General features: G+C 72.8%; 46 protein-coding genes (1 of these 46 only partly in view). 16 read left to right on the forward strand and 30 right to left on the reverse strand.

The features are described 5' to 3' along the window. The coding region (locus ACWCWD_RS31055) for an ABC transporter ATP-binding protein (RefSeq protein WP_450777961.1) at nucleotides 1-461 on the reverse strand (461 nt) is incomplete at its 3' end. A 13-nt stretch (nucleotides 462-474) separates the two neighbouring features. Next, entirely contained in the window at nucleotides 475-1,146 is a 672-nt protein-coding gene (locus tag ACWCWD_RS31060; RefSeq protein WP_450777963.1) for a DUF4097 family beta strand repeat-containing protein, read from the reverse strand. Between the two features lie 271 nt (nucleotides 1,147-1,417). On the opposite strand from ACWCWD_RS31060, the gene ACWCWD_RS31065 reads away from it, so the two are divergent. After that, nucleotides 1,418-2,182 carry a helix-turn-helix domain-containing protein gene (locus ACWCWD_RS31065; RefSeq protein WP_450777965.1) on the forward strand — a complete coding sequence of 255 codons (765 nt, stop codon included), beginning with the start codon at nucleotides 1,418-1,420 and terminating at the stop codon, nucleotides 2,180-2,182. Between the two features lie 126 nt (nucleotides 2,183-2,308). On the opposite strand, the gene ACWCWD_RS31070 is transcribed toward ACWCWD_RS31065, so the two are convergent. From ACWCWD_RS31070 to ACWCWD_RS31080, 3 genes are all read right to left on the reverse strand, one after another. Next, nucleotides 2,309-3,745: an ABC transporter ATP-binding protein gene (locus ACWCWD_RS31070; protein ID WP_450777967.1), complete on the reverse strand. Its 1,437-nt coding sequence runs from the start codon at nucleotides 3,743-3,745 to the stop codon at nucleotides 2,309-2,311. 239 nt (nucleotides 3,746-3,984) lie between these two features. Beyond that, nucleotides 3,985-6,165 carry a molybdopterin-dependent oxidoreductase gene (locus tag ACWCWD_RS31075; protein ID WP_450777969.1) on the reverse strand — a complete coding sequence of 727 codons (2,181 nt, stop codon included), beginning with the start codon at nucleotides 6,163-6,165 and terminating at the stop codon, nucleotides 3,985-3,987. A gap of 99 nt (nucleotides 6,166-6,264) precedes the next feature. Beyond that, on the reverse strand, nucleotides 6,265-6,876 hold the full coding sequence (locus ACWCWD_RS31080) for a TetR family transcriptional regulator (RefSeq protein ID WP_450777971.1): 612 nt from the start codon (nucleotides 6,874-6,876) through the stop codon (nucleotides 6,265-6,267). Nucleotides 6,877-7,080: 204 nt separating this feature from the next. Here ACWCWD_RS31080 and hmgA point away from each other — a divergent pair, with 204 nt between their 5' ends. From hmgA to ACWCWD_RS31095, 3 genes are all read left to right on the forward strand, one after another. Further along, complete coding sequence (gene hmgA, locus ACWCWD_RS31085; protein ID WP_450777973.1) at nucleotides 7,081-8,490, forward strand: homogentisate 1,2-dioxygenase; 1,410 nt, start codon at nucleotides 7,081-7,083, stop codon at nucleotides 8,488-8,490. A 44-nt stretch (nucleotides 8,491-8,534) separates the two neighbouring features. Next, nucleotides 8,535-9,392, forward strand: coding sequence for a GntR family transcriptional regulator (locus ACWCWD_RS31090; RefSeq protein ID WP_450777975.1), 858 nt, complete (start codon nucleotides 8,535-8,537; stop codon nucleotides 9,390-9,392). 106 nt (nucleotides 9,393-9,498) lie between these two features. Continuing rightward, nucleotides 9,499-10,809: a type ISP restriction/modification enzyme gene (locus tag ACWCWD_RS31095; protein ID WP_450777977.1), complete on the forward strand. Its 1,311-nt coding sequence runs from the start codon at nucleotides 9,499-9,501 to the stop codon at nucleotides 10,807-10,809. A gap of 421 nt (nucleotides 10,810-11,230) precedes the next feature. On the opposite strand, the gene ACWCWD_RS31100 is transcribed toward ACWCWD_RS31095, so the two are convergent. Continuing rightward, nucleotides 11,231-11,494, reverse strand: coding sequence for a hypothetical protein (locus ACWCWD_RS31100; protein ID WP_327174938.1), 264 nt, complete (start codon nucleotides 11,492-11,494; stop codon nucleotides 11,231-11,233). A gap of 325 nt (nucleotides 11,495-11,819) precedes the next feature. Between ACWCWD_RS31100 and ACWCWD_RS31105 the strand changes: the two genes are divergently transcribed. Beyond that, complete coding sequence (locus ACWCWD_RS31105) at nucleotides 11,820-12,914, forward strand: DUF5925 domain-containing protein (RefSeq protein WP_450777979.1); 1,095 nt, start codon at nucleotides 11,820-11,822, stop codon at nucleotides 12,912-12,914. Nucleotides 12,915-12,962: 48 nt separating this feature from the next. On the opposite strand, the gene ACWCWD_RS31110 is transcribed toward ACWCWD_RS31105, so the two are convergent. Further along, complete coding sequence (locus tag ACWCWD_RS31110) at nucleotides 12,963-13,337, reverse strand: GntR family transcriptional regulator (protein WP_386894375.1); 375 nt, start codon at nucleotides 13,335-13,337, stop codon at nucleotides 12,963-12,965. Nucleotides 13,338-13,490: 153 nt separating this feature from the next. On the opposite strand from ACWCWD_RS31110, the gene ACWCWD_RS31115 reads away from it, so the two are divergent. Further along, entirely contained in the window at nucleotides 13,491-14,048 is a 558-nt protein-coding gene (locus tag ACWCWD_RS31115; RefSeq protein WP_450777981.1) for a DUF402 domain-containing protein, read from the forward strand. Nucleotides 14,049-14,154: 106 nt separating this feature from the next. Here the strand turns inward: ACWCWD_RS31115 and ACWCWD_RS31120 are convergent, their stop codons facing one another. Then, entirely contained in the window at nucleotides 14,155-15,705 is a 1,551-nt protein-coding gene (locus ACWCWD_RS31120; protein ID WP_450777983.1) for a methyltransferase domain-containing protein, read from the reverse strand. A 280-nt stretch (nucleotides 15,706-15,985) separates the two neighbouring features. After that, complete coding sequence (locus ACWCWD_RS31125; protein WP_450777985.1) at nucleotides 15,986-16,885, reverse strand: esterase/lipase family protein; 900 nt, start codon at nucleotides 16,883-16,885, stop codon at nucleotides 15,986-15,988. Nucleotides 16,886-17,386: 501 nt separating this feature from the next. Here ACWCWD_RS31125 and ACWCWD_RS31130 point away from each other — a divergent pair. The 4 genes from ACWCWD_RS31130 (at nucleotide 17,387) to ACWCWD_RS31145 (ending at nucleotide 24,060) form a co-directional block, all read left to right on the forward strand. Continuing rightward, nucleotides 17,387-20,839, forward strand: a complete 3,453-nt coding sequence (locus ACWCWD_RS31130) for a DNA polymerase III subunit alpha (RefSeq protein ID WP_450777987.1) — start codon at nucleotides 17,387-17,389, stop codon at nucleotides 20,837-20,839. After that, nucleotides 20,836-21,876: a DNA polymerase Y family protein gene (locus ACWCWD_RS31135; protein ID WP_450777989.1), complete on the forward strand. Its 1,041-nt coding sequence runs from the start codon at nucleotides 20,836-20,838 to the stop codon at nucleotides 21,874-21,876. Before ACWCWD_RS31130 ends, ACWCWD_RS31135 begins: the two co-directional genes overlap by 4 nt. Nucleotides 21,877-21,964: 88 nt before the next feature. Beyond that, nucleotides 21,965-23,050: a DUF3533 domain-containing protein gene (locus ACWCWD_RS31140; RefSeq protein ID WP_450777991.1), complete on the forward strand. Its 1,086-nt coding sequence runs from the start codon at nucleotides 21,965-21,967 to the stop codon at nucleotides 23,048-23,050. A 116-nt stretch (nucleotides 23,051-23,166) separates the two neighbouring features. Further along, entirely contained in the window at nucleotides 23,167-24,060 is an 894-nt protein-coding gene (locus ACWCWD_RS31145; RefSeq protein ID WP_450777993.1) for an alpha/beta fold hydrolase, read from the forward strand. Nucleotides 24,061-24,120: 60 nt separating this feature from the next. On the opposite strand, the gene fxsT is transcribed toward ACWCWD_RS31145, so the two are convergent. From fxsT to fxsA, 4 genes are all read right to left on the reverse strand, one after another. Beyond that, entirely contained in the window at nucleotides 24,121-28,053 is a 3,933-nt protein-coding gene (gene fxsT / locus ACWCWD_RS31150; RefSeq protein ID WP_450777994.1) for an FxSxx-COOH system tetratricopeptide repeat protein, read from the reverse strand. Continuing rightward, entirely contained in the window at nucleotides 28,050-29,375 is a 1,326-nt protein-coding gene (locus ACWCWD_RS31155) for a TIR-like protein FxsC (protein ID WP_450777996.1), read from the reverse strand. Before ACWCWD_RS31155 ends, fxsT begins: the two co-directional genes overlap by 4 nt. A 153-nt stretch (nucleotides 29,376-29,528) precedes the next feature. Further along, a complete protein-coding gene (gene fxsBH, locus ACWCWD_RS31160) occupies nucleotides 29,529-31,799 on the reverse strand; it encodes a radical SAM/SPASM protein FxsBH, inactivated beta-hydroxylase extension form (protein WP_450777998.1) in 2,271 nt (756 codons plus the stop codon). Between the two features lie 86 nt (nucleotides 31,800-31,885). Then, the gene (gene fxsA / locus ACWCWD_RS31165; RefSeq protein ID WP_450778000.1) at nucleotides 31,886-32,050 is read right to left on the reverse strand and encodes an FxSxx-COOH cyclophane-containing RiPP peptide; all 165 of its coding nucleotides are present in this window, start codon (nucleotides 32,048-32,050) and stop codon (nucleotides 31,886-31,888) included. Between the two features lie 213 nt (nucleotides 32,051-32,263). On the opposite strand from fxsA, the gene ACWCWD_RS31170 reads away from it, so the two are divergent. Beyond that, entirely contained in the window at nucleotides 32,264-33,193 is a 930-nt protein-coding gene (locus ACWCWD_RS31170; protein WP_450778002.1) for a DUF4231 domain-containing protein, read from the forward strand. A 25-nt stretch (nucleotides 33,194-33,218) separates the two neighbouring features. Here ACWCWD_RS31170 and ACWCWD_RS31175 read toward each other — a convergent pair whose 3' ends face one another. The 8 genes from ACWCWD_RS31175 to ACWCWD_RS31210 all read right to left on the reverse strand — a co-directional run bounded on the left by ACWCWD_RS31175 (nucleotide 33,219) and on the right by ACWCWD_RS31210 (nucleotide 42,052). Then, on the reverse strand, nucleotides 33,219-33,698 hold the full coding sequence (locus ACWCWD_RS31175; RefSeq protein ID WP_450778004.1) for a hypothetical protein: 480 nt from the start codon (nucleotides 33,696-33,698) through the stop codon (nucleotides 33,219-33,221). A gap of 308 nt (nucleotides 33,699-34,006) precedes the next feature. Beyond that, entirely contained in the window at nucleotides 34,007-34,906 is a 900-nt protein-coding gene (locus ACWCWD_RS31180; protein WP_450778006.1) for a S1 family peptidase, read from the reverse strand. 256 nt (nucleotides 34,907-35,162) lie between these two features. Then, nucleotides 35,163-35,954: a DUF1684 domain-containing protein gene (locus ACWCWD_RS31185; RefSeq protein ID WP_450778008.1), complete on the reverse strand. Its 792-nt coding sequence runs from the start codon at nucleotides 35,952-35,954 to the stop codon at nucleotides 35,163-35,165. 4 nt (nucleotides 35,955-35,958) lie between these two features. Further along, a complete protein-coding gene (locus tag ACWCWD_RS31190) occupies nucleotides 35,959-37,239 on the reverse strand; it encodes an NtaA/DmoA family FMN-dependent monooxygenase (RefSeq protein WP_450778081.1) in 1,281 nt (426 codons plus the stop codon). Between the two features lie 14 nt (nucleotides 37,240-37,253). Beyond that, nucleotides 37,254-38,330, reverse strand: a complete 1,077-nt coding sequence (locus ACWCWD_RS31195; RefSeq protein WP_450778010.1) for an LLM class flavin-dependent oxidoreductase — start codon at nucleotides 38,328-38,330, stop codon at nucleotides 37,254-37,256. A gap of 85 nt (nucleotides 38,331-38,415) precedes the next feature. Further along, complete coding sequence (locus ACWCWD_RS31200) at nucleotides 38,416-39,168, reverse strand: amino acid ABC transporter ATP-binding protein (RefSeq protein WP_450778083.1); 753 nt, start codon at nucleotides 39,166-39,168, stop codon at nucleotides 38,416-38,418. Between the two features lie 149 nt (nucleotides 39,169-39,317). Further along, nucleotides 39,318-41,159, reverse strand: a complete 1,842-nt coding sequence (locus tag ACWCWD_RS31205) for an FAD/NAD(P)-binding protein (protein WP_450778011.1) — start codon at nucleotides 41,157-41,159, stop codon at nucleotides 39,318-39,320. Continuing rightward, nucleotides 41,156-42,052 (reverse strand): amino acid ABC transporter permease, encoded by an 897-nt coding sequence (locus tag ACWCWD_RS31210; RefSeq protein ID WP_450778013.1) that lies wholly within the window; start codon nucleotides 42,050-42,052, stop codon nucleotides 41,156-41,158. Before ACWCWD_RS31210 ends, ACWCWD_RS31205 begins: the two co-directional genes overlap by 4 nt. A 528-nt stretch (nucleotides 42,053-42,580) precedes the next feature. Between ACWCWD_RS31210 and ACWCWD_RS31215 the strand changes: the two genes are divergently transcribed. Then, nucleotides 42,581-43,513, forward strand: coding sequence for an ABC transporter substrate-binding protein (locus tag ACWCWD_RS31215; protein ID WP_450778015.1), 933 nt, complete (start codon nucleotides 42,581-42,583; stop codon nucleotides 43,511-43,513). A 102-nt stretch (nucleotides 43,514-43,615) separates the two neighbouring features. Here the strand turns inward: ACWCWD_RS31215 and ACWCWD_RS31220 are convergent, their stop codons facing one another. After that, nucleotides 43,616-44,824 carry a DUF5685 family protein gene (locus ACWCWD_RS31220; protein WP_450778017.1) on the reverse strand — a complete coding sequence of 403 codons (1,209 nt, stop codon included), beginning with the start codon at nucleotides 44,822-44,824 and terminating at the stop codon, nucleotides 43,616-43,618. 313 nt (nucleotides 44,825-45,137) lie between these two features. On the opposite strand from ACWCWD_RS31220, the gene ACWCWD_RS31225 reads away from it, so the two are divergent. Continuing rightward, nucleotides 45,138-45,581 (forward strand): cell division protein SepF, encoded by a 444-nt coding sequence (locus ACWCWD_RS31225; RefSeq protein ID WP_327174961.1) that lies wholly within the window; start codon nucleotides 45,138-45,140, stop codon nucleotides 45,579-45,581. Nucleotides 45,582-45,641: 60 nt separating this feature from the next. On the opposite strand, the gene ACWCWD_RS31230 is transcribed toward ACWCWD_RS31225, so the two are convergent. Further along, a complete protein-coding gene (locus ACWCWD_RS31230) occupies nucleotides 45,642-46,859 on the reverse strand; it encodes an acyl-CoA dehydrogenase family protein (protein ID WP_450778019.1) in 1,218 nt (405 codons plus the stop codon). A gap of 103 nt (nucleotides 46,860-46,962) precedes the next feature. Next, the gene (locus tag ACWCWD_RS31235) at nucleotides 46,963-48,777 is read right to left on the reverse strand and encodes an MFS transporter (RefSeq protein WP_450778021.1); all 1,815 of its coding nucleotides are present in this window, start codon (nucleotides 48,775-48,777) and stop codon (nucleotides 46,963-46,965) included. A gap of 476 nt (nucleotides 48,778-49,253) precedes the next feature. On the opposite strand from ACWCWD_RS31235, the gene ACWCWD_RS31240 reads away from it, so the two are divergent. Continuing rightward, on the forward strand, nucleotides 49,254-50,264 hold the full coding sequence (locus tag ACWCWD_RS31240; RefSeq protein ID WP_450778023.1) for a phosphatase PAP2 family protein: 1,011 nt from the start codon (nucleotides 49,254-49,256) through the stop codon (nucleotides 50,262-50,264). A gap of 164 nt (nucleotides 50,265-50,428) precedes the next feature. Here ACWCWD_RS31240 and ACWCWD_RS31245 read toward each other — a convergent pair whose 3' ends face one another. Both ACWCWD_RS31245 and ACWCWD_RS31250 read right to left on the reverse strand, forming a co-directional pair. Beyond that, a complete protein-coding gene (locus ACWCWD_RS31245; protein WP_450778025.1) occupies nucleotides 50,429-50,644 on the reverse strand; it encodes an I78 family peptidase inhibitor in 216 nt (71 codons plus the stop codon). Nucleotides 50,645-51,047: 403 nt separating this feature from the next. Continuing rightward, on the reverse strand, nucleotides 51,048-52,031 hold the full coding sequence (locus tag ACWCWD_RS31250) for a helix-turn-helix transcriptional regulator (protein ID WP_450778027.1): 984 nt from the start codon (nucleotides 52,029-52,031) through the stop codon (nucleotides 51,048-51,050). 477 nt (nucleotides 52,032-52,508) lie between these two features. On the opposite strand from ACWCWD_RS31250, the gene ACWCWD_RS31255 reads away from it, so the two are divergent. Together ACWCWD_RS31255 and ACWCWD_RS31260 are read left to right on the forward strand one after the other, a co-directional pair. Then, on the forward strand, nucleotides 52,509-53,291 hold the full coding sequence (locus ACWCWD_RS31255) for a hypothetical protein (protein WP_450778029.1): 783 nt from the start codon (nucleotides 52,509-52,511) through the stop codon (nucleotides 53,289-53,291). A 137-nt stretch (nucleotides 53,292-53,428) separates the two neighbouring features. After that, the gene (locus ACWCWD_RS31260) at nucleotides 53,429-53,749 is read left to right on the forward strand and encodes a hypothetical protein (RefSeq protein ID WP_450778031.1); all 321 of its coding nucleotides are present in this window, start codon (nucleotides 53,429-53,431) and stop codon (nucleotides 53,747-53,749) included. 141 nt (nucleotides 53,750-53,890) lie between these two features. On the opposite strand, the gene der is transcribed toward ACWCWD_RS31260, so the two are convergent. From der to ACWCWD_RS31280, 4 genes are all read right to left on the reverse strand, one after another. Beyond that, nucleotides 53,891-55,360 carry a ribosome biogenesis GTPase Der gene (gene der, locus ACWCWD_RS31265; protein WP_450778033.1) on the reverse strand — a complete coding sequence of 490 codons (1,470 nt, stop codon included), beginning with the start codon at nucleotides 55,358-55,360 and terminating at the stop codon, nucleotides 53,891-53,893. 56 nt (nucleotides 55,361-55,416) lie between these two features. Beyond that, nucleotides 55,417-56,085, reverse strand: coding sequence for a lysophospholipid acyltransferase family protein (locus ACWCWD_RS31270; protein WP_450778035.1), 669 nt, complete (start codon nucleotides 56,083-56,085; stop codon nucleotides 55,417-55,419). Beyond that, nucleotides 56,082-56,777 carry a (d)CMP kinase gene (gene cmk / locus ACWCWD_RS31275; RefSeq protein WP_450778036.1) on the reverse strand — a complete coding sequence of 232 codons (696 nt, stop codon included), beginning with the start codon at nucleotides 56,775-56,777 and terminating at the stop codon, nucleotides 56,082-56,084. Before cmk ends, ACWCWD_RS31270 begins: the two co-directional genes overlap by 4 nt. A gap of 192 nt (nucleotides 56,778-56,969) precedes the next feature. Beyond that, nucleotides 56,970-57,249, reverse strand: partial view of a prephenate dehydrogenase gene (locus ACWCWD_RS31280; RefSeq protein ID WP_450778038.1) — the 3' end only. The gene runs 806 nt beyond the window's last position; only the last 280 of its 1,086 coding nucleotides appear in the window; its start codon lies beyond the right edge, outside the window; the stop codon is at nucleotides 56,970-56,972.

Genomic DNA, 57,249 nt, shown 5'->3' on the forward strand with positions numbered 1-57,249 from the left:
GTCATGGCGATGTCGAGGCGGCGCTTCATGCCGCCGGAGTAGGTGGAGGCGGGCTTCTTCGCCGCTTCGGTGAGGTCGAACCGTTCCAGCAGTTCCGCGGCGACCCGCTTGCCCTCCGCCTTGGGCAGGTGGTGGAGGTCTGCCATGAGGAGCATGTTCTCCTCGCCGGTGATCAGTCCGTCGACCGCGGAGAACTGGCCGGTGACGCCGATCGCGGCCCGTACCTTCTGGGGGGCGGCGGCCAGGTCGTGGCCGCCGACGTTCAGCTCGCCGGCCTCGGCGGTGATGAGGGTGGAGAGGATCTTGACGACGGTGGTCTTGCCGGCACCGTTCGGACCGAGCAGGGAGAAGATCGTGCCGGCCGGGACGGCCAGATCGATGCCGTCGAGGACGGTCTTGTCGCCGTAGGACTTGCGCAGACCCTTCGCCGCGATGGCCAGGTCGGTGGTGGGGATTGCCATGGGAGGTGCTCCTTTACAGGCTGCGGGCGGTGATGTCGCCGTAGGCGGTGGTCGCGTGGATGTTCAGGGCGGCGGCGGCGCCGTCGGTGTTGGCGAGCGCGTTGTGGACCCGGCCGTAGGTGGTGCCGGCGTCCAGGGAGGCGGAGACTCCGCGGGCGGCGCCGACGGCGATCTCCCCGTGCGAGGTGCGCAGGGTGACGGTTCCGCGCACGGCCTCGGTGATACGGAGGTCGCCCTTCTGGGTGCTGATCTCGGCGGGTCCGCCCAGGCGGCCGACCGTGATGTCCCCGGCGAGAACGGTGAGTCGGGCGCTCTCGGTCTCGTCGAGCTTGACGGTCGCCTGCTGGCCGTCGAAGACGACGTCACCGAGCCGTCCGACGCCCCGGAGTTCGGCGGCGGCCGCCTTCACCTCGATGTGGGAGCCGGCGGGCAGCTGGACGGTCAGCTCGACCGATCCGGAGGGGCCGAGGATCCGGTTGGCCGCCTCGGGGGCCTCGATCCGCAGCACTCCGTCGGTGTGGGTGACCTCGATCCGCTCGGCCGCCTTGACGTCGCGGCCCTTGGAGGCGTCCGCGGGCAGGATCTCGACCACGGTGTCGGCCCGGTCCGCGGCGATGAAACGGATGTGTCCGGCGGGGATGTCGACGACGGCCGAGACCGGGGCGGGGGTGGTGAACTTCTGCATCGTTTTCTCCTTGGTCTGCTGGGCGGACCACCGCGGCCCGCCGTTTCCGACATGAGAAACGCTACGTTGCATTCATAGATCCGGCAACGACGTAATCCCCGAAATTCCGGTCTCCGCAGGTAGATTGAGGGATTTCATTGCAATGGATTTGCATCGAACGCAACGACCACACACGCCGTCGTTGCAATGGCCTGAGTGCGAACGCTAGGGTCGCACCATGAGGGCTCCGCGCGGACCGGGGCCCCTCGCACGCACCACGAAGGAGAACGCGATGCCGGGAGGCAGACTCACCCAGCAGGAGCGCCAGCAGATCGCGCTCGGACTGGCCGACGACCTGGCCTACGCGGAGATCGCCCGGCGTCTCGACCGCCCCACCTCGACCGTCACCCGCGAGGTCATGCGCAACGGCGGCCCCGCCGGTTACCGCGCCGATCTCGCCCAGCGCGCCACCGGGCGCCGGGCGCAGCGCCCGCGGCACGCGGAGGCCCGGGAGCCGGAGGCGCCCGCCCCCCCGGAGCACGGGCGGGACGCGGAGGCGGTGCGCGCGTACGAGGAGATGTTCACGGACGTCCTCGTCCAGTCGGGGCTGTCCAGGATGATGGCCGGGGTCCTGGTCTGCCTCTTCACCACCGACGCGGGCAGCGTCACCGCGGCCGAACTCGTCCGGCGCCTCCAGGTCAGCCCGGCGACCATCTCCAAGTCGATCGCGTTCCTGGAGAGCCAGGGGCTCGTCCGCCGGGAGCGCGACGAGGGGCGCCGGGAGCGGTACGTCGCCGACGACGACGTCTGGTACCAGTCGGTGATGGCGAGCGCCCGATCCACCGCCCAACTCGCGCAGGTGGCACGGCAGGGCGTCGGCGTGCTGGGGTCCGGCACCCCGGCCGCCCACCGGCTGGAGAACATCGCCCGCTTCACCGACTTCGTCTCGGAGAGCATCACCCGCGCCGCCGCACAGGCCCGCGACATCCTCGCCACCAAGCCCGCGGGGGCGGCACCGGACGGATCGCCGTCCCCCGGGACCGGTTCGGACGGCTGAGGAACGACGACGCCCCGGGGGCCGTCGCGCCGGTACGAAACCGGCGACGGTCCCCGCGGCGCTCCTCACGAGGACGCGTGAGTCGACGAGTACACGCCGGGGCGCGCGGGGCGGGGCGGGGGCGGCTCAGGCGTCCAGCCCCGGCACGTCCCTCGGCAGCGGGCAGATCCGCCGGCCCTGGTGGTCGAAGACGTACAGGTGCGCCAGGTCCACCAGCAGGGGCACCTGGCCGCCGGTGCGCAGCCGCATGTCCGGGCTGGTACGGACGACCAGGTCGCCGGGGGTGACGGCCGGGCGGTCGGGGCCGCTCATGGCGTGCCCCTTTCCGTTGCGGGGAGGTTCGCCGAGCGCCACCACCGGTCCGCTGATGTGGCCGGCCTTCTCCCGGAGGCGTTCCAGTACGCCGAGGCCGCCGCCCCGGGCCCAGGCCGTGCCCTCCCGGCGTCCGCGGCGCGCGGAGTCCCCGTGGTCGCCGTGGTCCATCCCTCCCGCACGCCCGCCCGCGGCGCGGCGCCGGCGCGTGGACGTTTCCGGGCGGGCGGATTCGAGGTCGGGCACCACGGCCGGCTGCGATCCGGTGTTGAGGTGCACCAGCGCCTCGTGGCCCTGGTACTCCACGTGCTGGACGATGCCGCCGAGCGCCACCTCGCCGGGGCGGGCCTGGCTCGGCGGGGCGATCCGTACGGCCTCGGAGCGCAGCCCGACGATGATCCGGCGGCCCTGCTGGATGCGGAGCAACTGGTGGTCGGGGCTGAGCGGTTCGGGCAGCGCGAGGCGCTGGCGGCCGAGGTCGAGCGACATCCGGCCTTCGAGCGGCGCGTGCACGACGGCCTGGAGGAGGTTGATCCTCGGGGTGCCGATGAAGGCGGCGACGAAGACGTTCTCGGGCAGCGCGTACACCTCGCGCGGCGCACTGACCTGCTGGAGCACTCCGCCGCGCAGGACGGCGACCCGGTCGCCGAGGGACATCGCCTCGGACTGGTCGTGCGTGACGTAGACGGTGGTGACCCCCAACTCCTTGGTGAGCTGGGCTATTTCCGCGCGCAGGTGGTTGCGGAGCTTGGCGTCGAGGTTGGAGAGCGGCTCGTCCATCAGGAAGACCGAGGGGCGGCGGGAGATGGCCCGGCCCATGGCGACGCGCTGGCGTTCACCACCGGAGAGCTGGCCGGGGTAGCGGTCGAGGACGCCTTCGATGCCGAGCATCCGGGCGGTGGCCTCGATCTGTTCGGTGGCGTCCTCGCGCGGGTTCTGGAGCTTGAGCGGGAAACCGATGTTGCCGCGGTTCGTCATGCTCGGGTAGAGCGCGAAGTTCTGGAAGACCATCGCCATGCCCCGTTCGCGGGGCTGGAGATGGGAGGCCGGTACGCCGTCGAGCAGGATCTCCCCCTCGGTGGCCTCCTCCAGCCCCGCGATCATCCGCAGGACGGTGGATTTGCCGCAGCCCGAGGGGCCGAGCAGCACCACGAACTCACCGGGTGCGATGTCGAGCGAGAAGTGGTCCACTGCGCGCGGACCCCGTCCGTACGCCTTGCTGATGTCCTGCAGAGAGATCGCGCGAGTCATGAGGGTTCCGCCCATGGAAAGGTGATGCGGCTGCACTGTGGGGAGCGGCTGCGTGGCCTGAAGTTAACCCACGGTGCGGGGTGTGTGAATGACTCGCGCGAAGGTTGCGACGGGAGAGGGCGGCGGAGCCGGAAGTGCCAGGGGTGATTCCGGTTGTCGCAATGTTTTCGCCCTGGGGACAAGGGAGTTGACGGGTACGGCGGGTGGGCGGCGACGGTCCTTCGACCGGGCCCGCACAGTCACCGGGCGGCGGTCACCAGGACCGGGAAGCCGTTGAGCACGGCGGTCCCGGAGAGCGGGTCGAGGAGGGTCCCGTCGAGCAGTTGGTTGACGTTGGTGCCGGGCCGGGCGGCGGCGACGGACAGCCGGGTGCCGGGGCGGCCGTGTCCCCAGCCGTGCGGCAGGCTCACCACTCCGGCGCGGATCGTGTCGGTGATCTCGGCGGGCGCCTCGACCGCTCCTCCCGCCGCCTCGATCCGGGCGGTGGCGCCGTCCACGAGGCCGATCCGGTGCGCGTCCTCGGGGTGGACCTGGAGGGTGCAGGTGTTCGTTCCGCCGCCCAGCGCCGGGACGTTGTGCATCCAGCTGTTGTTGGAGCGCAGATGGCGGCGGCCGACGAGGACCAGCGGGGCCGGGGTGTCGCCGAGCGCCTCCCGCAGCCGGTGGAGGTCGGCGGCGAGCGGCTCCGGGAGCAGCTCGATCCGGCCGCTGCGGGTCCTGAGGACCTCGGGCAGCCGGGGGCGGAGCGGGCCGAGGTCGATGCCGTGCGGGTGGGCGAGCAGATCGTCGAGGGTGAGGTCGTACGGGCCCAGCCGCAGCATCAGGTCGAGCCGGCGCTCGGGTCCGGTGGTTCCCGAGAGGCGTTCGGCGAGTTCCCCCGGTGCTCCGGCCCGGTCGAGTGCGGCGGCGACGGCATGCGCGTCGACCGTCTCCGGAGGCGCACCGTGGTTGCCGCCGACGGCGAGGATCAGCCGGGCGAGGATCTCGCTCTCGTCGAGGGCTCCTTCGTCCAGCGGTACGGCCGGGCGGGTGTAGCGGACCTGGTTGCGCACCGCGAGGGCGTTGAGCGCGAAGTCGAAGTGGGCGGAGCGGGAGGGCGGCGGCGGGGGCAGGACGACATCGGCGTGGCGGGAGGTCTCGTTGAGGTACGGGTCGACGCTGACCATGAAGTCGAGCCCTTCGGCGAGCGCCCGGTCGAGCCGGTCGCCGTCGGGGGCGGAGAGCACCGGATTGGAGGCGAGCACCACGAGGGCGCGGATGCGGCCCTCGCCGGGGGTGTCGATCTCCTCCGCCAGTGCGGCCATGGGGAGTTCGCCCTTGGCCTCGGGGTGTCCGGAGACCCGGCTGCGCCAGCGGCCGAGTGCGAAGCCCTTGCCGGGGCCGGCGGGGCGCGGGGCGCGTGCGGTGGCGGCGAGCGGGAAGAGGGCGCCGCCGGGGCGGTCGAGGTTGCCGGTGAGGATGTTGAGGACGTCCACCAGCCAGCTGGCGAGGGTGCCGTGCGCGACGGTGCAGCTGCCGATGCGCCCGTAGACGGCGGCGGTCGGCGCGGCGGCGAGTTCCCGCGCCACGGCACGGACCGTGGCGGGGTCGAGGTCGCAGGGCCCGGCGACCGCCTCCGGGGTGAAGTCCGCCAGGGCGTCGGCGAGCCGGTCGAGTCCGTCCAGGTGCCCGGCGAGCGCTCCGGGGGCCGCGAGCTCCTCCTCGAGGAGTACGTGGGCGAGGGCGGCGAGCAGCAGGGCGTCCGCGCCGGGCCGGATCGCGAGGTGGCGCCCGGCGAGCTTGGCCGTACGGGTGCGGCGCGGGTCGACGACGGTGAGCGTGCCGCCCCGGGCGCGGAGCGCCTTGAGCCGGCCGGGGAAGTCGGGCGCGGTGCAGAGGCTTCCGTTGGATTCCAGCGGGTTGGCGCCGATGAGCAGCAGGTGGTCGGTGCGGTCGAGATCGGGTACGGGGATGGCGTTGGCGTCCCCGAAGAGCAGCCCGCTGGAGACGTGTTTGGGCATCTGGTCGAGGGTGCTGGCGCTGAAGACGTTGCGGGTGCGCAGCGCGGCGATCAACAGGGGCGGGTAGAGGCCGCCGGCCATGGTGTGGACGTTGGGGTTGCCGAGGACGAGCCCGGCGCTCTGCGGGCCATGAGCACGTGTGACCTCGTCGAAGCGTGCGGCGACGGTGTCGAACGCCTCCTCCCAGGTCGCCTCGCGCAGGACGCCCTCACGGCGGACGAGTGGGGTCCGCAGCCGGTCGGGGTCGGCGTCGAGCCCGCCGAAGGCGGCTCCCTTGGGGCAGATGAACCCCTGACTGAAGACGTCGTCGCGGTCCCCGCGCACTCCGGTGACGGTGGTCCCCTCGATGGTGAGGGTCAGTCCGCAGGTGGCCTCGCAGAGCGGGCAGATACGGGGTGCGGTACGGGAGTTGGCGGACACGGGGCCTCCCCGGGGAGCGACTGGGTCAGCGCGAGCATACCGACCGGTACGCATGCCGGGGAGCCCCCGGACGGAACGGGTGTCCGGCGCGAAGCCCCCTCAGTCGAGCACCCGCGCGAGGTACGCGTGGAGCAGCACCCGGATCTCCGCGACGATCGCCGGATCGCCGGACGGGTCTTCACGGAAGGCGAGTTGGAGCGTGGCGTCGGCCGCCTCCACGCCGACCAGGACGGCCCGCCGCAGGTCCTCGTCCGGGCTGCCGCCCAGATGTCCCGCGAGGAGTTCGGCGAGCCGGTCCGCGAGCCGGTGGTTCGCCTGGTGCTGGGGGTCGTCGGCGTGCGCGGCGGCGCCGAAGTCGACCTGGGCGAAGCCGGGGAGCGTACGCCGCATCGCCAGGTACTCGTCGAGTACGGCGTCGATGGCCCCCCGCCAGTCGGCGGCGGGGACGGCGGCGAGCCGGGTGGTCAGGTGCTCCGTGTAGGAGTTGAGGTTGCGCACCGCGAGGGCGTCCACCAGCGCGCGCTTGTTGGGGAAGAAGCGGTAGACGGACCCGATGGGCACCTCGGCGCGGAGGGCGACGGCCCGGGTGGAGAGCTCCTCGTAGCCGGCCTCGTCGAGGAGTGCGGCGCAGGCGTCGAGTATCCGGGTGAGCCGTTCGGCGCTGCGCTGCTGGACGGGGGTGCGGCGCAGCTTCGGTTTCGGATGGGACACGGCCCCATCATGCCGGAGACCACCCGGCCCGGCCCCCGCTCCCGGCCCCGCCCGGCCCCCGCCCGGCCCGGCCTCCGGACGCGCGGCGATTGGCGTTGACGGGCCCCTTCTCCATTCCTACGGTGGTCCATAGGATTCATCCTCCACGGTTCCCGCGCGTTCCCGAGGGCCGCGGGGGCCCGTCTCGGCACCGGGAGCAGCGGTATGGGCGGCACGGACGGCACACGCGGTACGCGGAACACGAACGGCACACGCGGTACGCGGAGCACCGGCGGCACGGACAGCACGCACGGCACGGACACCACCGGGGGCGGCGCCGCGTCCGCCGGACCCCTGGCGTACTCCACCGGTTTCGGCAACGAGCACAGCTCGGAGGCGGTGCCGGGCGCGCTGCCGCACGGGCGCAACTCCCCCCAGCGCGCGCCGCTCGGGCTGTACGCGGAGCAGCTCAGCGGCTCCGCGTTCACCGAGCCCAGGGCCCGTAACCGCCGTTCCTGGCTGTACCGGATCCGGCCCTCCGCCGCGCATCCGGCGTTCGTCCGCACCGGCAACGGCGCGCTCCGTTCCGCGCCTTTCACGGAGACCGTGCCCGATCCCAACCGGCTCCGCTGGGACCCGCTGCCCGCCCCCTCCCCCGGCACCGACTTCGTCGCCGGGCTGTGGACCCTCGGCGGCAACGGCGACGCGGCCGGGCGCACCGGCATGGCGGTGCACCTGTACCACGCCGACTCCTCCATGACGGAACGCGTGTTCAGCGATTCGGACGGCGAGCTGCTGATCGTCCCCGAGCGGGGATCCCTGCTGCTCCGCACCGAGTTGGGCCTGCTGCGCGCCGCCCCCGGCGAGGTCGCGCTGATCCCGCGCGGGGTGCGCTTCCGGGTCGAGCTGCTCGACGCGACCGCCCGGGGGTACGTCTGCGAGAACTACGGAAGCCCCTTCCAGCTCCCGGAGTTGGGGCCGATCGGCGCCAACGGGCTGGCCAACGCACGGGACTTCCGCGCTCCGGTAGCCGCGTACGAGGACCGCGAGGGCCCGTTCGAGGTGATCAACAAGTTCTGCGGGAACCTCTGGACGGCGACGTACGACCACTCTCCGCTGGACGTCGTCGCCTGGCACGGCAGCCACACGCCGTACGTCTACGACCTGCGCCGATTCAACGTCATCGGCACCATCAGCTACGACCACCCCGATCCGTCGGTCTTCACCGTGCTGACCTCGCCCACCGACACCCCGGGGCTGGCCGACGTCGACTTCGTGGTCTTCGCCCCGCGCTGGCTGGTCGGCGAGGACACGTTCCGGCCGCCCTACTTCCACCGGAACGTGATGAGCGAGTACATGGGGCTGATCGAGGGCGCGTACGACGCGAAGGCCGGCGGCTTCGTCCCGGGCGGCGGTTCGCTGCACAACATGATGTCGGCGCACGGACCGGACCGGGAGACCTTCGACCGGGCGAGCGCGGCGGAGCTCGTACCACAGCGGATCGACGACGGGCTGGCGTTCATGTTCGAGACACGCCGTCCGCTCACGCTCACCGGTCACGCCGCCTCCGCCCCCCATCTCCAGCACGGTTACGACGGGGTGTGGCAGGGTCTGGACAGCAACTTCCGGCCATAGCTTCCATGTCCGGCGAGCCGGGGTGTGACCAGGAGGTGGACCGGATGCAAGCAGAACGTACGGACCGTGGCCGGACCCGACGGGGCGGACCGGCCGCCCCGGAGGGCGGCGACGGCGACCGGGGCACGGGTACGACTACGGGTACGGGGGTGGCGGCCGCCTTCGCCCCCGACTCCCTGGTGCTGAACGGGAAGCTCCCGCTCTGGTACCAGGTCTCGCAGTCGCTGCGCGCCTCGATACTCGGCCGGCCGCACGACGCCCCTCCCCGGCTGCCGACCGAGGAGCGGCTCGCCGCCCACTACGGGGTGAGCGTCCTGACCATGCGCCAGGCACTCAAGGAGCTGGAGTCGGAGGGGCTGATCAACCGGCAGCGACGGCACGGCACCTTCATCGAGCCCCGGGCCAGGCGGGTCTCGCCGGTACGGGTGCTCGGGTCCGTCGACGCGATCGTGGCCCAGCAGTCGGGCGAGCGGACGACGGTCCTCGGCCACGGCCCCACCGCCGTGCCCGGCGACCTGGCCCACCACTTCCCGGACTGCGCCGAGGTGGTCGGCTACCGGCGGCTGCGCTGCGACGCGGTGACCGGCGAGCCCGTCAACTGGGCGGAGAACATGGTGCGTCCGGAGGTCGCCGCCCGGGTCGACGCCGCCGAGCTGGAGCGGTGGCCGATGACGAAGATCCTGCGGGACACGGCCGGTGTGCCGATATCCCGGATCACCGACACCGTGGAGGCCCGCCTCGCCGACCCTGTCACCGCCGAGCTGCTGAGGGTGCCGCTGCTCAGCCCGATCCTGCACTTCACCGGCGTCACCTACGACAGTGGCGGCCGGGTGGTCGACGTGGCCCGCATCCACTACCGGGGCGACCGGTTCTCCTTCTCGGTGACGGTGGACGCGGACTGACCCGGCACGGCGCCCCACCCCGTCCCGCCCCGTCCCGCCCGGCACGCGCACCGGTTCGTCGGGAGAGTCGCCGGGGCCCCGCGGGACACCCCGCCGCCCGGTTACGATGCCCAGGGCGGCGGACGTGGCGAACGGGGGGGGCGGCACCGTGGCAGCGGATTCCCGGAAGGGCACCGGCCCGGAGGCAGCCCACCTCACCCTGGACGAGCTGATGCCGTGGTCCGTACGCCCGTTGCGGACCGGCAGATCCTGGATCACCGGCCCCGACCCCGCCTCCCTGAAAGCGCGCTGGGAGCAGCTGGCGCGGGCCGACGGCGAGGAGCAGGAACGGCTGTTCCGGCCCACCCGGTTCCGCACCCCGCACACTCCGGTCGCCTCGCTCCCCGGACAGGCCACCTCCACCGGGCGGTTCGCCCGGGCCCCGGGGGCGTACCCCGAGCCGGTACGCGTCCTGCACGGGCCGTTCGACGAGCAGTGGCTGATTCCGGACCACCGGCTGATCGACGCCGCCCGCCCCGAACTCTGGCGGGTGGCCGACGCCCACCAGCTCTTCGCCGTCGAGCACGGGTACCTCCCCGGCGACTGTGGCCCCGCCCTGTCGGTGACCGCGCTGCTCCCCGACGGGTACGCGCCCGCCGGCCGGCCCGGACGCGTCCGGCCGCTCTTCCGGCGTCCCGGCGGGGTCGAACCCAATCTGGCCCCGGGGCTGTGCGCCGCACTCGGAGCCGTCGGCCCGGGCAGGGACGCCGGGCTCGGCCCGGACGGTGGGGAGGTGACCCCGGAGTCGTTGCTCGCCTGGACCCTGGCCGCAGCGCGCCCCGTCCCCGGCGGGTGCCTCGTGCCGCTGCCGCGCGAGGGTGCGTTGTGGTCGGCCGGGGTGGAGCTGGGCCGCGAGCTGCTCCGGCTCCAACTGCGCGGGGCGCGCGGGGGCGAGCGGCCCCGGCTGCCGGGCGGACGGCGGCCCTACGTGCGGTCCGCGGTGCCGCCCCGGCCGGGCTCGGTGGCGTACGACGCGGAGAACGGGACGCTGCTGCTCGACGAGGGGCGGATCGCCCCGGTGCCCTCCGGGGCCTGGGAGTTCCGGGTGGGCGGCGTGCGGATGCTGGAGGTGTGGTTCGGCCGGCGGGCGGCCGCGTGGACCGGCGCGGAGCGGGACGGGCTGGACGCGGTGGGACCGGCCGTCTGGCCCCGGGAGTGGACCTCCGAGCTGCTGGAGCTGATCACCGTACTGGCCCTGCTCGACGGAGTACGCGACCGGCAGCGGGAGTTGGCCGTGCAGATCGACGCGGCGCGGACGCTCACGCGGGAGGAGCTGCGGGCGGCCGGGGTGCTGCCGGTTCCGGCGGCGGCGCGACGCCCGGCGACGGTGCTAGGCGGGCAGGAGGAGGGGCCCGGGGGGCAGTTCGCCCTGCTCTGAGGGCGAGTCCGTTGGCGCCGATCGGCCCCGACTTCGGCAGCTGGAACGCCCCGCGCCCGCGCAGGTCGCGCGCGGCGCGTAGGACCGCCGACCGGGTACGGGCCGGCCGACGGGGTGCGGGCCGGCCGACCGGGTACGGGCCGGCCGACGGGGTGCGGAGCGGAAGAACCAGTACGGGCGCGGGCTGCCGGGCAGGGAGGGGGCCCGGCATCCGTACGCCGTTCGTCCATGCCGCGTCCGCGCGCGGGCGGGTGCCGCCGTACGCCCCGGGGAGGACGGGCGGGCAGGCGGCGGTACCGGCATCAGGACATCGGAGCGGGGAGATCAGGACAGAGCGATCTCCCGGGCCGACCCGCGCGAGGGCCGACCCGGTGGCGGCCGGGCCTGTTTTCGGCCGGGCCGGTCGTGGCAGGCCGACCCGTCAGTGGCGGCTGCCGAAGAGCGAGCGCCGCAGTCTCCGCAGCGGGGCGAAGAGCGACACGCGGGCGCTCTTGCTGCCGTGGCGGTGCGCGGCGTCGCGCGAGGTCAGCTCGCGCATCAGCAGCGTCGCCTCGGCCGCCTCGCGCTGCGGGACGGCAGGGCCGCCGAGCACCGCGAGATGGCGGTCGAGCCGCGAACTGGTCGCACTGCTTCCACATGTGATGGCAGGCACGCGCGGCCTGCTGCGGACCGTTATCTGTTCCATGTCACTCCCCACCCGTACGAGGGCACCCGGTGCGGGCAGGTTAACCCTATCGCTCCGCAAGGACACACGCGTATCCCGGGCGCAGGATTACGTACACGCATGCGGTGGTTGACGGTGCGTCACGCAATTCGCCTGATACGGGCGGAACTTGGAGGATTCGTGAAGCCCTCGCGCCCGCCCGCGCCCGCCCCCGCCCACCCGCCTCGTGCCCGCTCGCGCCCGCCCCCGCGAGACCCCCGCATCCGGCGCACCCGGCCGGGACGAGGGGCCACACCCGTCGGGGAAACCCGGTGCGCCGGGCCGCACGTTGGCGGATCATGGGCGCATGTCTGCCAACCTCGAGTCCGCGCTGCCGATCCGGCTCACCGTCGACGACAGCGACTCCCCCTCCGACGTGATGGACTCGCTGTTCCTCGGCCGCTTCACGACGGGCGAGCAGCCGTATGCGCACAGCTCCTCGCTGGAGCGCGTGAAGCCGGGCAGGACGCTCGTACCGTCGGACGCCACGGTGGTGCGGACCGCCCGCGAGGACAACCGGAGCGCGACGCTCGCCGAGGGCGCGGGCTGGACCCTGCTCGCGCGGCGGTGGAGCCGGGGCGCCGACGTCAACGTCACCGCGACCAGCGCCGAGCTGGCGGAGCGCGTCCTCAAGGAGGCGACGGACGGCGCCCAGGACGAGCCCGAACCCCAGCCCGAGGACGTGAGCATGGGCTTCTGGTACGTCTCGCCGCAGCGCGGGCCGCACCGCACCACCCGCCGGATCTCCGCGGGCACCTGGGAGCAGGTCCGCCCCAACTACTCGGCCCAGGTGGCCGGGGCGATGGACGGGCTGATGAAGGTCACCCCGGACGACATCTCCGGGCGGCTCCTGCTGCTGCACGGCCCGCCCGGGACCGGGAAGACCTCGGCGCTGCGGACGCTGGCCCGCGCCTGGCGCGACTGGTGCCAGGTGGACTGCGTCCTGGACCCGGAGCGCCTCTTCAACGACGTCGGTTATCTGATGGACATCGCGATCGGCGAGGACGACGGCTCGGAGAAGGGGCGGTGGCGGCTGCTGCTCCTGGAGGACTGCGACGAACTCATCAGGGGCGAGGCCAAGCACACGGCGGGCCAGGCGCTGTCCCGGCTGCTCAACCTGACGGACGGTCTGCTCGGCCAGGGCCGGAACGTCCTGGTGGCGGTCACCACCAACGAGGACCTGGAGCGGCTGCACCCGGCGGTCGTCCGGCCCGGCCGCTGCCTGGCCCGGATCGAGGTCGGCCCGCTGAGCAGGCCCGAGGCGGTGTCCTGGCTGGGTACGGAGGAGGGCGTCGGCCGCGAGGGGGCGACCCTGGCCGAGCTGTTCGCGCTGCGCCGGGGCAGCGGTCCGGCCTCCGTGCCGAAGCAGGACGCGGGCGCGGAGGCGGGCCTGTACCTGTAGCGGTGCGCGGCGGGCCCGGGCACGGGGCCTGCCGCGTGACGCCCGCCCTCACCCCTCGTACGCCGCCCGCAGCGCGTCCTCGGCGAGGGCGCGGGCGTCGGCGCGGGAGAGGCCGAGGCGCCTGGCCTCGTCCGCGTAGGCCTGTGCGGCGGTCGCGGCCCTGCGGTCCGCCGCGTCCCCGGCCGCCGCGACGAAGGTGCCGTTGCGGCCGCGGGTCTCGATGACGCCGTCGGCCTCCAGGGCCCGGTATGCCTTGGCCACCGTGTTGGCGGCCAGGCCGAGTTCTTCGGCGAGCCCGCGCACGGTCGGCAGCCGGTACCCGACCGGGAGCGCGCCCGAGCGGGCCTGTTCGGAGATCTGCGCGCGCAGTTGCTCGTACGGGGCGGTGCCGGTGTCCGGGTCGATCACGATCGTCAGAGTCACGGTGCAGATTCTGCACCTCCCGCCCGGAAACCCGGAGGCGGCCCGTCGATTCCCCCACGTAGGGTCGGCCCCGTCCACGCGTCCCTCTCCGGGAGAGGGCCGCGCCATCGACGCCCGGTCCGGGTCACCGGGCGCGCGCGACGGAGGTACGTCATGTCCGCACAGCCGGCATCACCCACCGGGGGAACCGGTGACGGGACCGGCGAGGTGGCCGCCGACGGGGCCGTCGCCCTGACCGTCGTCCTGACCAAGGCCGGCCGGACCAAGATCCGTTACCCGGCCCGCGGACTGGCCGACGACGGCAGCCGGGTGACCGTCCTCGCCCCGTGGGCCGCCCCGGGCGTACGGGACTTCGGCTTCGTGACGTTCGCACCGGGTGACGTGTTCACCGAGCACTACTGGCGCGACCGGTGGTACGCGGTGAAGGAAGTCCGTACGGGCGACGGCCTGTTGAAGGGCTGGTACTGCGACATCACCCGCCCCTGTGTCGTCGCCGGCGACGAAGTGCTGGTGGAGGATTTGGACTTGGACCTCTGGGTGTCCGCGGACGCCTCGGAGGTGCTGCGGCTGGACGAGGACGAGTTCGCCGAGAGCGGGCTCGCCGGGCGTGATCCCGCGGCGGCCGCGGCGGCGGTCGGCGCCCTGGACGCGCTCGAACGCCTCGCCCGCGCGGGCCGTCTCCCGGAGCTGCTCGGGGGCGTCGGCCCATGACCTCCGCCCCGTCCCGCCGCCCCCTTCCGTCCCGCCATCCCCTTCCGCCCCGCCGCCCCCTGCCGCGTCGTCGTCCCCTTCCGCATCGTCGTCCGCCGGGGCCGCGTCAGACGGCGGGGACCTCCCGCCCGGCCGCCGGTTCGCCCGCGCACGGCGCGGGTGCCTCGCGGGCCGGGCCGCCGGCCACGAGTTCGACTTCGAAGCCCGCGTCGTTCTCCAGGTAGGCGGCCCGGTGCCCCTCGCCTCCCGCGTAGGGGTGCCGGTCGGCGAAGAGCAGCCGCCAGCCGTGGCCGGGGGCCTGTGCCACGAGCGCGTCGAGCGCCTCCCGGTCCTCGACGTGGAACGCGAGGTGGTTCAGGCCGGGGCGGAGGCGGTCGTGGGTCCGCGCGACGGCGTCCGGCGACTCCTCGATCACCACGTAGCTGTCGCCGCGCCGCCAGCTGCGGCCGTGGGACCAGCGCTGGTACGGCAGGTGGCCCAGCCGGCCGAGCAGCCAGTCCCAGCCGGGTACGGCCGCCGCCAGGTCGGAGACCCACAGTTCGATGTGGTGCACCCGTCCGGTACCGGCCCCGGCGGACGGCAGCGGGACGGCCCGGCGCGGGACGGCGGGGTCGTGGGCGACCGGGTCGCCGTCCTCGTGCCAGTGGATCAGGAAGCGTTCGCCCGAGCGGTATCCGTCGAGGCCGGCCCGGCAGTACGCGACCATGTCCTCGGGCAGCGAGTCCAGCCGGAACCAGTCCAGCTCCGAGCACTTGTCGGGCTCCGCGTTGTACGGCGCCCGCTCGGGGTCGTACTCCGCTTCGAAGAACCAGCCGGTGCGCGGGCTGCCGCCGGGGCCCCGGTGGTGCATGACGAGCGCGACGCGCAGTTCCTCCGGCTGGAGGGTGACGCCGATCTCCTCGGCCGCCTCGCGGACCATCGCCTCGCGCACGTCCTCCCCGTCCTCCAGGTGGCCGGAGGGCAGGTGGAGGAGGCCGTCGGCGTAGCCCGTGCCGGCCCGGCGGGCGAGCAGCACCCGGGGTCCGCGCCGGAGGATCAGGTGGACGTCGACGACCTCGGTGTGGCGGTACCGGGGTTCGGCGCGGGCCACGACGGCGTACCGCTCGTCGTCCACGTCCTTGCCCCAGAGGCGGGAGTCCTCGGAGAGCGGTTCGTGGTGGACCCGCTCGGTGTGCGGGGCGAGCAGGGCGGTGAGCAGGGCGGCGGAGACGCCCACCCCGTTCCACACCCCTTCGATCAGGACGAGCCGGCCGCCGGGTTTCAGCAGGCCGAACCAGGTCGCCAGGGCGGCCTCCGGGTCGGGCAGCGCCCAGAGGACGTGCCTGACCAGGACGACATCGAACCGCCGGTCGCCCACGGGCGGCCGGGCGGCGTCTCCGGTCAGCACGTCGGCGCCGGTTCCGGCGAGTTTGTCGCGGGCCTGGGCGACCATGCGGGGCGACTGGTCGACGCCGGTGACCCGGTGCCCCTGGCCCGCGGCGAGCAGGGAGAGGCTGCCGGTGCCGCAGCCGAGGTCGAGGATCTCGCAGGGGGTGACGGGGAGCCAGTTCTGCAGGCGCTGTGCCCAGGCGTCGCGTACGACGGGGTCGAGCAGTCCGTGGTCGGGTTCTTCGTCGAAGGAGTCGGCGGCCTCGTCCCAGTAACTGATCGTCGTCATGGCCTCCATGGTCCCAGCCCCTGCCCGCCCCCACGGTACGGACGGTACGAATTGCGACCGGTCGGAGCCGTATACGGCAAGGGTTGCGGCCGACAGGCCCGTCGGCGCGAGATTCCACGGCCCGGGTCGCCCCACCACCGGATGATCTCCCGGCCTCTCGCGGGCTCACGGCCGCCGTACCGCCGGCCGTCCCGGACCGCACGCGCCCCGCTGCCGCACCCCCGTCCCGTACGGCACCCGGCCCCGCGCGGGGTGCCGGATGCCGTACGGGAGGTGTCGGTCAGCTGAGTGCGGAGGTGCAGTCCGTCGTGGTGGCGTGGGCCGGGTCGAGCGCGTTGGCCACCTCGTGGAAGGCGATCTTGTCGGTGGTGCCGATGAGGACGTGCTCGGAGACGTCGACCGCGCACAGGTCCTGGAGCAGGACGTTGCGGACGTTCGCGCCGCTCAGGTACTGGGTGCGGTACGGGGTGACGACCTCGTCGTACTGGGTCGAGATGACGGTGTACTTCACCCCGGCGACCGTGTCGGGGAGGGAGTTGAGCTTGGTGACGAACGGCGATCCGGCCACCTGGTCGGCGAGCCCGGGGGTGGCGGAGTTCAGCAGGGACTCCGCCCCGGGGAAGTACGGCAGCAGCTTGGTCAGGCCGAGGAGGGTGGTGCCGTGGTTGTCGGGGGCGAGCGCGACGAGCGCGTTCACCTTGGCGGCGCCGCCGAGGAACTTCAGGTAGTAGTTCGGCATCATGCCGCCCTGCGAGTGGCCCACGAGGTCGGCCTTGGAGGCGCCGGTGGCGGCGAGCACCTTGTCGACGAACGTGCGGAGCTGGGCGGCCGACTGGTCGATGGGGCCGAGGCCGTTGAAGACCGGCACGCCGGGGAGCTGTCCGTAGTCGAGCGAGAAGACGCAGTAGCCCCGGGCCACCAGGTAGGGGGCGAGCACGATCCAGTTGTCGACGGAGTTCCCGAAGGTGCCGTGGACGAGGACCACGGGGCGCGGGTGGGCGGCGGAGGGCTTGCAGGAGTAGTCGTTCCAGCCGCTCGTGGTGGCGGCGGCCGCACCGGCCGAGGGGGCGGCCGAGGCGGCGGCGGCCGAGGGGCCGGCGAGGGCGGCGACGGCGAGGAGCAGTGCGGCGAGCGTTCTGCGCGCACGGGGGGCTCTCGGCGTACGGATCCAGGGCAGCATCGTGGGATCTCCTTGCGGCTCAGGGAGTGCGATGTGGGGGTGTGCCCTGTGGCCCGGACCACAAGCTTTATGTGCTCATGCCAAATTACGCACGAGTAGATTCGCGGGGGAAGTTACGCGTCGGTAAAAAAAATCCCCCGCCGCCGACGACCATCCCGGCCCCCTCCCCCGCGACGGGGCGCGCCCCCGCGCCACCGGCACGCCGGAATCGCACCACCGGCACGCCGGAATCGAACACCCCACTCCGCCACCGGGCCGCGAAGGTGATGCGCCACACCTCGGACGGGGCCCCGGAAGGCACCTCTACCCCAAGTGCCGTACCGGGCGACGAGGGTGACGGACCAGCACTCCACCCCCGCACCCCTTGTTCGAATACTTCCGCACCGACCGGGGCCTTACCCACTCGCCGACCAGCGGTGATGGAGTTAAGGTAATCGAACGAACGTACGAGGAACGTATCGGGCAAAGGTCGGAAATGGGGTGGCGGAATGGAGGTGCGGCATGGCGGGCTTCGCCCATCTGCACGTCGCGTCCGGTTACTCCGCCCGCTACGGCGCCTCGCACCCCGAGCACCTCGCGCGGCGGGCGGCCGAACTCGGCATGGCGGAGCTCGCGCTCACCGACCGGTCCACCGTGACCGGCGCTGTTCGATTCGCTCAGGCGTGCGCCCGGGAAGGGGTACGGCCGGTCTTCGGCATCGACCTCGCGGTGGAGGCCCTCGCCCCGCCGCCACCGGCGCAGCGCCCGCGCACCCCGGCGCGCGGGGGCGCCCATGTCGTGGAGCCGCCGCTGCGCGTCGTGCTGCTCGCCCAGGACCGGGCGGGCTGGGCGCGGCTCTGCCGCATCACCTCGGCGGCGCACGCCGACGCGGTGTCCGGCACCGCACCGGTGGTGCCGTGGGCCGCGCTGCGTGAGCACGGCGGCCCCGGTCTGACCGTGCTGCTGGGCCCGTTGTCGGAGCCGGTACGCGCGCTGGCGGCGGGCCGCGAGGACGTCGCGGTGAAGCTGCTGGCGCCGTGGCGGCAGCTCTTCGGGGCCGGGCTGCGCCTTGAGGCCGTGGCGTACCGGCGGGCCGGCACGGGCCCGGGGTCGCTGCGGCTGGCCGCCCGTACCCTGGCGCTGGCCGACCGTACCGGCGTCACCGCCGTGCTCTCCAACGCGGTCCGTTACGCCGACCCCGCCCAGCACCGCCTGGCCGACGTGCTGGACGCCGCGCGCCTGCTGCGCCCCGTCGACCGGCGCCGCCTGGACAGCGGGCAGCGCTGGCTCAAGGGCGAGGGCGCCATGGTCGCCGTCGCCCGCGCGGTCGCCGCGTCCGCCGGTCTGGACGACCGCCGGGCGCGCCGGCTGCTGGCGGACACCGCCGCGACGGCCGCCGGATGCGCCCTCGACCCGGCGGCGGACCTCGGGCTGGGCGCCCACCACTTCCCGGAGGCCTCCCTGTTCGGCGCCGGGCCGGACAGCGGAGGCGCCGCCAGGCTGCTGCGCGAACGCGCCGAGGCGGGCCTGGTCCGCCGGGGCCTGGACCGCAACGCGGACGCCAGGGAGCGGCTGGACATGGAGCTCGGGGTGATCTCCCGGCTGGGGTACGACTCGTACTTCCTCGCCGTCGGCCAGGTGGTGGCGGACATCCGTGAGCTGGGCATCCGGGTCGCGGCGCGGGGGTCCGGGGCGGGCTCGATGGTCTGCCACACCCTGGACATCGCCACCGCCAACCCGCTGGAGCACCGGCTGCTGTTCGAACGCTTCCTCAGCGAGCGGCGCGGTTCGCTCCCGGACATCGACATCGACGTGGAGTCGGCGCGGCGGCTGGAGTGCTACGACGCGGTCTTCGCCCGGTTCGGCAAGGAGCGGGTCGCGGTCACCGCGATGCCCGAGACCTACCGGGCCCGCCGGGCGCTGCGGGACACCGGTCTCGCGCTCGGCATCGCGCCGGACGAGGTCGACCGGATCGCCAAGAGCTTCCCGCACCTGCGGGCCTCGGACATCACGAGCGCCCTCGCGGAGCTGCCCGAGCTGCGGCAGCTGGCGTCGCGGGCGGAGCGGTACGGGCCGCTGTGGGAGCTCGCCGAGGGGCTCGACTCCCTGGTGCACGGGATGGCGATGCACCCGTGCGGGGTGATCATCAGCGACGCGGGCCTGCTCGACCGGCTGCCGGTGCAGCCCACCCCGCAGGGCGACTACCCGATGGCCATGGCGGCGAAGGAGGAGGTCGAGGCGCTGGGCAACATCAAGCTCGACGTGCTCGGGGTGCGGATGCAGTCCGCGATGGCCCACGCCGTCGACGAGATCGAACGCGCGACCGGCGACCGGATCGACCTGGACGACCCGGCGCAGGTGCCGCTCGACGACGTCTTCGCGTTCAAGCTCATCCAGCAGAGCGAGACGATCGGGCTGTTCCAGCTCGAATCGCCCGGTCAGCAGGATCTCCTCTCCCGTCTCCAGCCCCGCAACCCGCAGGACGTCATCGCCGACATCAGCCTCTTCCGCCCAGGACCGGTCGCCGGAGGCATGCCCGAGCGGTACGTCGCCGCGCGGCACGGCCGGGCCCCCGCCTACGCCCACCCGGACCTCGAACCGGTTCTCGCCGACACCTACGGGGTGACCATCTGGCACGAGCAGATCATCGAGACCCTCTCCGTGATGACCGGCTGCGACCGGGCGATGGCCGAGGTGGCCCGCCGGGCGCTCGGCGACCGGAAGCGGCTGCCCGCCATCGGCCGGTGGTTCCACGACCGCGCGTCGGCGCGGGGGTACGACCCCGAGGTCCGCGCGAAGGTGTGGGCGACCGTGGAGGCGTTCGGCGCCTACGGCTTCTGCCGCGCGCACGCGGTGGCCTTCGCCGTACCGGCCCTGCAGAGCGCCTGGCTCAAGGCGCACCACCCTGCGTTCCTCCTCGCCGGGCTGCTCGAACACGACCCCGGGATGTGGCCCCGGCGCGTCATCGTCGCCGACGCCCGCCGCCGGGGCGTGCCCGTGCTGCCCGTGGACGTCAACCGCTCCCGTACCCGGTACGTGGTGGAGCGGACCGGCGACGAGCGGTGGGGGGTGCGGCTCGCGCTGTCCGCCGTACGCGGCATCACCGAGGACGAGAGCGCCCGGATCGAGGCCGGCGCGCCCTACGACTCGCTGTCGGACTTCTGGCAGCGGGCCCGTCCCAGCCGGCCGCTGGCCGAACGGCTGGTCGAGATCGGCGCGTTCGGCGGGCTCGGCGGGGGCCGGCTCACCCGGCGGGACCTGCTGCTGCACGTCGCCGAGCTGCACCGGCAGTCCCGCGCCCGGTCCGCCGGCGACGGGCAGCTCGCCCTCGACGCGGGGGCGGCGGGCGGGGCGGAGCCGAGCGGTCTGCCGGAGATGACCGGCCGCGAGGCACTGGACGCCGAGCTGAACACACTGGGCATCGACGTGTCCCGGCACCTCATGGTCCACCACCACCGGCTGCTGCGGGAGATCGGCGCGACGGACGCCGCGCACCTGGCCGACGTGCGCCAGGGGCAGCAGGTCCTCGTCGCCGGGGTGCGGGCCTCCACCCAGACGCCGCCGATCGCCAGCGGCAAGCGGATCATCTTCGTCACCCTGGAGGACGGCTCGGGCATGGTCGACCTGGTCTTCTTCGAGGACTCCCACCCGGCGTGCGCGCACACCGTCTTCCACAGCGGGCTGCTGCTGGTGCGCGGCACCGTGCAGGTGCGCGGCAACCGGCGGTCCGTCGTCGGCACCATGGCCTGGGACCTGGACCGGATCGCGGCGGCCCGCCGCGACGACGGCCCCGCCGCCGCGCTCGCGCTGCTCGGCGGGGAGCGCCCGCACCCGACGCCCGCGCAGCCGGGGCGCACTCTGGCCAACGGCACCTCCGGCGCCCGACTGCACCCGTACGCCGACCTCCAGCCGGCCGGCAGCCGCTCGGCCGACCTGCGCAAGCTCGGCCACACCAGCCAGGGGAGCGCGGGATGACGCCCCCTCGTCCGGCCCGCCGCCACATCGCCCATCTCCACCTGCACGCCGTGCCGGACGAGGAGCGGTACGCCGACATCGTCGAGCTGATGACGGGCATCACCCCGCACGTCCAGGCCGTACCGCCCGACGCCGTCCAGCTGGACCTCACCTCGGCACTGCGCTACTTCGGGCTGACCCCGTACGACCTGGTGCAGCTGGTCATGCTCCGGCTGTTGGCGCTGTACGGGATCGAGTGCGGCGCGGGGCTCGCGGGCAACCGCATGCTGGCCGCCATGGCGGCCGACGCGTCCGGGCCGGGGCAGACCACGGAGGTCCCCGGCGACCGCGCGGACTCCTGGCTGCGCCCCCGCCCGGTCACCGCGCTGCCCGGCATCGGCCGCGCCACCGCGACCACGCTCGGGCGGTACGGCGTGCACACCATCGGCCAGATCGCCGACCTGCCGCCGCTGACCCTCCAGCGTCTGCTCGGCGTGGGTCCCGCCCGGCTGCTGGCGGAACGCGCGCACGGCCGCGACCCGCGCCCGGTCGTGCCGCAGGAGCCCGCGGCCCACCTCTCCGTCGACCGGGTGCTCGACCGGGACTGCCTCGATCCCGGCCTCCACCACCGGGCGGTGCTGGGGCTCGCCGAGCGGCTGGGCCAACGCCTGCGGGCCGCTCACCAGGTCGCCGGGCGCCTGACGCTCACCGTGCGGTACGCCGACCGGACGTCCAGCACCCGTACCCGTACCTCCCCCGAGCCCACCGGCCACTCCCCCCTCCTCGCCGCCACCGCCCTGGGGCTGCTGGACTCGCTCGGTCTGCAACGCGCCCGGGTGCGCGCCTACACGCTGCGCGCGGACGGCCTCTCGCCGGCCGGGGACGCCCCGCGCCAGCTCTCCCTGGACCCGGTCGACGACCGGTCCCGCGCCGCCGAAGCCGCCTCGGACCGGGCCCGCCGCCGCTTCGGCGCCGGGGCCGTACGGCCCGCGACCCTGGCACCGGCACCGGCGGGGGCACCGGCACGGACACCGCGCAGGCGCCCGCCCGCCGCGTGAGACGCCACCGGCGCGCCGGTCTCCCGCCCCTTGCGCCATTCGGCCCGCCCCGCCTGCGCGAGACGCCGGGCGGATCGAGCGTGGGGGCATGAACTTCGCCGGAGAGGTCAAACAGGCCGTCACCCCCCGGGCCGCCCTGCTCGTCCTCGGCGCGCTGGTCCTGCAACTGCTCTTCATCGCCTCCTACGTGGGCGCCCTGCACCGGCCGGTACCCACCGACGTCCCCTTCGGTGTGGTGGCGCCGCCGCAGGTGTCCCCGCAGCTGATCACCGCGCTGGACGGGCTGCCGGGCGGCCCGCTGGACCCGCGCGCCGTGGCCGACGCCGCCGAGGCGCGCCGGCAGATCATGGACCGCGAGATCGACGGCGCGCTGGTGGTGAACCCGTCCGGCACGACCGACACCGTGCTGGTCGCCTCCGGCGGCGGCTCCGCGCTCGCCAACTCCCTGGGGAAGATCACCACCGAGGTCCTGGCCCGGCAGGAGCGCACCGTCCGGGTCGTGGACGTGGCCCCGGCCTCCTCCGACGACTTCGACGGGCTCTCGTCGTTCTACCTGGTCGTCGGGTGGTGCGTGGGCGGGTACCTCTGCGCCTCGATCCTCGCGATCAGCGCGGGCTCCCGGCCGGCCAACGCGCGGCGGGCGCTCATCCGCACCCTGGCCATGGCGGTGTACGCGGTGCTGGGCGGGATCGGCGGCGCGATCATCATCGGCCCCGTCCTCGGCGCGCTGCCCGGCAGCTCCTGGGCACTGGCGGGGCTGGGCGCGCTGGTCGTCTTCGCCACCGGGATGATCACCCTCGCGCTGCAGGCGCTGACCGGCATCGTCGGCATCGGACTGGCCGTCCTGATCATCGTGATCGCCGGCAACCCGAGCGCGGGCGGCGCCTTCCCGCTGCCGATGCTGCCGGACTTCTGGCGCACGATCGGCCCGGCCCTGCCCCCGGGCGCGGGCACCTGGGTCGCCCGCTCGATCGCCTACTTCCGGGGCAACGCGGTCACCGGCTCCCTGCTGGTCCTCTCCGCCTGGGCCGTCGTCGGTACGGCCCTGACCCTGCTGCTCTCCCTGCGGCACGGCCGGACGGGGCCCGCCGAGGACGCCGGGCAGGCCGCGGGCACCGGTCCCGGCGCACCAGGAACCCCGGGAGCACCTTCAGGGGGCGCACATACCGTATGACCCCGTTCCTCTCCCAACAGGTAGTGCGCACAAGGCCGTTGATGGCCCATCATCGAAGGGGCAGCACGTACCGGGCGCGCCGCGCCCGGGCGGCCGGGCGACCTGAGGAGGTACGGGTGCGCAACCGGGTGCGCGTGGCGGACGGACGTCACCTGATCGTGGAGCGGCAGGGGGACCCGCGCGGAAGACCCGTCTTCCTGCTGCACGGAACCCCGGGCAGCAGGCTCGGACCCGCTCCGCGCGGCATGGTCATGTACCAGCGCCAGACCCAGCTCATCACCTACGACCGGCCCGGCTACGGCGAGTCCGACCGGCATCCGGGCCGCACCGTGAGCGACGTCGTCGAGGACGTACGGGCCATCGCCGACGCCCTCGATCTGGACCGGTTCGCCGTGGTGGGCCGCTCCGGCGGCGCACCGCACGCCCTGGCCTGCGCGGCGCTGATGCCCGAGCGGGTGACAAGGGCGGCCGCCCTGGTCACCCTGGCCCCCTGGGACGCCCCGGGGCTCGACTGGTTCGAGGGGATGGCCGCCTCCAACGTACTGGCGTACTCCACCGCGGCGGCCGACCCGGACAGCCTCACGGAGTCCTTCATCGTCCGCTCGGCCGAGATCCGGATCGACCCGGTACGGCTCCTGGACGACCTGCGACGCGAACTGACCGACTCCGACCGGGTGGTGGTGAACGACGCGGGCATCCGCTCGCTGCTGCTGCGCAACTACAGTGAGGGACTGCGCACTTCGGCCTACGGCTGGATCGACGACGCGCTCGCGTTCAGCCGGCCGTGGGGCTTCGACCCGGCCGACATCACCTGCCCGGTGATGCTCTGGCACGGCGAGAAGGACGTCTTCTCACCGGCCAGCCACTCCCGTTGGCTGGGTGGCCGGATTCCGCGCGCGACCACCGTGCTGGAGCCGGCGGCGGCGCACTTCGACGCCCTGTCGGTGCTCCCGCGGGTCCTGAACTGGCTTCTGGACAAGGACGATTCCGGCGCGGTGTCGATGAACTGAGCGAACACCTCGCGCGGGAGGGGCGGACCACCGGCCGGGTGGCCCGCCCCTCCCGTGCGCTCACACCTGGATCGGTTCCAGCTCCCGCTCGAACCTCCTTCCGTCCCGCGCGATCCGCGTCATCGGATGGTCGTCGCCGAGCTGGCGGGCCAGCTCCCCCACGATCCGCGCCCGCAGCTGCTGGGCCTCCTCGCGCCGGCCGAGGTCCTCCAGCGTGACCGCCGTGTTCGCCACCATGGCCAGCGCCTCCGGATGCTGCGCCCCCAGAGCCTTGCCGAGCTGCCCGGCGAGGACCTGCTCCGTCTCCAGCACCAGCTCCGCGTCCCCGAGCGCCGCGGTCGCACTGGCCAGGTTCATCACGCAGAAGAGCGTGTGCGGGTGGTCCCTGCCGAACAGCTCCCGCATCAGGTCGACGACCCGCCGCGACATCTTGGCCGCCTCCTCCGCCTCTCCCGAGCCGAGCAGGTAGACGGCCAGGTTGTTCTGGGCGGCCAGGGTGTACGGGTGCCGCTCCCCCGGCACCACCAGGTACTGCTCGACCACCTCCCGCGCCGCGTCCCTCGCCTGGACCGCCTCACCGATCGCGTAGAAGTCGGCCGCCAGGTTGAGGTCGCAGGCCAGCGACTCCGGGTTGGGCGTGGAGTACTTCGCCCGGTACCGGGCCCGGGTGGCCAGCGTCAGCCTGCGGGCGTCCTCCAGCTGCCCCGCCCTGCGCAGCGCCACCGCGAGCGCCTTGGCGGCGGAGAGCGTGCCGGGGAAGGAGGGGCCGAGCGTCCTCTTGTAGCTGTCGTACGTACGGCTGAGCAGCGCCACCGAGTCCTCGTACCGGCCCACGTCGCGCAGGTCGCGGGCGAGGCTCACCGCGGAGGAGAGGCTGTACGGATGCTCCGCGCCGAGCACCTCGCTGCGCCGGTCGTACACCTCCTGGTCGAGCTCCCTGGCCCGGGAGTACTGCCCGACCAGCCGCAGGTTGAGTGCCAGGTTGTTCGCCGCCGCGAGGGTCCTCGGGTGGCCCTCGTGGAAGATCTGCCCGAACCCCTCACGGGCCTCGTTGGCCAGCTCGATCGCCCGGCCGTACTCCCCGAGCATGCCGAGGTCGGTCGCCAGGCTGCTCGTGGTCATGTAGGTGTGGGGGTGCTCCGCACCCAGGATGTCGCGCTGCCGCTGGAGCGTGATCTCGTCGAGCTCCTTCGCCTCCACGTAACGTCCGCGCGAGCGGTAGATGTTGGAGATGTGGAAGCAGAGGTAGAGGTACTGGATGTCTTCCTTTCCCAGCATCTCCGCCCAGCTGGCCCGGAGTTCGGCGCCCAGCGCGGCAGCCGTGCGGACGTCGCCGCGCTTCCAGAGGTAGCGGACGCGGTCGATCAGCAGCCTGCGGGTCTCCGGCTCCCCGCAGAGGCGTGCCCCGGACGGCCCCAGGTGCGGCCAGATGGTGGCGAACCGCGCCCAGTTCTCCGGGTTGTCGATGGGCTCGTCGTCGTCCGGCCGGGCCCCGGCCAGAACGCGGTGGACCACGTGCCGGGCCTCCCGCTGCTCTTCCTCGCTGAGCTGCGCCTTGATGACGGCCTGCACCAGCCGGTGCACCTGGATCGAGTTGGAGACCTGGTCGACCTTGGCGAGCGCGAAACGGCCGATCTCCCGGATGACCCGGCCGAGGACGAGCTTCTCCTGGAGGGAGGAGTCGTACGGCTTGAGCGCCTCGATCATCTCCTTGCTGTAGAGGAGGCTCGCGCTGATCGGCTCGGGTGCGAAGAAGGCGCAGAGCTGGAGCAGCCGCACCGCTGCGGGCGAACGTTCCTTGAGCCGCTCGATGGAGACGTTCCAGGTGGCGGCCACGGGCTGCGGGTAACCGGCCGGCTGGTTGAGGGACAGCACCTGGGCGGCCTGCTCGGCGAGCTGGTCGAGGTAGGTGTCGACGGGAGTCGCCGTCTCCGCGATCCAGGCGGCGGCCTGCTCGACGGCGAGCGGCAGGTCACCGACGGCCGTGGCCACCCGCGCGGCGTCCTCCTCGCTGAGACCGGGGGCGCGGCGGCGGAGGTGTTCGACGGACTCCTCGCGGAGGAAGACGTCGACGGGCAGCGCGTCGCCGTGCTGCGACCAGGTCTGGTTCCGCGACGTCACCAGGATGTGGCCGGAGCCGCCCTGGGGGAAGTAGCGCCGGATGCGTTCGGGGTCGTCCGCGTTGTCGAAGACCAGCAGCCACCGGTCGGTGGGCACCCCGCGGCGCAGCAGGTCGACGGCTTCCTTGGAGGCCGCCGCCATGTCGTCGCCGCCCTGCGTGCCCAGCCGGGCGGCGAGTTCCGCGAGTCCGGCGACCACGTCGTCGGTCTGCTCGGAGGAGATCCACCACACCAGGTCGTAGTCGGCCATGAAGCGGTGCACGTACTCCAGCGCCACCTGCGTCTTGCCGACGCCGCCGAGGCCGTACAGGGTCTGCGGCTGGGGAAGCACCACCGCCAGGCCGCCGCCGAGCTGGTCCCGCATGCGTTCCAGCACCAGGGAGCGTCCGGTGAATCCGGGGTTGCGCGGCGGGGCGTTCCAGATCTTCGGGACCGTGCCGGGGAACCGTGGTCCCGGCGTCGACCCGTCGCCCAGGTGGGCCGGGCGGTCCAGCGCGCGCAGCAGGGCGGCCGCGGCATGGGCCTCGTCCAGCCGGAAGAGGTCCACCGGGTTGCGGTCGATGTAGGTGGAGGTGAGCCGGACGTCCCCGACCCGGAACAGGATCTGGCGCCGGCCGCCGGTCTGGTCCTCGGCGCTGGAGCGCTGCCACAGTTCGGTGGCGCGCTGGGACTTGAGGTAGGCGCTGGAGAGCAGCACGACGGTGCGGGCGGCGGTCTCCGGTGCGGTGACGGGCGGTTCGCGGTCCTCGCGTTCGGTGGAGACGTCGCGCGGTACGACGCGGAAGCCGGCCCGGGTGAGGACGGAATCGATCCAGTCCGCCCACATCCGGTTCTCCGCGACGTAGTTGAGGAAGATGTCGGCGGGGAGAGTGGGCCTGCGCCGGGTGAACGCGTCGCGGATGCGCAGCCGGACGTCCTCCGCGACCGGTGGCATGGAGGTGACCTCCTGGTCGGTGACGACCGCCACCAGCCGTTCGAAGGCGGAGAGCAGCGAGTTGGTGAGCCCGGCTTCGTCGCCGAAGGTCGCGAGCGTCTCCTCGTACGCGTAGTAGGGGCGGTACGGGATCTCCACCGCTCCCCAGTAGGCGGTGAGTTCGTCGCCGGACAGGTTGCGCGGCAGCCGGTCGAACTTGAAGCGGGCGAGGGCCCGCCCGGCGTCGGCCTTCTCCTTCTCACCCTCGTCGATGCGCATCGGGACGGGGTAGATGGCGATCGGCCGCCCGCTGTAGCGCTCGGCCGTCTGGCGGGCCACGGAGGCGGCGCCGTCGATGGACTGGTCGCTGAGGGTGAAGCAGTCCACCAGGACGTCGGGGAGGTGGACGGTGCAGATGTCGGCGATGTCGCTGAGGCCGGTGCGGCTGTCGATGAGGACGTAGTCGTAGTTGGCCTTCATGTCGTCGCGCAGGGCGTCGAAGAAGCTGCCGCCGCCGAGCCGGTCGTAGAAGTTGTCCCAGTCGAACGTGGAGACGGCGGCGGAGTACTCGCGGTTCTGGCGGCCGGCCGAGACGAAGTCGAGGGTTCCTCCCCGGGGGAACTCCCAGCCGAGTGTCTCCGGTGTCAGGGAGACGGCGTGCTGCTGGATGCGCGCGTAGTCGCGGTGCCAGTCGTCGGGACGCTGCGCGGGGCTGGTCGCGGCCCAGGCGTATTCGGTGATGAGGTCGATGACACCGGTGGTGGCGCCGAGGGTGGCGGGGTCGAGGAAGGGGTGGAAGAACCGGTGCAGACCCGGCGCCTCCAGGTCCCAGTCGACGGCCAGAACCCGTTTGCCGTTGGCTGCCAGGATCCAGGCGGTGTTGGCCAGGGCCATGGTGCGCCCCGTGCCTCCCTTGTACGAGTAGAAAGTGACGATCCGCCCGTCACGGCCGGCTGTCATACGTCCTCCGCTTGCGTCCCAGGGTCGAGCGTGTCGGGTATGAACTGCGTGTGGCCCATGGGCCCCGTCAGCCGGGTGCGTTCGCCGTGCCCGCCGCCCGCGGCGGGCGGGTAGGCGGTCGCGTTGCGCAGATACTGCTGCGCGGCGACTTCGACGACCTGCGGCAGGATCTGGCCGAACGCCTCCATGGTGGGCACTCCTTTGGCCGCGACGCGGCAGAAGGCGCGTCCCTGGCTCATCTTGACGGGCATGGTCTGTTCGAGGATCGCGGTGAGTTCCGCCTCCTCGGCGGTGCCCTGCGGGTCGTCGCGGTTCCACGGCACGACCAGGGTCACCCAGGGTCTGTTGTCGGCGTCGAACGCGGCGAGCCTGCGGCGGCGGTCCTCGTCCCGGAGCGCCCACCGGTCGAGGATGAGGATTTCCGGTGTGGTGGGTGCCCGTTTGTCGGCGGACAGTCCCTGGCTCTCGGACTGCCCCTGGTCCTCGTCGAACGAGCCGATCACGGCCTGGTAGTTGAGCGAGCGGACGAGCTCCTCGGTGACGTACGCCAGGGGGCGCGCGGCGGCCGGGTGGTAGGGGTTCCAGTCCTGCGGGTTGTCGCCGTAGTAGGCCTCGTCCCGCCCGGGCGGCAGATCGTGGCGGGTGGGTGCGGCGATGGTGATCCGCATCGGCTTCGGCGCCCCCGCACCGCTGCTGCGGGACCCGAAGGCGCTGGGGGCGAGGCGGTAGTCGACGGGTCTTCCGGTGTCGATCCGCACGGTGTCGGCGACGGTGACGATGCGTTTGGCCAGCTCGTACACGGCTCGTTCGTACTCCTGGGCGAAGAGCCGGAGCTTGATCAGGCCGTAGAGCCCGTCACTGACGTAACGTTCCCCGAAATCACGGTGGTTGAACTGTATTCGCTCGGCGGAGCCCGGTAACTGACTGGGCGGCACCGGTACCCAGAGCGCCGGGACGATCGCCTCGGCGGGCTGGTTGGAGCGGGCGCGATGATGGATCGCCCGCTGCTCGAAGGCGTACCACTCCTTGCCGCACATCTCGCTGGCGAAGTAGCGCGGTGAGAACAGGGGAACGAAGACCCGGCAGGTGGCGAGCACCGCACCGAGCCGTTCCGACCAGCCCTCACCGGATCGTATTTCCCGGTCCATGAACCCCGCGGTGGTGCCCGCGGGGAGATCGGTCATGGCCATCACATGGCCGCAGAGATCTTGGAAAAGGCGTTCGACCCACATATCCGGGTCCGTTCCACCGCCGTACCCCGGTGTGTGCGCGTAACTGAGAAAGAAGTACGGCCGATGGTCCGACGCTCGCTGTTGCGTCATGCGTGCACACGACCCCCGTCCTGTGTGAGCACCCACGTCCGACACTACGGAGTGAATGCGAGCGAATTCATCATTCCGGAGCGGGCCGCTCTTCACCCCTTCGATCTTCGGTCATTCACCGCCCCTTTTCAGTCATCTCCCCATTAGCCTCGATCACTTACCTTCTTGATCGAAGATTGTCCCGGAGTCGCCGTTCCTGCTGACCCCCTGCGCACCGCTGAGCTCCTTTCGGATCACGTCCAACAGACGCTTCCCGTGGACGGTCGCTTCGGGAGCCCCTTCCAGCAGGTCGAGCGCTTCTTGCACACCCGCCGGGAATTCCGGATCGAACAGCCCGACGCCCACGCGCTCATGGGTCTCGGCCAGCAGACGGGAGAACGGAACGGCGCTGCCGTCCCAGGGCGACAGATACTCCCAGTCCCCGTCCGCCGCGTACAGGTCCGTGACGTCGCACAGGGCCCGCAGTTCACTTCTGCGGTACGCCCTCACCATCCCGACCGCCGTTCCGGGGCCGTCGGCATCCACCGGGACTCCGAGCGCTCCGTGGCCACGAGGGCGCTCGGCCCGGCAGCCGCGCGCCAGCGGGGTAATGGTGGTCACCGCTTCCGCCATGGCCGCGGCCATCGCCGGAGCCACCGCCTCGATCCGGGCCCAGGCACGGGCGAGCGCCGCACCGAAGGCTTCGAAGGCCTCGGGCTCCAGACGGCCGGCGGCGGGCGCCGCGTAGCAGTCCCGGTAGGGGTCGAGATCGTCGACGGCCCAGCCGGGCAGGCCGGCCACCGCGAGCCGTCGGACCGGCCGCCAGCCGCCGCCCGGCTCCCCGAACGCGACGCGCACCTCCTCGCCGCTCCCGCGCTCCACCACGAAGCCGCCGGGCACGCCGCGGACGAGGACCGTCCCGTGGTCGCCCGCACCGTCGAGCGTCAGCTCGCCGAGGGTGGGCAGGAACAGCCCGGCTCCCCGGTGGACCACCGGCACGGCGTCCGTCGCACCGGCCCGCAGGACCGCCGCGGCCACGTACGAGGTGAGCCGCGAGGCCTCCGCGACGGCCCGGTCCTGGTCGGAGTGGAGGCCCTCCACGGTCTCCTGGAGCCAGGAACGCGCGTACGGGTGGGCGAGCACGTGGTCGAGGCCCGCGACACCCGCCGCCGACCCCTCCAAGGCACCCGCCGCCTCCCACGCCCGCGCCCAGGGCTCGCCCGCGAGGCCGTCGAGCAGCGCGTGCAGGCCGGCCAGCAGCGTGCGGGTGAGCTCGTGGTGCTCGGCGGCCGTCCCGGCCGGGCCGGACAGGGCGGGAGAGACGAGGGCCGACCCCGTCCGCTCCTCGATCCCGCGAACCAGCGCCTCCAGGTCCGCGCAGTACACGGACGGGTTGTCGAACTCGTTGGAGGAGCGGTAGCGGTGGGTGTAGAGCCCGCCGCCGCACGAACGTACGACGGGGCAACTGCGGCAGTCCTCGCTGACGCCTGCCAGACCGAGCTGACGGGCCTGGACTCCCGGATGGGCGGCAACCTGGTCGAAGGAGTGGGTGAAGACGTCGAAGCCCGTGGCGGCGGCGCCCTCGTACGCGCTCTTGAGCGAATCCACCTGTTCCAGTTGCCCGTCGGTCTCCACGACGACCAGGTCGGTGGGGGCCAGCCCGAGCGATTCGGTGAGGCTCGGCCCGCCGCTCAGGGTGGACAGCACCGAGGAGAAGAGCCGGACCGGTACCGGACGCCCCTGCTCCTGCCAGCGGTCGAAGATCGCGAGGAGCCAGTCGGCGTAGGCGACGGGCGACCCGTCGGGACGCGGCGGCGGGTCGTCCCAAGTGGCGTGCGGAAGGAGGAAATCGATGAGCGGTGGTTCGAGTCCGGTCAGGGCGTCGAGCACCGCGTGCGGGTCGTTGGCGATGTCGATCGTGCAGAGCAGGCCGAGGTTCAGGTGGCGGTAGCGTTCCTGCCGGAGCAGTTCCACGGCCTTGAGTACGAGGGGGTGGCTGCTGCGGCCGTCGGCGAAGCGCCGGTGGCGGTCGTTGGCCGCCCGGTCGCCGTCGAGGGAGATGCCCACCTTGACGTCGAACTCGGCGAAGAGGTCCAAGTACCGTGGACTGAGCTGAAGGCCGTTGGTGTGGATACGGAGATCCAGTTCGGCGACTCCGGCGAGCGCGGAGCCGAACTCCTCGCAGATGCGGCGCAGACGCGCGGGGCCCGCGAGTAGCGGCTCCCCTCCGTGCAGGATCACTGACACGGAGGGCAGTGCATGTGTCCCGGCGTGCTCGGCCAATCGCTGAGCCGTCCGTCGAATCACCTGGTCAGAGATTGTTTTTGGGCGGGTTCGCCAACTCTGGTCAGCATGTTCATAGACATAGCAATGATCACAGGCGAGATCACATCTGCTGTGAACCTTCAGAACGATTTCACGGAATGGGACCGGGGGTCCTGTCATTCCGCCAGTCTAGCCATCGGCACCAGGTGCGTCGGCCATGCGTGCGCGGCGTTATGGCCGCGGCACGCCCCCTCGGTGAACTCGGATCAGAGCGAAGAGTTGAACGTCGACGTCCTGTTCGAGCGACCGCCCGGAACCGTGACGATCCGTCCGAGCTTTTCGGCCGCGTCGCCACCGGCGGTCTCGATCTTGGAGAGCGGCACACGGCTGATCTTCGCAGTGGCGAAGGAGGAGGGGAATGCGTGGGTCATGACGGCCGTCCTTGATTGGCTCGTTCCGGACATGGAAACTGCGCCGGCCAGCTGCACCATTGCAGTGTCCGGCGTCACGACTTTACCCTCAGAATCTCGGCGAGCACATCTTCCCAGGCCTGTATACCTCCATTCGAGAACGGAAGTTGCTCGATTGGCGGATTGGGCCATTCCGTCAACAGGGCTCCCCCTGTTTCGATCACCGGAGCGGACATGACAGCGATTCCTGAACCCCTGCGGTCCATGGTCTTCAGGGATGCCGACCTGCCCGAACTCTTCCACCGCACCGACGCCGTCGCCGTCGCCCGGCAGCGGGAGGCCATCCGTACGACCCGCTTCCAGCTGACGCTCCTCGTCCTCGGGGCGATACCCGCCGCACTGCCCTGGAGCGTGGAGGTCGGGGACTCGCTGCAACTCCTGGACTTACTGGGGGCGTTGGCCTACGCGGGCGTTCTGGTCGCGACTCTCTTCGCCTCGCAGCGCAAAGCGAAGTCGCACTGGCAACTCAACCGCTCCGCAGCGGAGTTCATCAAGTCGAACTGCTGGCGCTACGCGGTGCACGGCTCTCCGTACGACACCACCACGCAGCATCCCGAGGCCGTGTTCGCCAGCAGGCTGGAGGAGGGACTCCAGGAGCTGCGGAAGGCCGGCTGGTCCGATCCCCGCGACGGTCTGGACGGGCCGGACGGAGGGATCATCACCGAGTCCATGCGGGAGTTGCGGGACAAGGCGTTCACCGTGCGCAAGGAGACGTACGTACGGGACCGGCTCATCGAGCAGCGCCGCTGGTACCGGAGGCGGCAGTTGGCCTCCCGGCGGAGTGCGCTGGTCTGGTCGAGCACGGTCGCGGCGCTGACGGCGCCGGCGCTGGCCCTCTGCCTCGTGCAGACCTTCGGGACGGGCCGGTCCTTCGGGCTGACCGGGGTACTGTCGGCCGCCGCCGCGGCGTGCCTGGCCTGGAACGAGATGCGCCGGCACCACCCGTTGGTCTCGGCGCACTCCGTGGTCGAGAAGGACCTGGAGTCGATGCAGGCGGCGATGGAGACCTCGCTCACCGAGCGCCAGTGGCCGGCGGCGGTCTTCGAGACCGAGCGCATCGTCTCCCCCGAGCACACGGACTGGCTCGCCCGGCACCGCATGTGACAGCTCGTCATCTGCGCGTGTGCGCTCAGTCGCGGCGTACGCCCTCACGCCAGATCACGGTGACCGGGCGGCCCAGGGCGCGTGCGTAGGCGACGATGTCGCCGGTGCCGCCCAGGCCCCGGGCCGGGAGGCCGTCCCAGACGGCCACGAGCCGGTCGCAGTGGTCGGCGATCCAGGCGCCGGCCGCGTAGTACGCCTGGTCCGTGGAGTGCGGGAAGCCGAGCCGGACCTCCCGCGCGGCGAGGGACTTGAGGGCGAGGTAGCGCTTGAGGTCGCCCTCTTCGTCGAAGCACTCCTCGTAGTCGTCGCTGGGGATCACCGCCGTCAGCCGCGCGCCGCGCGCGAGGGCCAGCCGGGCGAAGAGCTGGTCCGCCCCCACGGCGAGGCTGGAGAGCGCCTCCAGCGGGTCCCCGGCCTCGCACAGCGCCGTGCGCAAGGCCTCGCGCACGTGGGCGTGGGCTTCCGGGGGAATGGAACGGTGTCCGGTCACTCCGATGCGATGCACGGGCCTGGAACCCCCTGGGTGTCTGCGGGGGCCGGAGGACGTGCCTCGTCACGGACATGGCGTCCGCCCCCGTCGCTCCTCTGCGTCCGACCGTACGGCCATCATCGCGCAGAGCGGGGGGCGCGCGGGAGCCCCCGTCCGGAACGAACGGGGGCTCGGCGGGGCCTGCGGAGTCACGGGACCGATCCGCGGGCCGGGTCCGTGGGGCCACCGGGGCCCACGGGGTGGTTGGACCCCGATGGACTCCGGCGGACCGCAGGGTCAGGGGCCAAGGCCAGGGGCCGGGGGCCGAGGTCCAAGGGCCGGGGTCAGAAGACGCTGACTCCGTACGCGCTCAGTGCTTCGGTGACGGGCTGGAAGAAGGTCGTGCCGCCCGAGGTGCAGTCGCCGCTGCCGCCCGAGGTGAGGCCGATCGCCAGGGTGCCGGAGTAGAGCGGGCCGCCGGAGTCGCCGGGCTCGGCGCACACGTTGGTGCGGATCAGGCCGGAGACGATCTCCCCGTTGCCGTAGTTGACGGTGGCGTTGAGGCCGGTCACCGTGCCGCTGTGGATGCCGGTGGTGGAGCCGCGGCGGGTCACGGACTGGCCGACGGTGGCGTTGGCCGCGCCGGTGATGTCCACGCTGCCGACGGTGCCGCTCTTGGTGACAGTGCTGTTGGTGTACGTCACCAGGCCGTAGTCGTTGCCCGGGAAGCTGGATCCCGAGGTGGTGCCGAGCGTGGTGGTGTGGGCCGAGTTGGACCACCAGGTGCCCGCGCCGTCGGTGCAGTGCCCGGCGGTCAGGAAGTAGTAGGTGCTGCCGCTGCGGACGTTGAAGCCGAGCGAGCAGCGCCAGCTGCTCGCGTAGATCGCGTCGCCGCCCGAGATCAGCTTGCTGAAGGTGCCGGCCGTGCGCTCGATGCGCAGGGCGCCCGCCTCGTCGCCCGCGGTCTCCTTGATCTTCGCGATCTCGGCCTGGGTGACCGTGCTGTCCACGGTGACGACGAGGTGCTTCGTGGCGGGGTCGACGCTCCAGGCGGTGCCCGGGACGTCGGCGGTGAGCACGGCGTCGCTCGCGGCGGTGAGCTGGGCGGTGCTGAACGTTCCGGCCGACTCGGCGTTGGCCGCGGGGACGGCGAGCGCCGCTACGGCGACCAGACCGGCCGCGACGGCGACGGCCCTGCTGCGTCTGGCGGTGGTGCTGCGGGGGGTGGTGCGCTTGATCCTCACTTCGCGTTCCTCCAAAGGGGAATCAGGGGCCCGTCCGTGGGGTGGCGGACCCGTGAGGCGCAGTCGGGCGTCGGGCTTCCGACACGCGTTCGCTATGCGGATGCCGTGTTCCTGACAAGCGCTGGTTGGGAGTATTTGGGACCGGCCGCGCGTGGCGCAAGGGCGCCTTTCGGCCGCCCCCCGGGCCGTACGAACGCGGGAACGCCCCGGCCCCGGCAGCGTGGTTGCTGCCGGGGCCGGGGGAGGAGACACGGGTTCAGCCGTCGAGCCGCTTCCGCTCCCCCGCCGGGACGGCGACGGGAAGGGTGTTGCCCGGCGGCGGGAAGGGGCAGATGAAGTGGTCGGCGAAGGCGCACGGGGGCAGCAGGGCACGGTTGAAGTCGACCGTCACCGAGCCGTCCGCGGCGGGGGCCGCGGGCCGCAGGAAGCGGAACCGGAAGCTGCTGTCACCGCTGGTCGCGTCGGCGAAGACGATCCACAGCGAGCCGTCCGGCTCGACCGCGGCCTGGAGGGTGTGCTCGGCTCCGTCCACGACGAACGTTGCCTCGCCCGCGAGTTGGAGACCGCGCTCGACACCGTCGGCGTTCTTCACCCGGACGGTGCGGTCCTCGTACCGGCGGAAGGTGCCGGCCAGGCTCCAGCGCGCGTCGTACGGCGTCGCCTCGATCGACCTGAACGCGTGCCGGTTCGGCGCCGCCGGGTCGAAGTCACGGACCGCCCAGAGGCCTTCGCGGCGGAGCACGACGAAGCGCCGTTCACCGAGGGCCACCCGGGCGTCGTCGACCGGCCCGCTGTCGGGACGGAGGCGTACCTCCCCGGTGAGCGGCTTGCCGTCGACGGTCAGACCGTCCTCGGCCCCGGCGGTGAGCACCAGGTCGTCGCCGTCCTCGCGCCACTCCCCCGGGACGGCCGGAATTCGCCCTTCCGGGTAGTCGGCGAGCCAGTGCGTACCGGCCAGCGCCAGCGGTCCGTAGGGCGCCGCCGCCGCGGCGACGCGCCCCTCGTGCCAGCTCTGCCACTCCTGCGTCGCGTTCGCGTTCGTACTCATGTGCTCAACCTTTCCATACGGGTTCGGCCAGCCCGAGGTGTGCCCGCAGAGTGGAACCGGTGTACTCGGACCGGAACGCGCCGCGCTCCTGGAGCAGGGGGACGACCCGGTCCACGAAGTCGTCGAGACCGCCGGGCGTGAGGTGCGGGACGAGGATGAACCCGTCCGCCGCCCGCTGGTCGACGAAGTCGGTCATCTCGGCGGCGACGGTCTCCGGGCTGCCCACGAAGGACTGCCGGGTCGTGGTCTCGATCACGGTTTCCCGGATGGACAGCCCCTTCTCCTCCGACAGCGCCCGCCACCGCGCGGCCACGGCGAACGGGTCGGCGATCCTGACCCGGCCCTGGGCGAACTCGGAGTCCGGATCCGGGTCGATCACCGGGAACGGCCCGTCGGGATCGTACGAGGACAGGTCGCGGCCCCAGACCTGTTCGAGGGCGAGGATCGCGTTCTGCGGGGAGACCTGGAGGCGGCGGATCTCGGCGGCGTACTCCTGGGCCTCCTCGTCGGTGTCGGCGACCACGGCCCTGGCCCCGGGCATGATCTTCAGGTCGTCGGGGCCCCGGCCGTACGCCGCCAGCCGCCCCTTGACGTCCGCGTAGAAGGTACGGCCGGCCTCCAGGGTGCCGTGCCGGGTGAAGATCACGTCGGCGGCGGAGGCCGCGAAGTCGCGGCCCTCGTCCGAGTCCCCGGCCTGGATGACGACCGGATGCCCCTGCGGGGACCGCGGGAGGGTGAACTCGCCGGAGATGTCGAAGTGCTGTCCCCGGTGCGCGAACGGCCGGGGCGTCCCGTCCGGCGTCCAGGAGTCCCACAGCTCGCGCGCGGTGGAGACGAACTCGGCGGCCCGGGTGTAGCGGTCGGCCCGGTCGAGGAAGCCGCCCCGGCGGAAGTTCTCGCCGGTGAAGGCGTCCGAGGAGGTGACCACGTTCCATGCCGCGCGACCGCCGCTGAGGTGGTCGAGGGTGGCGAACCGGCGGGCCAGCTCGTACGGCTCGTTGAAGGTCGCGTTGACCGTGGCGGCGAGCCCGAGCCGGTCGGTGACGGCGGCGAGCGCGTTCAGCACGGTGAGGGACTCCGGCCGCCCGACGACGTCGAGGTCGTGGACGCGCCCGTCGTACTCGCGCAGCCGGAGCCCTTCCGCGAGGAAGAAGAAGTCGAACTTGCCGCGCTCGGCGGTCCTCGCCAGGTGTTCGAAGGAGGCGAAGTCGATCTGGCTGCCGGACCGGGGGTCCGACCAGACCGTGGTGCTGTTGACGCCCGGGAAGTGGGCGGCCAGATGCATCTGCCGGTGCTCGGTCATCGCTGCTCCCCCGCCGTCCGGGCGAGCGCGTAGCGGCTGGCGGGGCGGGCGAGCCCGAGGTGCTCGCGGAGGGTGTGGCCGGGGTGGAAGGTACGGAAGAGGCTGCGGTGCTGGAGGAGGGCCACGGTGCCGTTGACGATCCTTTCGAGGTCGCGGGCCGGGGTGATGGGGGTGAGGTGGAAGCCGTCCGCCGCGCCCGCCCGGTACCACTGGGAGATGAGCTCGGCGAGGTCCACCGGCCCGCCCCGGAAGTAGGTGCCGTGGCCGGCCAGCGGCGGCCCGCTCGCCAGCCCGTGCTCGGGGGTGGTCTCCGCGTCGCCGAGGTCGACCGCGAGCGCGACCAGCACCCGCAGCTCGCGCGCGGAACGGCCGTGCGTGGCGGCGAGCCGGTGGACGTCCGCACGGGCGGCGGTGGCCTGTTCGGGCGAGGTCGCGCGGATGTGCACCACGTCCGCGTGGCGGGCCGCGACCGCCCGGGCGGCGGCGGTGGTGCCGTCGATCACCGTGACGGGCCGGCCCTGCGGGGGCCTCGGCACGATGGCGGGGCCCCGTACGGAGAAGGCCTCGCCCTCGAAGTCGATGTGGTGCACCTTGTCCCGGTCGATGAACCGGCCGGTGGCGGTGTCCCTGATCTCGGCGTCGTCCTCCCAGCTGTCCCAGAGCCGGGCGCCCGCGTCGGCGGCCTCGCCCGCCTCGGGCCACAGGGCCTCGGCGGGTTCGGCGGTGCGGCGGCCGAAGAGCCGGGCCACTGCTCCGGTGGTCGAGACGTCGGCCGTCCAGCCGGCCCGGCCCCGGCTCACCCAGTCCAGGGTGGCGACGGCGGACGAGACGTGGAAGGGCTCGGTGTGCGTGGTGTCGACGGTCGGCACGAGCCCGATCCGGTCGGTGGCGGGCGCGATCCGGGCGAGCACGGAGAGCGCGTCGGGCCCGGGCCGGGCGAAGGAGTCGCCGAGGGTCACGTAGTCGAGGGCGCCGCCCTCGGCGAGCCGCGCCAGACCGAGGTAGTGGTCCGGCTCGTATCGGGGCGGGCCACCGATCTCGGCGGCCAGGTGGAGGGGTCTGCCGGTGGTCATGCGGGCCTTCCGGGATCAATGGGGGGTTGGGGGCGACAGTCGTTCGGAGGGGGACGGGCCGGGGCCCCTGCTCAGGGGCTCTCGTTCACAGGACCTTGGAGAGGAAGGCGCGGGTGCGTTCCTGCGCGGGGCGGTCGAGCACCTCGGAGGGCGGGCCCTGCTCGACGATGCGCCCCTCGTCCATGAAGACGACGGTGTCGGCCACCTCGCGGGCGAAGCCGATCTCGTGGGTGACCACGATCATGGTGGTGCCCTGCTCGGCCAAGTCCTTGATCACGTCGAGGACTTCGCCGACGAGTTCGGGGTCGAGCGCGGAGGTCGGCTCGTCGAAGAGGAGCAGCTTCGGCTCCAGCGCGAGGGCGCGCGCGATGGCGACCCGCTGCTGCTGCCCGCCGGAGAGCTGCCGCGGGTACGCCTGCGCCTTGTCGGCCAGGCCCACCCGCTCCAGCAGGCTCTCGGCCGCGGCGATCGCCTCGTCCCGGGGGCGGCGCAGCGCGGAGACGGGCGCCTCGATGATGTTCTCCACCACCGTGAGGTGCGGGAAGAGGTGGAAGCTCTGGAAGACGAAGCCGATCCGGGTCCGCCGGCGCAGCACCTCGCGCTCGCGCAGTTCGTACAGCTTGTCGCCGTCCCTGCGGTAGCCGATGAGCTCGCCGTCCACGGTGATCCAGCCCTGGTCGGCCTTCTCCAGGTGGTTGATGGTGCGCAGCAGGGTGGATTTGCCGGAGCCGGAGGGGCCGAGGACGACGGTCACCTCGCCGGGCCGGACGGTGAGGTCGATGCCGCGCAGCACCTCGGTCGAGCCGAAGCTCTTGTGCAGGGAGCGGATCTCGACCATGGATGGTGTTTCGGTGGTGGTGAGCGACATGGCATTTCCTTGGACGCGGTTCGGGCGGCGGACACGGTTCGGGGCGGCCGGCACGCGGTTCGGGCGGCGGACGCGTTCGGGACGGACGCGGGCCCGGGCGTGGCGCGGCTCCGGCGGGGTCAGTTCGCGAGTACGGGGCGTTCGGAGAGGGCGCGCAGGAAGGCGAGTGCGGTACGGGCGGTGGCGTCGTTCTGGCTGAACGCGGGGCCTCCGGTGCGCGGCCGGGTGAAGGCGCCCGACGCGCGGGCCGTGGTGAAGGGGCCCAGGGCGAAGCGACGGGGGTGGGTGGTGCCGTCGCGGTCCTGTATCCGGCCGTCCTGCGGGGAGACCTGGAGAAGGCCGTTGCCGGTGACCGACGCCCCGTCCTCGTACAGTCCGCGCAGGAGCGGGCTGCTGGTGTGCCGGAGGGAGGGGGACGGGAGGCGTGCCTCGACGAGCGCCCGGGCCTCGGTGTGCGCGCCGGGGACGGTGGGGCTGCCGGCCCGGAAGACGCCGTGTTCCTCGTCGGTCTCGACGGTCATGTCGGCGCCGAGGAAGCGCACGACTCCCGCGCGGGAGAGCGCGAGAAGCTGTTCGAGCCGGGGGCCGGGCGGGCCGGAGGCGAGGTAGCTGAAGAAGCCGTGCCAGCTGTCGCCGGTGTCTCCGAGGGCGACCAGCTGTACGTAGGCGGAGAGGAGCCCGAAGAAGACGGCGAGATCCGAGGAGCGGGACGGGTCGTGACGGCGCGTCAGGTCCGCGGTGATGTAGTCGCGCAAGGCTTCCTGGAGGGCGTCCTGGTCGGGGAGGGTGAGCCCTTGGAGAGGCCGGTCGAGCAGGTCCAGGTCGAGCCGGTCGGCGGGGTCGGGGACGGACCGGGCCACGAGCTCGGCGAGTTCGGGGCCGTCCGGGCCGGCGGCCTCGTGACTCCGCTGGAACTCCTCCCAGGAGGTGGTGGTGCGCTCGGGGTGCGCGGTGAAGAGCCGGTGGTAGTGGGCGTGGGCGAGTTCGCGCGCGATGAGCGGCCATACGTCGCGGCGGAAGTCCAACGGGTCCGGGGACGCGAGGAGTTCCTTGATGCGCTCGGGGCCGAGGTGGTGCGGGAGCGGCGGGCGCTCGCCCTCCCAGCCGTAACCGATCTTCGAGTGGTACGGGACGCCGCGCCGGGAGCCGACGTACAGGACGGGTTCGCGCCCGGAGGGGTGGTAGACGCCGTCCTCGTGCCGGCCGCCGCGGCCTTCGGTGAGGAGCACCATCAGGTCCACGAAGGCCAGTCCGAAGCCCCGGACGATGACGGGCTCGCCCGGGCGGAGCGCGCCGAGGTCGGTGTCGGCGGTGAAGTCGGGCGGCAGGTGGACGAGTTCGTGACGGAGCGCGAAGGCTGACAACTCCTTCTGTTCGTCGTCCAGTTCGGCGTCCAGGTGGCCGACCGTGAGGACGACGAGGTCGGCCACGAGAGGCTCGGTGCGCCCCTCCAGCCAGACCCGCTGCCGGCCGTCGCGCGGTCCGGTGACGCGCAGCGCGCGGGTGGGGTGCTCGTGCACGGTGACCCCGGCGGGCAGGGCGGCGGCGGACTCCTCGTAGAACCAGCGCAGATAGGTGCTCTGGAGCCGGCGGGTGGGGAAGTCCTGGCCTTTCAGGGCGTGGATCTCCGCGAGGACGGCGGGTTCGGCGTCGATGGTGATGCGGCCCGCTCTGACCTCCTCGGCCCAGGCGTCCAGGGCGGGTCCCGGGCGGACCGGGCCCTCCTGGCGCACCGTGTCGTCGGTGAAGACGGTGACGTCCTCGGCCATGGAGTTCATCCAGAGCAGCGGGGACTGGTCGTGGCGCCATATGCGGCCGCCGCCGGCCGGGTGGGGGTCCACGAGGTGGATGTCGAGCGGCCGGCCCGCGTACAGCTCGGCGGCGTTGGCGGCGATGCGCTCGATCAGTCCGGTACCGCGGGGTCCGGCGCCGATGACGACGAGGGTGGGTGCGGGGGTCATCGGGCGTCCGCCGTTCCGCGTGCGTAGTAGCGCTCGACGTAGTGCTGGCCGACGCTGAGGAGAGAGGTGATGACGACGTACCAGATGGTGGCGACCAGCAGCAACGGGATGATCTCGTAGGTGCGGTGGTACACGAGCTGGACGGAGTAGAGCAGGTCCTGCACGGCGATGATGCTGACGATCGAGGTGCCCTTGAGGGTGCCGATCAGCATGTTGCCGGCGGGCGGCACGATGGACCGCATCGCCTGGGGCAGCACGATCCGGCGGAACCGGCGCCAGGGTCCGAGGCCCAGTGACTGCGCGGCCTCCAGCTGCCCGCGTTCCACGGAGAGGATGCCGCCGCGCACCACCTCGGCGGCGTACGCGGCTTCGTGCAGGGTGAGTCCGACGACGGCGACGGTGACCGGGCCCAGGAGGTTCACGGTGTTGACACCGAGGATCGTGGGGTAGAGGGCGCCGATGTTGAACCAGAACAGCAGCTGGACCAGGATCGGGGTGGACCGGAAGAGCCAGACGTACCCCCAACTGGTCGCCCGGAGTACACGGTTGCCCGAGAGGCGCATCACCGCGAGCAGGGCCCCCAGGCCGAAGCCGAGCACCATGACGACGGCCGTCAGCCAGAGGGTGAGGCCGAGCCCGCGCAGTACGGAGTCGGTCGCGAAGTACTGCGCGACGACGTCCCATTGGAAGGCTTTGTTGCGGACGACGGAGACGAGTACGAGGCCGAGGAGGACGAGGACGACGGCTGCGGCCACCCACTGGCCGGTGCGGCGCACCGGGACGATGCGAGGGACGACGTCCTTGCCGGCGCCTTCGGGGACGAGTGGGTCCGCCGCGGACGTGGTGTCGGAGGAGAGGGGTGCGGGCGTGAGGGATTCTGTCTGCGCGGACATGCTGGGGCTCCGTGGATGCGGGATCGAACACGGGGCGCGGCTTCACAGCGGGCACGAGGCGGACCAGGCCCCTCAGCACTGGTCCGCCTATGAGATAAGCGGCGTACGCACCCCCCTGTCAAGCTTGTCCACACTGTGAGCCTTGCCCGGGCGGCAGTTGACGCACCACCGAATGCCTGTTCCACTGGGCGCATGTATTCGCAGCAGTGGCTGGTCACCCGCTCCCACATCGACTTCGGTCGTGTGTGGTCCTGTTCCTGTTGAGCTGACCCCCTGCTCCTCTCCGCACGCTCGCGCCCTCGCGCGTCTTCGAGCGTTCCTCCCCGCGTGACTTCACCCGCACGACAGCACCCTCCCCTCCCCTCGCACCACTGACGGCCTTCCGCTCCGCCCCGCACTGCCCCCGGGCCGTGCCGGCGGGGCCGGTCGGCATACCCCGGCACGTCCCGTCCACCGGCACCTCCCGGCACTTCCGGCACGCCCTGGCACGCCCTGGCACGCCCCCGACGAATCTGGAGCAGCTCCGTCATGCCCCGCACCCGCCACACCGTCACCTTCGCCCTGATCACCGCCGCCACCCTCGCCCTCGCCGGGTGCGGAACGGGCGAGCCCACCACGGCGAAGGCGGCCGGCGCCCCCGCCCAGGACACCCCGAAGAACGACGTGGTGTCCTCCGTGAAGAAGGACGACGCCGCCGCGGCCCTGCTGCCCGCGGACGTCCGCTCGGCGGGCACGCTGAGAATCGCCAGTACCGCCGGCTCCCCACCGAGTTCGTTCTACGAGGCGGACGGCAAGACGCTCTCCGGCGCGGACATCGACTTCTCCGACGCGGTGGCCCGCAAGCTCGGCCTGAAACTCCACCGCGAGATCGCCTCCTTCGAGGCGATCCTGCCGGCGCTCGGCAGCGGCAAGTACGACCTGGGCACCGGGAACTTCGGCGTCACCGAGGAGCGGCGCAAGACGATCGACTTCGTCACCTACATCAACGACGGCCAGGGCTTCGCCGTGCGGAACGACAGCAAGCTGAAGGAGGTCACCGACCTCACCCAGCTCTGCGGCCTGAAGGTCGCCACCGGGGCGGGAACGACCTTCGAGGTGACGCTGGAGAAGAACAAGGGCCTCTGCACCGCGGCGGGCAAGAAGCCCTACACCGTGCAGACCTTCGCGGACCCGACGTCCATCTGGATCGGCCTCCAGCAGGGCCGGATCGACGTGGTGATGTCCACCATCAACGGGCTGCGGTACGCGGTGACCCAGCAGAAGGACATCCGCTTCCTCAACGAGTTCAAGCGGCTCGACGTCGGCTTCGCCTTCAAGAAGGGCACCCCGCTGGCCCCGGCCTTCCAGGCGGCGGTGAACAGCCTCAAGGCGGACGGCACCTACGACCGCATCCTGAAGAAGTGGGGCACCTCCGACTCGGCGATCGAGACCTCGCAGATCTCGCCGCCCGAGATCAAGTGAGTCCACGGACCTCGTGAGTCCACGGACCTCGTGAGCCCACGGACCTCGTGAGTCCGCGCGGGTGGTGCCGGGCCTTCCCGGCGCCGCCCGCGCGGCCGCGGTTCAGCAGTCGCAACCGCAGTCGCAGTCGCAACAGCCGCATCCGTCACAGCAGTTCGAGCAGCAGTCGCATCCGTCGCAGCAGTCGCCGCAGTCCGCGTCGTTGCAGAGACCCTCGCGCCGCTCGCGCGACCAGGGGCCGTCGTAGGTACCGCAGCACATCTGGCAGGTGCAGGCGAGCCCTGCCCAGACCAGGCAGCCGGCGATGAGCCCGCGCCGGTCGCGGGGCGGTCGCGGGGGCTCGGGCGGCGGTGCCGCAGGCCCCCCGGGTGCGTGCGGGTCACCGGGTGCGTGCGGGTCACCGGGCGCGTACGGGTTGCCGGGAGGCGGGCCGTACGCACCCCGGTGCGCGCAGGAGTCGGTGGCGAAGGCCCGGTCCACCGCGCGGCGCAGTTCGTGCACCAGCAGGACGTGTACCAGCTTGCCGTCGCTGAACTCCGCGTCGGCCAGCGCGAGACGCACCCCGCGTACCGCGTCGTCACAGAGCCGCCGGGCCTCGGCGAGCGGGGTTCCGGTGGCGGTGAGCGGGTTCCACGCCCCCGCCTCGGCATCCGCCCGCTGGTCCTCCACGGCGTCCAGGAGGTGGGCCAGCCGCCCGAAGAGCCGTCCCGCCTCGGCGAGCGGGGCCGCGTTGCCCGGCCGTCCGGCGAGGACGGCGGTGTGCGCGAAGGCGGCGGCGGTGGCCGTCTCGGTGGGCTCGGTGACGACGAGCAGCGGGGTGCCCGTCACGGCCAGCGCCTCGATCCCGGCCTGCCGGTCCACCGCGTCCACCAGGACCGCGGTGTCGAAGCCGAGGGCCGCGCCGCTCCGGGCCCCGGCCCGGTCCCAGCCCGCCGCGACCCGGCGGGCGGCGGCGGCGACCGGACGGTGCGCCAGCAGCCCGTCCCGGTCCGCGACATGGTCGCGCACCTTGGCGGAGGCGAGCACGAGGGAGACGGCGGCGGCGAGCTTCGCCCCCTCGCCCATGGCGACGGGCGCGGTCCGCATGGCGCGCAGCGGGCACGGACCGGCGGTGCGCCGTCCCGCCGGAACCGGCCCGGTCTGAGCCTCCGTCAGGACCGAGACGATCAGGCCGTCATAGTTCGTCACGATCCGGGCGAACTGTCCGTGGTCGGCGCGGAGAGCGAGGCAGAGCCCGCAGAGATGGGCCATCCACTCGGCTCTGAGCCCTTCGCCCAGCCGGTGCGTACAGGGCCTGACGATTCCGAACACGAGCGTTCCCCCCGAGAAACTGAACGACGGGCCGGCGACGCCTCGCACACCCACGCGTCGGTCATCGTACCGATCCGGTCGTTCACTCGTACGCCCTCTACATCACCCGTACGGTCGCGGGCATCCTATTTTCTTCCTACAAGCCCCCTTATTCGGTCGGAACCCTGACGAACCGCCACATGTTCTGCATCAGTAGCGTCACGAATCGCCTGCGCGCCGACTATCCACTTGGCGCGCTATCCGCATGATGGACGACCATAGGGATACGAAAGACATGCGGAACATCAGAGAACCGCGGTGAGAGGAGGCGTCCATGGGATCGGTACGCAAGGCGAGCGCCTGGCTGGGCCTCGTGGAGGACAACGACGAGCGCTACTACGACGACGAGTACTCCGAAGGCGCCGAAACGGGCACGCACGGCCAGGCATGGGTGACCGACCCCCGGGTCCAGGTCGCCTCCGAGGCGGCCGAGGAGCGGGAGCGCCGCATCGCCACGGTGACCCCGGACAGCTTCCGGGACGCGCGCACCATCGGCGAGCTGTTCCGGGACGGCGTCCCGGTCATCCTGAACCTCACGGCCATGGACCCCGCCGACGCCAAGCGCGTGGTGGACTTCGCCGCCGGGCTGATCTTCGGCCTGCGCGGTTCGATCGACCGGGTCGCCACCCGGGTCTTCCTGCTGACCCCTGCCCACACCCACGTGGTCAGCGGCGAAGCCTCCGGCCGGCAGACCGGCGGCTTCTTCAACCAGAGCTGAGCGGGGCGCTCGCCACGACGCCCCGGACTCCGGCCCGCCGTCCCGCTCGGCCGGGCGGCCCTACCGGAAGGCGTCCAGGCCGGTGAGCGCCTTGCCCAGCACCAGCTGGTGCATCTCGACGGTGCCCTCGTACGTGAGCACCGACTCCAGGTTCGTCGCATGCCGCATCACCGGGTACTCCAGCGAGATCCCGTTGGCACCGAGGACGGTGCGTGAGGTGCGGCAGATCTCGATCGCTTCCCGCACGTTGTTGAGTTTCCCGAAACTGACCTGTTCCGGGCGGAGCGAGCCCGCGTCCATCCGGCGGCCCAGATGGTGGGCGAGCAGGATGCCCTTGTGGAGTTCCACCGCCATGTCCGCGAGTTTGGCCTGGGTGAGCTGGAAGCCTCCGATGGGCCGGCCGAACTGTTCCCGGGTCCGCGCGTAGTCGACGGCAGCCTCGAAGCTCGACCGCGCGGCACCCATGGCACCCCAGACGATCCCGTACCGCGCGTGGCTCAGACAGCTGAGCGGGCCGCGCAGCCCCCGCACGCCCGGCAGCACCGCGTCGGCGGGCAGCCGCACCCCGTCGAGCACCAGCTCGCTGGTGACGGAGGCGCGGAGCGACCACTTGTGCCTGATCTCCGGCGCGGAGAATCCGGGGCTGTCCGTGGGCACGACGAATCCCCGGACGCCCCGCCCCGCGTCACCCTCGTCCGTCTGCGCCCAGACGACGGCGACCCCGGCGACCGAACCGTTGGTGATCCACATCTTGCGGCCGGTGAGGACCCAGTCGTCCCCGTCGCGCTTCGCGTGCGTCCGCATCCCGGCGGGGTCGGAGCCGTGGTCGGGCTCGGTCAGCCCGAAGCAGCCGATGATCTCGCCCGCCGCCATGGCGGGCAGCCACCGTTCCTTCTGCTCCTCGGAGCCGTAGCGGTGGATCGCGTACATGGCGAGCGATCCCTGTACGGAGACGAGTGAGCGGATCCCCGAGTCGGCGGCTTCCAGCTCCAGGCAGGCGAGGCCGTACTGGACGGCCGAGGCGCCCGCGCAGCCGTACCCGTGGAGGGACATCCCCAGCGCGCCGAGCGAACCGAGCTCGCGGGCCAGCTCGCGGATGACGGGCAGCTCGCCCTTCTCGTACCACTCGGCGATGTGCGGCAGTACCCGGTCGGCGGCCCAGGCGCGGACGGTCGCGCGGATCGCGAGGTCCTCGGGGCCGAGGAGGTCGTCGATGCCGATCGGGTCGCCCGGATCGAAGGGGGGCGGCTTCGGCCGGTCGTGGTCGGTGCTCTGCATGGTGCCTCCGGCGGCTCGCGCGGTGTCCGGGGCCGGACGCGTCACGGGCACGGACCCCGAAAAACTAGCGGTGGTAGTCGGGCTACTCGGCCGACGCTACGGCTCAGCGGGACGCGCGTCCAGAGCCGGTCGCCCCGGCCGGTTCGCGTCGCGCCGCGGGCACCTCACGGCCGGCCGGAAGACCGCCCCGCTCCCGGTGGTCCGGCGTGCGGGGGCCGGCGATCCGGGACTCCGTCCCCGTACGGCCGGAGTCCGCCGCGCACTCCATGGAGCGCGGCAGCCGCAGCGCGGCCAGCGCGCCGAGCAGCAGCAGTCCGGCGCTGACCAGCAGGGTGAGGTGGAGACCGTGGACGAACGCGTGCCGCGCGGTGGACCGCACCAGCCCTCCGGCCGGGCCGCCGAGCCGGTCCGCCACCTGGTAGGCCTCGCCGAGGGAGTGCGCGGCGGCGCTGCCCGCGGCGGCCGGTACGCCCTCCTTGTGCAGGGCGGTGAGGCCGGGGGCATAGGCGGCGTTCATGACACTGCCCAGCAGCGCGATCCCGAGCCCGGCGCCGAGCTGGTACGAGGTCTCCCCGATCGCCGCCGCACCGCCCGCGCGGTCGGCGGGAGCGTCGTTGAGCATCGACTCGTAGGCCCCGAAGAGGGTGGTCTGGAGCCCGAAGCCCAGCAGGACGAAGCCGGCCGTCATCAGGACGGGGCGGTCGTGTCCGCCCATCGGCGTCAGCAGCAGCACCGACCCCGCCGTCAGCACGAAGCCGAGCCCGACCATCCTGCGGGGGCCGAGGCGGCGCAGCGTGTACGTGCCGGTGGCCCCGGCGGCCATGGCCGCGAAGGTCAGCGGGAGCAGCCGCAGACCGGTCCGGAGCGGGCTGAGATGCAGGACGAGCTGGAGGTACTGGACGGCGATGAGTTCAAGGCCGACCAGGGCGAGCATGGCGAGGACGATGCAGCCGACCGCGGTGGCGAAGGCGGGCCGGGCGAACATGCCGATGTCGATCAGCGGGTGCGTGCGCCGCCGCTGCCGGCGGACGAACAGGACGAGGAAGAGCACGCCGGCCACGAGCGGGACGAGCGAGGCCGGGTCGAGCACGCCCTCCCCGGCGCCCATCCGCTTGACGCCCAGGACGGCGCCGAGCACCCCCGCGGCGGCCATCAGCGCGCCGAGCACGTCCCACGGGCCTTCGCCGGAGCCGCGCGACTCGGGCAGCAGCCGGCGCCCGACCGGGAGCACCAGCGCCATCAGCGGGACGTTGATCAGGAAGACCGAGCCCCACCAGTAGTGCTCGACGAGGAATCCGCCGATGACCGGCCCGGTGGCCGCGCCGACGGCGGCGACCGCCGTCCAGACCCCGATGGCGGCGGCCCGCTCCCGGCGGTCGGGGAAGACCTGGCGCAGGATCGACAGGGTGGCCGGCATGATCATCGCGCCGCCGACCCCGAGCAGGGCGCGGGCGGCGACGAGTATCCCGGGGCTGCCCGCGAAGGCGGCGAGCGCGGAGGCCGCGCCGAAGAGGGCGTAGCCGCAGAGCAGCACCCGCCGTCTGCCGACCCGGTCCCCGAGCGTGCCGAAGAGGATGAGCAGCGAGGCGCAGACCAGCGGGTAGGCGTCCACGATCCACAGCAGGGCCACCGGGCCGGGCCGCAGGTCCTCGGTGACGGCGGGCACGGCGACGTGCAGCACGGTCGAGTCGAGCGCGACCAGCAGCAGGCTGAGGCAGAGGACGACGAGGACGACCCACCGATTCCGGCCGGGGGCGCCGGGGGGCGTGCCGTCCCCGCTCGGAGCCGTACCGTCCCTGCCCGGAGGCGTGCCGTCCCCGCTCGGAGGCGTGCCGTCCCCGCTCGGGGTCGTACCGGAGGCGGGGCTCTTGCCGGTGGCCGGGCGCGGGGCGCTCGGGGCCGTGTTCCTCCCGGACATCTGCGTACCTCCCATGTGTCCCTCGCGCTCGGCGGACCGGAGCGGCAATGGTGCGCGGCGCCCCCGGGGCCCGGCATCGACGGGCGAGTGAGCCGTCAGCGTACGCGAGTGCCTCGCTGTCACACGTGGCCCAGCTCATACCCTCCGTCACGGGAGTTGTGGCGTGCGCCACACCCGTGCCGGGCCGGCACCCGCTCCCCGGCGCTCCCGCCCCCGGGAGGACGGGGTGCCCATCTCCGGAGGACGGGAAGCGGCAAAAGGGCCGGGAATTCCCGTCGGCGGTTTTCTCGGTGAAAGGGAGTGGCCGTCACCGCGGCCTTGACGGAACTACCCGGAAGGAGGAGAAGACCCGATCCTCTTGGTTTTCCTCCGGGGCCGGAAAACGGCACGTCCGGCGACATGGGTCACATCACATCGTCATCACAAACCCGTGGGATCGACCGGGTCACACACTCACTCGCTGTAACGTCGATTGGGTGCGTACCGACATCTTTGCCCGGCTGGACCGGGAGCCGGAACCGCCGAAGATAGAGATCCCGCGGATGAGCCGTCACCGTGTGGCCCTCTTCGGCGGGACGTTGGCGTTCTATCTCGTCATCGTCTACCTGGTCCTGGTCTCGTCCTGGCTGGTGGCTCTGGACTGGAAGGTCATGCTCTTCCGGCCGTACCAGCAGTGGCCGTCACTCCACGCCTTCCTCGACTACTACGTCGTGCTGGGGCAGCGGGGACCGACCGCGGTGATGATCGCGAGCTGGCTCGGCTGGCGTTCCTGGCGGCAGCACACCTTGCGCCCCCTGCTCACGCTGGGGGCCGCGCTGCTGCTGCTCAACATGTCCGTGGGCGGCGTAAAGATCTTCCTCGGGCGGCTCGGCCCGCACTACGCGACGCAGATCGGATCGGCCGAGCTCTTCGCAGGCGGCGATATATTTCCCTCCGGGCACACCGCGAACGCCGTCGTGACCTGGGGAATCCTCGCCTACCTGGCCACCACCCCGAGGGCCCGGCGCTATCTGTCGGCCATCTCGGCGACGGTGTCGCTGGGCGTGGGGCTCACCACCGTGTACATCGGCACGCACTGGCTCAGCGACGTGCTGCTGGGCTGGGCGGCTGGGCTCCTGGTCCTCCTGGCCCTGCCGTGGGTGGAGCCGCTCATCACCCTCGCCGAGCAGCTGATCCTGGCGGCGCGCGAGCGCTGGCGGCAGGAACGGCGCCGCAGGGCGAGCGCCTCCGTCCCGGTCGCGGCGGGCGGACACCGTCCGGCGGTGCCGGTCGGCGCGAACGCTCCCGGCGAGACCGTGGCCGTGAGCGTGGGCGCCGAGGGCGCGCCGGGGCTCATGCCCGTCGGCGCGGCCGCCCGCACCCGTCCGGCTCCGCACCCGGTACGTACGGAACGCGCCGCGGGAGCACCTGCCGGTTCCCGGCGGCCGTCGCATCCGGACCGGCCGCCCCGGTCCGCCGCCGCACCGGCCCGGCCGCTGGGCGGCTGAGCGCGCGGCGCACGCACGACGAAGGCCCCGGCTCCGGCCGGGGCCTTCGTCGTACCCGGGCCCACGTCAGGACCGGGCGGGGCCTCAGTCGCAGGCCCACGTCCGGACCAACCAGGGCCTCCGTCGTACCCGGGCCCACGTCCGGACCGGGCGGCCGGAGCGGGTCAGCCGATCCAGCAGCGGGTCACGGTGGAGTCCTCGACCTGGAAGTTGATGCGCCCGGTGCGGAACTCCATGGTCAGGACCGTGCCCGGCGGGACGGCGCGGACCGTGGTCCAGCCGTGCGCCACGGCTCTCCGCTCGGCGGTCGTGGTGTCCAGGCCGACGTACGGTCCGGGCGGGTCGTCGGGCTGGGCGGGCGGGGTCGGTAGGGATGCCATGCCTTCCACCGTAGAGCGTGCGAGGTGCCCCCGGGCAGGCTCCGGGCGCGTCAGCAGCCGTGCGGGCGCCCGCTCGGGCGCGTCAGCAGCCGTGCGGGCGCCCGCTCGCGAGCCTCTTCCGGGTGCGGCATCGGTCACACTTGTGTCACAAGATCCACATCAGTATTCGGCTCGAACAATTGAGTCGAACAAGTGGCCCGGCGCGACGGATGAAACAATGCGGACGACCTTGCGCCATACGTTTCGGCGGCCGCGGGGAATTACGCCGAGGACCCGGCCGAAGATCCGGTTCGCGGCCTTCTCCGGAATATCCGCGTACCGGACGGAGCCGCCGGGAATTCATCTGCTCTTATGCCGGTCTTACCCGCCCTCACTCATCCCTCACATCTGTCCGGCGCGTCCACTATGCGGAATGTCCAGACCTGTGCAAGGCCGAGGTCAGCAGGTCACGGGCGGCCAGGATGCGCGCGGTCAGCTCCGGGGGCTCCACGACCGCGAACTCGAACCCCGTCATCAGTACGTGGACGACGAGCACGTCCAGGCTCGCCGCTCCCGAGGTGAACAGGCAGCTGTCGGCGTCGAGGGGCTCCAGCACACCCGCCGACGGGCTGATCCGGGAGGCCGCCTCCTCCGCGGAGACCATCAGCCGGACCACCCCCCTGACCGGGTAGACGGTGGTCGAGACGCCCCGCGACACGTAGGCGGCCAGGTCCTCGGCCGGGGGCGGGCGGGGCGTGAAGCGGGCGCCGTGCGGCGGCGTCGGCGTGATCCGGTCGGCCCGGAAGGTACGCCAGCCCTCCCGGTCCACGTCCCAGGCGACCAGGTACCAGCGGCGCTCGGCGCACACCAGCCGGTGCGGTTCCGCGTGTCTGCGCGACTCGGCCCCACCGTGGTCCCGGTAGGCGAACCGGAGCCGCCGGCAGTCCCGGCAGGCGCCCGCGAGCTCGGTCAGCAGCCCGGGGTCGACCGCGCTCCCCTCCGGCCCGGGTCCGCGCATCATGGGCACCGTGAAGGCGCTCAGCGCGCCCACCCGGCGGCTCAGCCGGTCCGGCAGCACCTGTTCGACCTTGGCGAGCGCGCGGACCGAGGTCTCGCCGATGCCCTCGACCCCGTTGCCGGCGGCGGTGCGCAGCCCGACCACCACCGCGACGGCCTCGTCGTCGTCCAGCAGCAGCGGCGGCAGCGCCGCCCCGGCACCGAGCTGGTAGCCGCCGCCCGTACCGGGACTGGCGTGGACGGGGTAGCCGAGCTCGCGCAGCTTGTCGACGTCGCGACGTACGGTGCGCGGGGTGACGCCGAGGCGTTCGGCCAGTTGTCGTCCGCTCCAGTCGCGGTGGGCCTGGAGGAGCGAGAGCAGGCGCAGCAGTCGTGCCGAGGTCTCCAACATGCCCGGAGTCTGCCAGTACTCGCGGACACCCTCCGTCCGCGTCCCGGTGCCCTCGTCCCCGGGCGGCCACGTGCGCCGGGCGGCCATCCGCACCGGACGCCCGCGTGCCCCATGCGGACCGGGTACGTCCGGACCTCCTGACGGACCGGCGGGGCAGAACCGCCGTCGAAAATCGTAACGATGCTGCCCCCGATGCTGTACGCGGCCGTACGCGCGCGAGGGCCCGATGCCCGGCGCCGACGGCCCCGGTACGTCCGCCGCACGGCCCTCCGGCCCCCTGCGGCGGCGGGCCGACCGGGCACGGAGCCGGTGGTTCCGCCCCCGTACGGCGCGCCCCGGCCCGGGGTCCGGGTACCCGTCGCGCCCGGGGGACGCCGTTTCGGTGCGGCTTCGGGCGTGACCCGGGCGACGGATCGTCCGTTGTTCTTGCATGAGCCGGGACCCGCCCGGCCACGCACCGACTCCTAGGAGCGCCCCGTGCCCCGCATGCTCGACGTCAGCGAGGACGTACGCGCCGAAATCGGCGACGCCGAAGCAGACCGGCTGCTCGTCGGCGACAACGCCCCGGGCAGCTACGACTGCACCTCCTGCCGCACCCCCGGCAACCCGGAGCAGGAACGCACCAGCACGGTGCTGTTCGTGGGGGACGAGACGGCCGTCCTGGCCTTCGCCCACGCCTCCTGCATCCCGTCCCAGGTCGTGCGCGTCGCGGAGGACCAGCTCCAGGGCGCGGTGCGCAGCATCACCGGCAGCGAACCGCAGAACCCGGAGGGTCTCATGCCCGAACAGGCCGTCCTCGGCATCACCAGCGGACTCGTCCTCATCGAGGACGATCTCCGCCCGGCTCTGGTCGTCGAGCCGACCGGCCCGATCGCCCGGCCCGGCACCGACGGCAGCGGGGGCGACGAGTTCCTCCAGCTGCTCCAGGAGCAGGGCTTCCGGCACGCCCACGACCTCGACCGGCTGCCCGGGCCGCTGCCCGGCTGGTCGGTGCTGCTGGCCATGGGCCAGCTGCACGCCGTGCTGCAGCCGGGCACCGGCGGCGGCTCCCCCGTCGCCTGGTGGCAGGCGCACCAGCCGCTCCAGGTCACCGACGGATGGCGGGCGGCGGCCAACAAGTCGCAGCACGTCCTGGTGTTCGCCGCGCCGGCCGGATCGATCGGCCAGCAGCCCCGCGAGGACCTGCTGAGGGACGCGCTGGACAAGGCGGCGGTCAACGGTCTGCTCGTCGCGGCCTCGATGCCGCTGGCCGGGACCTGATCGTGTCCACGCCTCCCGCCGGTCTCCGTCGCGTGCCGATTTCTCCTCCGGAGCCGCATCCGACGGGCGCCGGGGTCGTTGGCCCGTATGTGCACTCATACGATCCGCCCCGCCAGCAGCTGAGCCCGATCCCCGGCATGCGCCCGTCCAGGGACTTCCCGGGGGGCTCGTCGCCCACCCCGATCTACGACGCGCTGTACTCCGAATATCTGCGATCGTTCCGGGCGCTTCCGGGTGACCGCAGCGGCGAGGAGAGTCTGAGCTTCCTGGGCTTCGGCGGTCCGGGCAGGCTCGCCGCCCGCCCGGGGAGCTTCGGGCACGCCGCCGCCGCCGCGCAGCAGGGGCGTACGGCTGCCCAGAGCGGCGGCTCGGGCACGGGCGGCGCCTGGCAGCGGGTGGGCCGGCACGCCGGGCGTCCGCAGCCGGCGGCTCTGCCCCCGGGCTCACGGGAGCCCTGAGACGGACCGCCGTGGCACCGCCGCTCGCGGAGGTCCTGTGACGGGCCTCGGGCCAGGTCCCGTACACGTGACGGAGCCCCGGACGCTTCCCTCCCGGTGAGGGGGGAGCGTCCGGGGCTCCGTCATGTCCGGGGCCGCGTGCTACTTGTTGCGGCCGCGCTTCTCGCGGACCCGCACCGAGATGTGGATCGGGGTGCCTTCAAAGCCGAACTCCTCGCGCAGACGGCGCTCCACGAAGCGGCGGTAGCCGTGCTCCAGGAAGCCGGAGGCGAAGAGGACGAACCGCGGCGGCTTGGTGCCCGCCTGGGTGCCGAAGAGGATGCGGGGCTGCTTTCCGCCGCGGACCGGGTGCGGGTGGGAGGCGACGATCTCACCGAGGAAGGCGTTCAGCCGGCCGGTGGGGATGCGGGTCTCCCAGCCTTCGAGAGCCGTCTCGATCGCGGGGACCAGCTTCTCCATGTGGCGGCCGGTCACCGCGGAGACGTTGACGCGCGGCGCCCAGGCGATCTGCGCGAGCTCCGTCTCGATCTCGCGCTCCAGGTAGTAGCGGCGCTCCTCGTCGAGGGTGTCCCACTTGTTGAAGGCGACGACGAGCGCGCGCCCGGCCTCCACGGCCATGGTGACGATCCGCTGGTCCTGGACGCTGATGGACTCGCTGGAGTCGATCAGGACGACGGCGACCTCGGCCTTCTCCAGGGCGGCGGCGGTACGCAGCGAGGCGTAGTAGTCCGCGCCTTCCTGGAGGTGCACGCGGCGGCGGATACCGGCCGTGTCGATGAACTTCCAGGTGATGCCGCCGAGGTTGATCAGCTCGTCGACCGGGTCACGGGTGGTGCCCGCGAGCTCGTTGACGACGACGCGGTCCTCGCCCGCGACCTTGTTCAGCAGCGAGGACTTGCCGACGTTCGGGCGGCCGATGAGCGCGATGCGGCGGGGGCCGCCGACGGGGGTGCCGAAGCGCTGGGCCGGGGCCTCGGGCAGGGCTTCGAGGACGGCGTCCAGCATGTCGCCGGTGCCGCGGCCGTGCAGCGAGGAGACCGGGTGGGGCTCGCCGAGGCCGAGCGACCAGAGGGCGGTGGCGTCGGCCTCGCCGCTCTGTCCGTCGACCTTGTTGGCGCAGAGCACGACGGGCTTGCCGGCCTTGCGCAGCAGCTTGACGACGGCCTCGTCGGTGTCGGTGGCGCCGACGGTGGAGTCGACCACGAAGACGACCGCGTCGGCGGTCTCGATGGCGTACTCCGCCTGGGCGGCGACGGAGGCGTCGAGGCCCAGCACGTCCTGCTCCCAGCCGCCGGTGTCGACGACCTTGAAGCGGCGCCCGGCCCACTCGGCCTCGTACGTGACGCGGTCGCGGGTGACGCCGGGCTTGTCCTGGACGACGGCCTCGCGGCGGCCGATGATGCGGTTCACCAGCGTCGACTTGCCGACGTTGGGGCGGCCGACGACGGCGAGGACGGGCAGCGGGCCGGCTCCCACCTCGTCGAGGGCGCCCTCGATCTCCTCGGGGGCGAAGCCTTCCTGCGCGGCGAGCTCCATGAACTCCGCGTACTCGGCGTCGCCAAGTGCTCCGTGCTCGTGGTCCGAGCCGTCGGAGTGAATCTGGTCGTTCATGAAGTCCGTTCCTCTGTACGTCATCATCGATGGGCCGCGGTGACGCGGCTCACTACTCAGGTCTTGACCGGACGCCCGGTGAGGCGCCTGGCGTCTTCCAGGTGCGCGGCCAGCTTCCGCTGGATCCGCACGGTGGCCTCGTCCAGGGCCTTGCGGGTCCGGCGTCCGCTGCCGTCGCCCGCGTCGAACGCGTCGCCGAAGACCACGTCCACCCGGCTGCGCAGCGGGGGCAACGCCGATATCAACCGTCCCCGGGCCTCCGTGCTTCCCAGGACCGCCACGGGGACGATCGGCGCCCCGCCGCGTACCGCGAAGTACGCGAGTCCGGCCCGCAGCGAAGCGAAGTCGCCCTCGCCCCGCGTGCCCTCGGGAAAGATCCCGAGCGCCCCGCCGTCCGCCAGTACGCCGAGCGCCTGGCCGATGGCGGTGCGGTCGGCGGCCGTACGGTCCACCTTCAGCTGCCCGATTCCGCGCAGGAACGGGTCGAGGGGGCCGACGAACGCCTCTTTTTTGATCAGGAAGTGCACCGGACGGGGCGCGGTACCCATCAGCATCGGTCCGTCGATGTTGTGCGAGTGGTTCACCGCGAGTATGACGGGTCCGGCGGACGGAACCCGCCAGGCGCCGAGGACCCGGGGCTTCCACAGCCCGTACATCAGCCCGATTCCGATGCCGCGCCCCACGGCCGCTCCGCGTTCGGAGGGCACCGGGGTGGCTTCCGTCACTTCGCCGCCCGCTTCTCCTCGACGAGGGTGACGACGCACTCGATGACCTGGTCGAGGGTCAGCTCGGTGGTGTCCACCTCGACGGCGTCGTCGGCCTTGGCGAGCGGGGAGGTCTTGCGGCCGGAGTCGGCCGCGTCCCGCTTGATCAGGGCTTCCTTGGTGGCGGCGACGTCCGCGCCCTTCAGCTCGCCGCTGCGGCGGGCCGCGCGGGCCTCCGGCGACGCGGTGAGGAAGACCTTGAGGTCGGCGGCGGGCAGCACGGTGGTGCCGATGTCCCGGCCCTCCACCACGATGCCCTGTTCGGCGGCCGCGGCGATGGAGCGCTGGAGCTCCGTGATCAGGGCGCGCACCTCGGGGACCGCGCTGACGGCGCTGACGTTCGAGGTGACTTCCTGCGTACGGATCGGCCCGGAGGCGTCCTCGCCGTCGACGGTGATCGTCGGGGCGGACGGGTCGGTGCCGGAGACGATCGCGGGCTTGCCCGCGGCGGTCGCGACGGCGGCCGCGTCGGAGACGTCCACGCCGTTGGCCAGCATCCACCAGGTGATCGCCCGGTACTGCGCACCGGTGTCCAGGTAGCTCAGACCGAGCTTGGCGGCGACGGCCTTGGAGGTGCTCGACTTGCCGGTGCCGGAGGGGCCGTCGATGGCGACGATCACGGCGGAGCTTGCGGTTTCCACGGCGGTGGGCACCTTCCTGGTACACGGGCGGGACGGGCGGGGACTGGGCCGGCCGACGTACGGCCTGGTCCAAGGTTACCGAGTGTGGGGGACACACCTGTACCCCGATCGGACGCACCCCGCCGCGGACCGGGCTCCGGGCCCGGTGCCCGACGGCGTTCCGGGGGCGGGCGGGGCCCCCGGAGCCGGACACCACCCAGGTGGTCAGGGGCGGAGCGACCAGCCGCGCTCGGTGAGGGCGGAGCCGAGCGCGGCGGCGGCACTGGGCTCGACCATGAGCTGGACCAGGCCCGCCTGCTGGCCGGTGGCGTGCTCGATCCGGACGTCCTCGATGTTCACCCCGACCTGGCCGGCGTCGGCGAAGATCCGGGCCAGCTCGCCGGGACGGTCGCTGATGAGGACGGCGACGACCTCGTACGAGGCGGGGCCCGCGCCGTGCTTGCCGGGGACCCGGACGCGGCCGGCGTTGCCGCGCCGCAGGACG

It is taken from the genome of Streptomyces sp. NPDC001493, assembly GCF_053597235.1.

Bases quoted from the DNA above. Each gene is read 5' to 3' on its own strand.
- ACWCWD_RS31105 (WP_450777979.1), top strand. From the start codon at position 11,820: ATGTCTGCCAACCTCGAGTCCGCGCTGCCGATCCGGCTCACCGTCGAC.
- ACWCWD_RS31195 (WP_450778010.1), bottom strand. From the start codon at position 38,330: ATGACCACCGGCAGACCCCTCCACCTGGCCGCCGAGATCGGTGGCCCG.
- ACWCWD_RS31100 (WP_327174938.1), bottom strand. From the start codon at position 11,494: ATGGAACAGATAACGGTCCGCAGCAGGCCGCGCGTGCCTGCCATCACA.
- ACWCWD_RS31235 (WP_450778021.1), bottom strand. From the start codon at position 48,777: ATGTCCGGGAGGAACACGGCCCCGAGCGCCCCGCGCCCGGCCACCGGC.
- ACWCWD_RS31190 (WP_450778081.1), bottom strand. From the start codon at position 37,239: ATGCATCTGGCCGCCCACTTCCCGGGCGTCAACAGCACCACGGTCTGG.
- ACWCWD_RS31225 (WP_327174961.1), top strand. From the start codon at position 45,138: ATGGGATCGGTACGCAAGGCGAGCGCCTGGCTGGGCCTCGTGGAGGAC.
- ACWCWD_RS31120 (WP_450777983.1), bottom strand. From the start codon at position 15,705: ATGACGACGATCAGTTACTGGGACGAGGCCGCCGACTCCTTCGACGAA.
- ACWCWD_RS31065 (WP_450777965.1), top strand. From the start codon at position 1,418: ATGCCGGGAGGCAGACTCACCCAGCAGGAGCGCCAGCAGATCGCGCTC.
- ACWCWD_RS31125 (WP_450777985.1), bottom strand. From the start codon at position 16,885: ATGCTGCCCTGGATCCGTACGCCGAGAGCCCCCCGTGCGCGCAGAACG.
- ACWCWD_RS31245 (WP_450778025.1), bottom strand. From the start codon at position 50,644: ATGGCATCCCTACCGACCCCGCCCGCCCAGCCCGACGACCCGCCCGGA.
- ACWCWD_RS31060 (WP_450777963.1), bottom strand. From the start codon at position 1,146: ATGCAGAAGTTCACCACCCCCGCCCCGGTCTCGGCCGTCGTCGACATC.
- hmgA (WP_450777973.1), top strand. From the start codon at position 7,081: ATGGGCGGCACGGACGGCACACGCGGTACGCGGAACACGAACGGCACA.
- ACWCWD_RS31250 (WP_450778027.1), bottom strand. From the start codon at position 52,031: ATGTTGGAGACCTCGGCACGACTGCTGCGCCTGCTCTCGCTCCTCCAG.
- ACWCWD_RS31140 (WP_450777991.1), top strand. From the start codon at position 21,965: ATGAACTTCGCCGGAGAGGTCAAACAGGCCGTCACCCCCCGGGCCGCC.
- ACWCWD_RS31155 (WP_450777996.1), bottom strand. From the start codon at position 29,375: ATGACGCAACAGCGAGCGTCGGACCATCGGCCGTACTTCTTTCTCAGT.
- ACWCWD_RS31095 (WP_450777977.1), top strand. From the start codon at position 9,499: ATGCCCAGGGCGGCGGACGTGGCGAACGGGGGGGGCGGCACCGTGGCA.
- ACWCWD_RS31185 (WP_450778008.1), bottom strand. From the start codon at position 35,954: ATGAGTACGAACGCGAACGCGACGCAGGAGTGGCAGAGCTGGCACGAG.
- ACWCWD_RS31200 (WP_450778083.1), bottom strand. From the start codon at position 39,168: ATGGTCGAGATCCGCTCCCTGCACAAGAGCTTCGGCTCGACCGAGGTG.
- ACWCWD_RS31070 (WP_450777967.1), bottom strand. From the start codon at position 3,745: ATGACTCGCGCGATCTCTCTGCAGGACATCAGCAAGGCGTACGGACGG.
- der (WP_450778033.1), bottom strand. From the start codon at position 55,360: ATGAACGACCAGATTCACTCCGACGGCTCGGACCACGAGCACGGAGCA.
- fxsT (WP_450777994.1), bottom strand. From the start codon at position 28,053: ATGACAGCCGGCCGTGACGGGCGGATCGTCACTTTCTACTCGTACAAG.
- ACWCWD_RS31205 (WP_450778011.1), bottom strand. From the start codon at position 41,159: ATGACCCCCGCACCCACCCTCGTCGTCATCGGCGCCGGACCCCGCGGT.
- ACWCWD_RS31230 (WP_450778019.1), bottom strand. From the start codon at position 46,859: ATGCAGAGCACCGACCACGACCGGCCGAAGCCGCCCCCCTTCGATCCG.
- ACWCWD_RS31170 (WP_450778002.1), top strand. From the start codon at position 32,264: ATGACAGCGATTCCTGAACCCCTGCGGTCCATGGTCTTCAGGGATGCC.
- ACWCWD_RS31090 (WP_450777975.1), top strand. From the start codon at position 8,535: ATGCAAGCAGAACGTACGGACCGTGGCCGGACCCGACGGGGCGGACCG.
- ACWCWD_RS31135 (WP_450777989.1), top strand. From the start codon at position 20,836: ATGACGCCCCCTCGTCCGGCCCGCCGCCACATCGCCCATCTCCACCTG.
- ACWCWD_RS31115 (WP_450777981.1), top strand. From the start codon at position 13,491: ATGTCCGCACAGCCGGCATCACCCACCGGGGGAACCGGTGACGGGACC.
- ACWCWD_RS31260 (WP_450778031.1), top strand. From the start codon at position 53,429: ATGCGCCCGTCCAGGGACTTCCCGGGGGGCTCGTCGCCCACCCCGATC.
- ACWCWD_RS31210 (WP_450778013.1), bottom strand. From the start codon at position 42,052: ATGTCCGCGCAGACAGAATCCCTCACGCCCGCACCCCTCTCCTCCGAC.
- ACWCWD_RS31215 (WP_450778015.1), top strand. From the start codon at position 42,581: ATGCCCCGCACCCGCCACACCGTCACCTTCGCCCTGATCACCGCCGCC.
- fxsBH (WP_450777998.1), bottom strand. From the start codon at position 31,799: ATGACAGGACCCCCGGTCCCATTCCGTGAAATCGTTCTGAAGGTTCAC.
- fxsA (WP_450778000.1), bottom strand. From the start codon at position 32,050: ATGACCCACGCATTCCCCTCCTCCTTCGCCACTGCGAAGATCAGCCGT.
- ACWCWD_RS31130 (WP_450777987.1), top strand. From the start codon at position 17,387: ATGGCGGGCTTCGCCCATCTGCACGTCGCGTCCGGTTACTCCGCCCGC.